The following is a 55590-nucleotide window of genomic DNA, read 5'->3' on the forward strand; positions in this document are numbered from 1 at the left end:
GGCGCCGGCCCCATCCGCCGCGCCGCCGCGCGCACCCGGGGCGCCCGGTGTGCCGCGCCCGCCCGGCAGTGTCGGACGATCGGCGGAGGTCCCGCCGGGCAACGTCACGCGATAGCGACCGGAATTCCGCGATGGAGCGAAGCGCCGGCGAACCGAACTCCTAAAGCATTCCGGAAGCTTGGCTCACAGAACCTGGCTCACAGGATGAGACCGCCATCGACCACGATGGTCTGGCCGATGATGTAGGACGACAGCGGCGAGGCCAGGAACAGCGCGGCGCCGGCCATGTCGGCAGGCGTGCCAAGCCGCCGCAACGGGATTCGCCCCAGCGCGCCCTCGAGGCGCTTCGGATTGGCGGTGGTCGCCTTGGTCATCTTGGTGTCGACCAGCCCGGGCGCGATGCCGTTGACGCGGATGCCGTTCTCGGCCCACGCCTCGCCGAGCGTGCGGGTGAGGCCCACCGCGCCGGTCTTGGAGGCGTTGTAGGCCGGATTGCCCATGGTCGAATGATAGGCGGCGGTCGAACTGATGATGATCAGCGAACCCCTGCCGGCGCTCAGCATCGGATGAAACTTGGTCGCACAGGCCATCAGGCTCATCAGATTGACCTCCAGCACCTTGCGAAAGCCGTCCATTTCGAACTCGCCGCGGCGGTAGATCACCGCGCCCTGCGCCAGCACCAGCACGTCGAGTTTCTCGAACGGCGGTTTCAATGCCTCGATCGCCGGCGGGTTGCTGACGTCGAGTTGGAAATAATCCAGACCCTTGAGATGCGAGCCTTCGTCGGGCGAATAGTCCGCCGCAGACGCGCGGGTGCCGCAGACGGCGACGCGCGCGCCCTTGGCGCGAAAGGCCTGCGCGATGCCGTTGCCGATCCCGCTGGAGCCGCCCACCACCAGCACCTGCTTGCCGCTGAAATCCAGTTCGTTCATCCCCGCGATCCTTTTCTTGTTTGGTCCTGACCTCATCCTTCGTCGAGGAACTTGGCCATAAGAACCTCATCGTAATAACGTCCATCCTGCTTGAGGGCTCGCTTTTCGAGCCCGTATTCGACAAAGCCCATGGCGCCGTAGAGCCGGCGCGCTGCTGCGTTTTCGCTCACCACGGTCAGTTGAACCGTCTCCACACGCCCGCGCGCATGCTCGAGAACAGCGGCGACAAGCCTTTCTCCAAGACCCAGGTTTCGACCGGCGGCTCGAACATACATGCCCCAGAGTAGCGCCTTGTGCGCTTCCTTCGAACCTTCCTGCGCCGCATATCCGGCTATTCCCACGAGCGCCCCATCAAGGAATGCGCCGAAGACATCTGCGCGGACGACGACCGCTTCGAACCACGATAGCGGTTGCGCGTTCTCTCGCTCAAACGTGCTGCCGAAAGCCTCAGGGTTTCGCTTCAGGGCCTCCAGCCGGATATCTCTGTAGAGGCCAGCGTCCGACGGCCCCAGGTGACGGATCTGCAGGCCGCGAATACTGGTCACGTTTGCACCTCGTTTTGCCTTCGTTGACCTCTCTGCGGATCGGTGACAGCCTTGTCAATCCAGCAACGCAATCAGCATCCTGTCCGGGTCCCATCATGTCAGATTTCAAGCAGCTCAGCCGTTCGGTCAAAGGCCTGACCGTCCTCGTCACCGGCGCCGCCAGCGGCATGGGGCACGCCACGGCGCGGGTTTTCGCCGCCGATGGCGCCAACGTCGCCGTCACCGATATCAACGCCGAGGCGACCCAGGCCGTCGCCGGCGGGATCGCGGCAAGCGGCGGCAGCGCAAGAGCGTGGACGCTCGACGTCGCCGACCGCGACAACATCATCGCCGTCGTCGACGACGTCGCGGCGCATTTCGGCGGGCTCGACATCGTCGTCAACAATGCCGGCATCTCCGTGCGGGTCGCGATCGACGACGCGGGCTATGAGGACGCCTGGGCCCGGGGCCTGGCCGTGATGCTGACCGCGCACCCCCGCATCATCCGCGCCGCGCTGCCCTACCTGCGCCAATCGAAATCGCCGCGGATCGTCAACATCGCCTCCACCGAGGCGCTCGGCGCCACCGCCCTGCACAGCCCCTACTCCGCCGCCAAGGCCGGCGTGGTCGGCCTTACCCGTTCGCTCGCGGTCGAGCTTGGCCGCAACGGCATCACCGTGAACTGCATTTGCCCGGGACCTATCACCACCGGCATGACCGCCCGGATCGCCGACGAGCACAAGGCGATCTACGCAAGACGCCGGACCGCACTCGGCCGCTATGGAGACCCCGAGGAAGTGGCGCACATGACGCTGAGCCTGTGCCTGCCGGCCGCCTCGTTCCTGACCGGCGCGGTGATTCCCGTGGACGGCGGGTTGATGGCGCGAAACGCTTAGCGGACATGCGTTCGCGGCGTTGACTTGGGCGTGTCCGGGAGTAGTTTTTCCTGCAATCGGAGCGGGACGAACCGCCCGCCGCTTTCAGGAGAAACACCATGACGGTCACGATCCGGCAGCTTCATCCGGTGTTCTTCGGCGAGGTCTCGGGCGTTGATCTGCGCAAGCCCCTGACCCCGCAGGAGGCGGCGGACATCGAGGCCGGCATGGACAAATATGCCGTGCTGCTGTTCCGCAACCAGGACATCACCGACGAGCAGCAACTGGCCTTCGCGCTGAACTTCGGCGAGCGCGAGAGCGCGCGCGGCGGCACCGTGACCAAGAAGGAAGACTATCGGCTGACGTCGGGGCTGAACGACGTCTCCAACCTCGGCAAGGACGGCAAGCCGTTGCCGCGCGACAGCCGCACCCATCTGTTCAACCTCGGCAATTGCCTCTGGCATTCCGACAGCTCTTTCCGCCCGATCCCGGCCAAATTCTCGCTGCTGTCCGCGCGGGTGGTGAACCCCAAGGGCGGCAACACCGAGTTCGCCGACATGCGCGCGGCCTATGACGCGCTCGACGACGACACCAAGGCCGAAATCGAGGACATGATCTGCGAGCACTCGCTGATGTATTCGCGCGGCTCGCTCGGCTTCATGGATTACACCGACGAGGAAAAGCAGATGTTCAAGCCGGTGCTGCAGCGGCTGGTGCGCACCCATCCGGTGCATCGCCGCAAGTCGCTGTATCTGTCCTCGCACGCGGGCGCCATCAGGGGCATGAGCGTGCCCGAGGCGCGGCTGTTGCTGCGCGATCTGACCGAGCACGCCACCCAGCGGGAGTTCGTCCATGTCCACAAATGGACGCTGCATGACCTTGTCATGTGGGACAATCGCCAGACCATGCATCGGGTCCGGCGCTACGACCAGTCGCAACCGCGCGACATGCGCCGCGCTACGGTTGCGGGTACCGAACCGACGGTGACCCAGCAGGCGGCGGAGTAGAAACGTTGTCGCCCGCGGAGCCGGTCGATCCAGTAGACCCGGTCGTTGAAAATTGCGAATGCTGGTGATTACTGGATGCCCCGCTTTCGCGGGGCATGACGGCCGGGCTACGCGTGCCCGGCCTGGTTCGACAGCATGCCGGGATCGATCCCGATCTTGCGCAGCGCGCGCTGGTATTTTTCATCGACGTCGGCGCCGAAGATCAGGTCCGGATCGGCGTCGCAATGCAGCCAGCCATTGTGCTGGATCTCGTTTTCGAGCTGCCCCGGCGCCCAGCCGGCATAGCCCAATGCCAGGATCGCGTGCTTGGGTCCCGCACCCCTGGCGATCGCCTTGAGGATATCGACGGTCGCGGTCAGGCAAATGCCGCCATCGATGTTGAGCGTCGCATCCTTGATGAAGAAATCGCTCGAATGCAGCACGAAGCCGCGGCCGGTATCGACCGGACCGCCCTTCAGCACCTTCATGGTTTCGGCGTTCTCCGGCAGCTTGATCTGGTCCGCCTTCTCGATGATTTCGAGCTGCACCAGCAATCCGGGAAAATCGATGCTTCCGGCCGGGCGATTGACGATGATTCCCATCGCCCCTTCGGACGAGTGCGCGCACATGTAGATGACGGAGCGCTCGAAACGCGGATCGCCCATGACCGGCATGGCAATCAGCAGCTGGCCGTCCAGATAGCCGTCGTCGGACGCATTGTCGCCAATACCGGCGGCTTTGCGGCGAACGGGCTTCGGTGTCTTGCCTTCAGGGCTCATCCGCAAAGGCCTCTCATCATGGTTGATATCCTGATATCGGGTGCGGTTACTGTCAATCAACCATCCACCGCCATTTCGGCTGGCGATCACACGCAATTCAATGGTTTGCGCCCGGACTTGCCTGTAAAGGTGTCACATGAACGTGACAGTTCCCTTGCGTACCCTCCTGGGTGTCGCCGCCTCGGTGGTTGCCGCCTGTGCGACGATAGAGGTTCGCGCCGAGGACGCCTCGCCCTGGCAACGCGATACGCATTCCGCCCTCCGGTTGCTGGCGGGATCGCGTAGCGGCGCAGTGCTGCTGGGCGGCGTCGCCATCCAGTTGCAGCCGGGCTACAAGACCTACTGGCGGACACCCGGAGATTCCGGCGTCCCGCCCCGCTTCGACTTCTCCAAGTCGGACAATGTTGATTCCGTCACCGTGTTGTGGCCGGCGCCCACGAAGTTCGACGACGGCGCCGGCGGCACGGCGCTGGGCTACAAGCGGCAGGTCGTGCTGCCGCTGCGGATTGTGGCGAAAAGCGCCGACAAACCCGTGACGCTGCGCGCCCACATCAGTTACGCGGTTTGCGACAAGCTCTGTATTCCCGTCGAGGCTAACGCCGAACTCGCCTTTGCCAGCGTCGCCAGCACCGAGGACGGGGCGCTTTCCGAAGCGCTCAATGCGGTGCCGAAGCCCGCCAATGTCGGCGATCCCAACCCGCTGACCATCCGCGGCGTCAGGCGCGAGGGCAAGACCAGCGTGCTGGTCGATGTCGCCGCGCCCGACGCGCGCGACGTCAGCCTGTTCGTGGAGGGACCGACAGCGGACTGGGCGCTGCCGATTCCACGGCTCGTCGACCCTGCCTCGCCCGGCATGAAGCGCTTTGCCTTTGAACTCGAGGGCCTGCCGCCCGGCATCAGCCCTGACGGCGCCGCGCTCAAGCTGACGCTGGTCGGCGGCGACCGCGCCTATGAATTCAATGTCACCTTGAATTGACCCAAAGGGTCATTCCGGGGCGCACGAAGTGCGAACCCGGAATCTCGAGATTCTCAGGTGCGCAATTGCGCACCGTAGTTCGATGCTCCGCATCGCCCCGGAATGACCAATGCGAAGAATGCTCACCCAGAAGAATGCTCACCCAACCGAATCTTAACGACTCGTTGATACATCCGGCCATCGCCGCCGTCGCGCGGCGCATTTCGGGATGTTCCGGTTTGGCCGTGATGGATCCGCAATCCGCAACCGCTTCGCCCGCCGGCCCGATCGCGCGGCTGCGCGCCCTGCTGGGCGGCTCCAGCGAGGCTTCGGTCACCAGGCGGCTCGCCGGCACGATATTCATCATCCGCGCGGTCAGCGCGGCGCTGGCCTATTTCGCCCAGATCCTTCTCGCGCGCTGGATGGGCGGCTCTGATTACGGCATCTACGTCTACGTCTGGACCTGGGTGCTGCTGCTCGGCAGCATGATGGATTTCGGCATCGCGGTGTCGGCGCAGAAGATCATTCCGGAACACCGCACCCGCGGCGAACATGCGCTGCTGCGCGGCTTCCTGTCCGGCAGCCGCTGGATGACGTTCGCGGTCTCCGCCGTCGCCTCGCTGCTGCTGGCCGGCCTCGTGAAGGTATTGTCGCCCTGGATCGACGCCAACACCATCGTCCCGCTCTATGTCGGCTGCCTCACACTGCCGGCGTTCGTGCTCGCCAATACCCAGGACGGCATCGCCCGCTCGCATGACTGGATGCGGCTCGGCCTGATCCCGCAATTCATCGCGCGCCAGTCGCTGATCGTCGGCCTGACCGCCGGCGCCTTCGCGCTCGGCTTCGATCTCGGCGCCACCGCCGCGATGCTGGCAAGCGCCGCCGCGGTCTGGATCGCGATGATCGGCCAGATGATCGTGCTCAACCGCAGGCTCGGCCGCCATGTCGAGCCGGGCCCCAGGGCCTATGACTTCCGCGGCTGGCTTGCGGTCTCGCTGCCCATCCTGATGGTCGAAGGCTTCTACCTCTTGCTGTCCTACACCGACATATTGCTGCTGCAGCAATTCCGTTCATCGGAAGAGGTCGGCGTCTATTTCGCCGTGGTGAAGACGCTCGCGCTGGTCTCCTTCATTCACTATGCGATGGCGGCGACGACCGCGCACCGCTTTGCCGAGTATCATGCGCTCGGCGACAAGGCGCGGCTGGCAGCCTATGTGACGCACGCGATCCAGTGGACGTTCTGGCCGTCACTGGCGGCGACCATCGTGCTGCTGGCGCTGGGCAAACCGCTGCTGTGGCTGTTCGGTCCGACATTCGTCGCGGGTTACGACATCATGTTCATTGCCGCCGTCGGACTCCTGGTGCGCTCCGCGATCGGCCCGGTCGAGCGGCTGCTCAACATGCTCGGCCATCAGCATATCTGCGCCCTGGCCTATGGCCTGACCTTTGTCCTGAACGTGGCGCTGTGCCTGATGCTGGTGCCTCGCTACGGCGGCCACGGCGCGGCGGCCGCGACCTCGATGGCGCTGGCGTTCGAGACCGCGCTCCTGTTCTGGATCGTGCGCAAGCGGCTCGGGATGCACGTGCTGGCGTTCGGCAAGCGCTGATCCGAACAAGGCGCTGTCGGCCTTGCTCGAAAGCCGTGCGACGCTACGCGGCGGTCCATCCGCCGTCGATCGAGAGGTTGGCGCCGGTGATCTGGGCGGCGTCGTCGCCGCACAGGAACAGCGCCAGCGCGGCAACCTGCTCGGAGGTCACGAACTCCTTGGTCGGCTGCGCCGTCAGCAATACGTCCTGGATGACCTGCTGCTTGGTGAGGCTGCGCGCCTTCATGGTGTCGGGAATCTGCTTCTCGACCAGCGGCGTCCAGACATAGCCCGGGCTGATGCAGTTGCAGGTGATCTTGAAGGTCGCAAGCTCCAGCGCCACCGTCTTGGTGAGGCCGGCGATGCCGTGCTTGGCCGAGACGTAGGCCGACTTGAACGGCGAGGCAACCAGCGAATGCGCGGAAGCCGTGTTGATGATGCGGCCCCAGCCGCGCTTCTTCATGCCGGGGACGACGGCGCGAATGGCATGAAATGCCGCCGACAGGTTGATCGCGATGATCGCATCCCATTTCTCGATCGGAAACTCCTCGACCGGCGACACGAACTGGATGCCGGCATTGTTGACGAGGATGTCGACCGAACCGAAAGCGCTCTCGCCGAGCGCGATCATTTCGGCGATCTCGGCGGGCCTGGCCATGTCGGCGGGCGAATGCAGGGCGCGGACCTTGAAATCGGTCTCGATGCCCGATCGCTCGCGCTCGATATCGGCCGGCACGCCCATGCCGTTGAGAACGATATTGGCGCCGGCGCCGGCGAACGCCCGCGCATAGGCCAGCCCGATGCCGCTGGTGGAGCCGGTCACGACCGCGGTCTTGCCTTTCAGCGAACCCATTCCATTCACTCCTGCTTTTCTTTAGAGGCCGGGGAATCGTCCCGCGTCATGTCGTAGGTCATCATGGTCTCCTGGGGTTGCGGACGTTCCAGCCAATCCTTGTGGCGCATCGACAAATGAACGTCGCGAACGCCGGCTTCCCAGTGTTCGACCATGCCGACATGGGAAAAGTCGTAATCCTTGGACGAGGATTCGTGGATCTTGCTGCGGTAGATCAGATGCACCACGGTAACGGTGTTTTCCTTGGCCGCGTTGCACAGGATCTCCACCGACGGATCGTTCCTGAGATCATCGGGCAGCTTTGCCAGCAGGTCGCGTAGCGCCTTGCGCGTGTTGTGTACCTGCTTGTTCTTGTCGGTGTTCAGGCGGGTGCGGCTGGAGTAGCGGATGTCTTTCTCGCGCTCGGCGGCGTCCAGCAACGAGGTCGGCAATTCGCCGCGGGCGCTGAACAGGTCGATCTGGAAGATCAGAAGGTCGCGGCGGGTTTCCTCGACCAGCACGTAGTCGAGCGGGGTGTTGGAAGCGATGCCGCCGTCCCAATAATGCTCGCCCTCGATTTCGACGGCAGGAAATCCCGGCGGCAGCGCGCCGGAAGCCATGATGTGCTCGGGCCCGATCTTCTTGCCGAGCTTCCTGAACTCGAAGTTGTCGAAGTATCTGAAATTGCCCGACGTGACACCAACCGCGCCGACGCTCAGCCGGGTCTTCAGGTCGTTGATGCGGTCGAAATCGACCAGCCGTTCCAGCGTCTTCTTCAGCGGCGCGGTGTCGTAATAGCTCTGCGATTGCGGGCTGCCCGGCGGCCACAGCGGCGCCGGGGGAATCCGCGGCGTGAAGAATCCGGGCACGCCGAAAGTGGCGATCAACGCCGCGCTGGCCTCGTTGAACAGCGAGCGCGCGCGGTCGCCCGGCGCGACCGGCTTCCATGGCACCGGCGAGGACACCATCTCCCAGAATTCCTTCAGCCGCTCGACGCGCGTCTCGCCTTCGTTACCGGCAATGATCGCGGCGTTGATGGCGCCGATCGAAATGCCCGCGATCCAGTCCGGCTCGAACCCCGCGCCGCACAACGCCTGATAGGCGCCGGCCTGATAGGAGCCGAGCGCGCCGCCGCCCTGCAGCACCAGCACGCGCTGCGCGTTGGCGGGCGTGGTTGCCGGCGGCAAACTTGAAGAATCCATCGTGACCGTCAATCAGAAGGCAATGATGCCGGCACCGTGGCGGCAGTTCGCGACGGCGTCAATTAACGACAACGAAAGCAGGGATCAAGTCGGGTTTATCGCCCGGGCTCGGGCGGGAGGCCCGTAAATACATCGGCTTCAGGTTGACGCCAGAATGAGCGTCCAGAACACCTTGTACTTGGTGTTGGGCGCATAGATCGCGGCGATGCCCAGTTTTGTGACACCGCTCTTGAGCATGTTGGCCTTGTGCGGCGGCGAGTCGCGCCATCCCGAAAACGCTTCCGCCAGCGTGTGATAGCCGGCCGATACGTTTTCGACGGCCAGTTTGGCGGGGTAGCCGGACGCCCCCAGTCGCTTGTCCAGCGGACCCTTGACGTCGTGGTCGAGCTTGTTGCGGCTGGCCATGGCCTGCGACTGCTGTTCCGCCAGCTTCATCAGGTCGGGATCGACCACCACGCCGCCCAAGCCGTTGTTTTGCCGATACTGCGAGATCATCGAGGCGGCGGCCTGCGGATCTAGCGTCGCGCCACCATTGGCCATGCTCAGATACATGGTCGGCTGGTCGGGCGTCCTGGTGTCGGCCATGCAGCCGCCCAACGCCAGAATTCCGATAATCGCGACAATTGCGCGCATAATTTCCCTCGATTGAGCCCGCGTTGTTGCATACCAACCGTGGCTGAATAGTGAACGCGGAAGCAATTGAGGGGCATTCCGGAGTGCGGAAAAGACAACCTTGTCGTCAATCCTGGGCCGCGAAAATCCGGTAGCGGCGCGGCTGCAGGCCGATGATCTCGCCGGGCTGCAGTTCCCGGTCCCGCGGCGCATCGATCTCGATCACGGTCTTGCCCTCCCCGCCGGTCAGGGCGACCTCCGCCCGCTGGATCGGGCCGAAGGAGCGGACCCGGCGCACCGCACCCTCCAGCGAGCCGGTTCCGGCCGGCCCGATCGCCATGTCGTGGCGGCGGATGAACAGCCTCGAGGCGCCGGAAGCGGCGCCATCGCTGCCAATGTTCAGCGGCCGCCCGCCGAGCCGCACTGACCCGCCGCTGACCTCCACCGGCAGCACGATGGATTCGCCGATGAAGCCGTGGACGAAGGCGGAGGCCGGATGGTCGTAGACCTCGCCCGGCGTCCCGATCTGCTCGATGCGGCCCTTGTCCATCACCACCACCCGATTGGCGACTTCGAGCGCCTCCTCCTGGTCGTGGGTGACGAAGATCGAGGTGACGTGGATTTCCGAATGCAGCGAGCGCAGCCATTGCCGCAGTTCCTTGCGCACCTTGGCGTCGAGCGCGCCGAACGGCTCGTCGAGCAGCAGGATGCGTGGCTCGATCGCCAGCGCGCGCGCCAGCGCGATGCGCTGACGCTGGCCGCCGGACAATTGACTGGGATAGCGATTGGCCAGCCAGTCGAGTTGCACCAGATCCAGCAATTCCTTGACGCGGGCGCGGATCGCCGCTTCGTCCTTGCGAATGGCGCGGGGCTGCACGCGCAAACCGAAGGCGACGTTCTCGAACACCGTCATGTGGCGGAACAGCGCATAATGCTGGAACACGAATCCGACATGGCGTTCGCTGGCGCCATGTCCGAGCGCGTTTTCACCGTCGATCCAGACTTCGCCGGCGTCGGGCCAGTCGAGGCCTGCAATGATCCGCAGCAGCGTCGTCTTGCCCGAGCCGGACGGACCGAGCAGCGCCAGCAGCTCGCCCTTGCCGACTTTCAGATCGACATGGTCGAGGGCTGCGAAAGCACCAAACTTCTTGACGATATTCCTGACTTCAATGGTCACGCGGGATCTGTCCTTCGTCCAGCCGCCGTTCTAGCACGATTTTCACGATCAGCGTGATCAACGCCAGCATCGCCAGCAACGAAGCAATCGCAAACGACGCCACAAATTGATATTCATTGTAGAGAATCTCGACAAGTAGCGGCATGGTGTTGGTCTCGCCGCGGATATGACCCGACACGACCGACACCGCGCCGAACTCGCCCATGGCGCGCGCATTGCATAGCAGCACACCATACAATAGGCCCCATTTGATATTGGGCAGAGTGACGCGGAAGAACGTCTGCAGGCCAGACGAGCCCAGCGAGATCGCAGCTTCCTCCTCGTGCGTGCCCTGCTCCTGCATCAGCGGGATCAGCGATCGGGCGACGAAAGGAAACGTCACGAAGATCGTCGCCAGCACGATGCCCGGCAAGGCGAACAAAACGTGGATGTCGTGCGCCTGCAGCCAGGCGCCCCAATAGCCCTGGGCGCCGAACAGCAGCACGAAAACCAGCCCCGAGATGACCGGGCTGACCGAGAACGGCAGGTCGATCAGCGTGATCAGGAAGGTCTTGCCGCGAAAATCGAACTTTGCGATCGCCCACGCCGCCAGCACGCCGAACACCAGATTGAGACTGACGGAGATCGCCGCCACCAGCAAGGTCAGCTTGATCGCCGAAATCGCCTCCGGCTCGGCGAGAGCGGCAAAGTAAGGACCGATCCCGCTGGAAACGGCGGATGCGAACACCACCAGCAGCGGCAGCACGACGAAAATCGTGAGGAAGGACACCGCGAGCACAATGATGATGAAGCGGACCGGTCCGGGCTCGCTCCGCAGGTCGATGGAGCGGGCGAGCGGGCGCGCACGGTCGCTCGGCTCGGGATGGGCCGGCGCGGAGGCGGTCATATCTGCCATGGAAGCATAGGCCCGCATCGGGTTGGCGGGGGCCGCGAAGCTTGATGGCGTGGACATCGACCGACCCTCGCTACGCCGGTATGCGGACTTGCGCCCAGCGTTGCAGGCGATTGACGACGAGGATGATCAGGAACGAGGCCAGCAGCATGATGACGGCGATCGCCGTGGCGTCGGCATAGCGAAACTCGGAAAGCCGGATCACAATCAGCAGCGGCGCGATCTCCGACACGTTTGGCAAATTGCCGGCAATGAAGATGACCGAACCGTACTCGCCGACCGCGCGTGCGAACGCCAGCGCAAATCCGGTCAACAGCGCCGGCGCAAGGCTTGGCAGGATGACGCGGAAGACGGTATGCCAGCGACGGGCGCCGAGGCTCGCGGCGGCCTCCTCGATTTCGGGGTCGAGATCAATCAACACCGGCTGCACGGTGCGGACCACGAAGGGAATCCCGATGAAGACCATCGCAACAAAAATCCCGATCGGCGTGAAAGCGACCTTGATCCCCAGTTCGGCCAGCGGCGCGCCGAGCCAGCCCTTCTGCGCGAACAGCTGCGTCAGCGCCACCCCCGCCACCGCGGTCGGCAGCGCAAAGGGTATATCGACAACAGCATCGAACAGCCGCCGGCCCGGAAACCGATACCGCACCAGCGCCCAGACGACGATGGTTCCCATCACCAGATTGACGCAGGCCGCGGCGAAGGAAAGCCCGAACGAAATCTTCAGCGCGTTCAGCGTTCGAGGGTTGGTGAGGATGTTCCAGAACTGTTCGGGCGAGAGTTCGAGGGTCTTGAGAAAAAGGCCGGCGAGCGGGATCAGGATGATGACCGACAGCCATGTCAGCGTCAGGCCCATGGTGAGACCGAACCCTGGCAGGCTGCTGCGCCGCGCGACCGCTGTGCTCACCAATTTCCCCGTTTCCGCTCTGCGTCCGCCGGTTCAGTTCTTGTAGATCTGGTCGAAGATGCCGCCTTCGCTGAAGTGAACCTTCTGCGCCTGGGTCCAGCCGCCGAAACCGTCGTCAATGGTGAAAAGTTCAACCCTGGCGAACGATTTCTCGTATTGTCTCGCCACCTCTGTATCACGCGGACGATAGAAATTCCGCGCGGCGATTTCTTGACCCCGCCTGGTGTACCAATAGTTCAGATACGCCTCGGCCACGGCGCGGGTGCCCTTCTTGTCGGCAACCCGATCAACCAGCGCCACCGGTGGCTCGGCAAGGATTGACAGCGGCGGCACCACGATCTCGAGCCTGTCCTTGACGTATTCGCGCTGCGCCAGCAATGCCTCGTTCTCCCAGGCCAGCAACACGTCGCCGACGCCGCGCTCGACAAAGGTCATGCTGGAACCGCGGGCGCCGGTATCGAGCACCGGCACGTTCCTGAAGAGCTCGCCGACAAATCGTTTCGCCTGCTCGGCCGAGCCGAATTTCCTTTCGGCGTAGCCCCAGGCCGCCAAATAGTTCCAGCGCGCGCCGCCCGAAGTCTTCGGGTTCGGGGTAATCACCCGGACGCCGGGTCTGATCAGATCGTCCCAGTCCTTGATGCCCTTGGGATTGCCCTTGCGCACCACGAACACAATCGTCGAGGTGTAGGGCGAGGCATTGAGCGGCAGCCGCTTCTGCCAGTCGGCCGCAATCAGGCCCCTGGCGGCGATGGCGTCGATGTCATAGGCCAGCGCCAGCGTGACAATATCCGCCTGCAGGCCGTCGATCACGCCGCGCGCCTGCGAGCCCGAACCGCCATGCGATTGCTTGATCGCGACCCGCTTGCCGGTTTCTTTCTGGTAGGCCGCCGCGAACGCCTTGTTGAAGTCGGCATAGAGCTCGCGCGTCGGGTCGTAGGAAACGTTCAGCAAGGTGAAATCGGCGGCGACCACCGAACTCGCCCACAGCAATCCCGCAAGAAACGGCAGAATGCGATGCACCATCTCGATCCACACCCGGCCTGACGAGGGCGTCGTCACCAGCAGGGACCATACCAATGGCGGATCGCGCTTCAAGTCAATGAAACCGCTTCTCGTTGTCTTGCCAAGCCACAACACCAGAATTCTATGCCGTCTTCGTCGCATGAATGCCGCATTCCGTCTTGGTTCTGCCGCGCCAGCGGCCGGCGCGTGCGTCTTCACCGGGCGCGGTTCGGCTGGAGCACGGCATGCATCCGACCGACAGATAGCCCGAGGCGACCAGCGGATGCGGCGGCAGCCTTGCGCTCCCGTAGATCGCTTCGATTTCCTCGCGCGAAACATTGGCGAACGGGTTGAACTTCAATCTCGGGCCGTCGTCCTCGACAACGGGGATTTGCGCCCGCGCGCCGCCCTGAAAGCGCTTTCGCCCGTTGATCCACGCTGAAAACGGTTCCAGCGCCCGCGCCAGCGGCTCCACCTTGCGGATACGGCAGCAGGCGTCGGGATCGGCGAACCACAAATCGCGGTTGGGGTCTTCGCGTAACAACGTCTCCTCAACTGGCTCGACCGAGCGAACGTCGCGCAAGCCGAGCCTGGCAATCAATACGTCGCGATAGGCAAGCGTCTCCTCGAACAACCAACCGGTGTCGAGGAAAAAGACGGTAATTGCCGGATCGACATCCGCCATCACCTTGAGCAGCGCCGCCGACTCCGTCCCGAACGACGAGACCAACGCAACTTGCCCGCGGCCGAAGGCCCTCAGCGCGGCTTCGATGACCTCCGCCGGCGAAGCGGCGCGCAAGGCGTGGTCGAGCTCCTGCGCCGGCGAAGTGTCCGCTGCATCGGGAATCAGGGCTTGCGCGGTCTTGCTCACGGGCGGGCCATCTCCTGACGACGCAACTGCATCCGCCGATGGAGCGCGGTGACGCGGCCATCGCCGGTCGGCTGGTAGAACACCGAGTAACGGCTCGCGGTGGCGGCAAACGCCACCGCGTCGCCGTCCTTCCTGACGTCGAAAACATCGAAGCCGGCGCGCAGCATGAAAAGAAACTGGTCGCGCAGCACCTGTCCGGTGGCGCGAAGTTCGCCTGTGAAGCCATGACGCTCGCGCAGCAGCCGTGCCTGGCTATAGGCGCGTCCGTCGCGGAACGACGGAAACACCAGTGCGACCGCGGCCAACCGGCCGAGATACGGCACGAGATCGTCGATGTCCCGGTTATTTGGCCAGATCACGCCGAGCTTGCCGTTATGCTTGAGAGTCGCTTCAGGATCGTCGAAAAACCGCGCCGCCGAAACCAGGATCGCGCCGTCGCCCGGCAATTCGGCGCTCTCCCCGACATGGGCGAACGAGTCGGCTGCAATTCTTCCGTCCTTAACGAGTGGCATAGACCCGCTCCCTGAATGGTTCGACGCCGAGCCGCTTCACGGTATCGACGAACAGCTCGTCGGGGCGTACGCGCAGGGCGAGATAGGCTTCGACAATATCTTCGATCACGTCAGCGACCTCGCCATAGGGAACCGCCGGACCGATCAAGGCGCCGATCCGCGCCTCCTCGTCGGCGCGACCGCCGATGGTGATCTGGTAGAATTCCTCGTCGTTCTTTTCGACGCCGAGAATGCCGATGTGGCCGACATGGTGATGGCCGCAGGCGTTGATGCAGCCGGAAATGTTAATGTGCAGGCGGCCGATCAGATTGGCGGTGTCATGATCGGCGAAGCGCCGCGTCAGTTCCTGCGCGATCGGGATCGAGCGCGCATTCGCCAGCGAGCAATAGTCCAGCCCCGGGCAGGCGATGATGTCGGAAACGAGGTTGACGTTCGGTGTCGCGACGCCGATCTTGTCCAGTGCCTTCCACAGCGCCGGCAGATCGCGCCTGGCGACATGTGGCAGCACCAGGTTCTGCTCGTGACCGACGCGAATTTCGCCGAAGGAATACTTCTCGGCAAGATCGGCGATCGCCTCCATCTGGTCAGCGGTGGCGTCACCGGGGGGACCACCCACCGGTTTCAGCGACAGCGTCGCGATCGAATATCCCTGCACCTTGTGCGTGAATACCGAGTTGCGGCGCCATGCCTCGAAATGCGGGTCGTGCGCCGCCTTCTTCAACTCGTCGGGCATGTGCGGCAGCTTCTCGTACGCCGGATAGAAGAAGCGTGAGCGGATTTCCTCGATCATGGAATCATCGAGCATCAGCGCGCTGCCGCGCATCTGGCGCCACTCGTCTTCGACTTCCCTGGCGAACACCTCGATGCCGAGCTCGTGCACCAGGATCTTGATGCGCGCCTTGTAGATGTTGTCACGACGGCCATACTGGTTATAGACGCGCAGGATCGCCTCGACATAGCTGAGAATATCGCGGCCGTGGACGAACGGCTTGATGGTCCTGGCGATGAACGGCGTGCGGCCGAGGCCGCCGCCGACCAGCACCTCGAACCCGGTTTCGCCTTCCGCGTTCTTGCGCAGTCGCAGGCCGATGTCGTGGACCTTGATCGCAGCGCGGTCGTGCGCGGAAGCCGTGATCGCGATCTTGAACTTGCGCGGCAGGAACGAAAACTCCGGATGCAGCGTGGTGTGCTGGCGCAGGATTTCCGACCAGATGCGCGGATCCTCGACCTCGCCCGGCGCGACGCCGGCCCATTGGTCCGAGGTGACGTTGCGCATATTGTTGCCGGAGGTTTGCATCGCGTGAATATCGACCTCGGCAAGCTCGGCCAGCGCATCCGGCAGTTCAGCCAGCTTGATCCAGTTGAACTGGATGTTCTGCCGGGTGGTGAAATGGCCGTAGCCCCGGTCATAGCGGCGCGCGATACGGGCCAGCACCCGCAACTGTTTCGACGACAGCGTGCCGTAGGGAATGGCAACGCGAAGCATGTAGGCGTGCAGTTGCAGATAGACGCCGTTCTGCAACCGCAGCATCTTGAATTCGTCCTCGGTGAGTTCGCCGGAAAGCCGGCGTTTCACTTGGTCGCGGAATTCGGAAACCCGTTCGTCGATCAGCGTGCGATCGATCTCGTCATATGCGTACATGGTGGGTCAACCTTGATGGGCTGGACGTGATGGATCACGGTTGGGCGGGAGCCGCGAGGTCGATGGTGACCCCTGCGGAGCGGATATGTTCGCGCAGATTGCCCGGCTTGATGACGCCGTCATCCCCGACCTCGACCGGCGCGATATAGGCGCCGATCGCGCCGACGTCATCGGCGTTGGCTTCGTTCAGCAGCACCCGCGCCTCATCGGAAGCGCGAACGATGGCGGCGTCCGACAAGTTCGCCGACCAGCCTTGCTGCGCGGTGCGATAGATCACGACGCCGTCAAAGGCGCGGTTGGCGGTCACCATCGAGGGGCCGGTAATCCTGATTTTCTGTTGAAGCGGAGAGGTCATTCGGCGGCATCCAGCAGTTTGGAGAATACCTGGTTGAGGTTTGACTGGCGCCACGGCGCGGAATGCGCGACGACGTCGCCAATGATGAGGATGGCGGGACCGCGGTCGATCTTCTCGACCAGCGCCGGGAGATCTTCCAGCGTGCCGACCGCGGCCTGCGCGTCCGGCCGCGTCACCCGCGCGAACACGCCGACCGGCGTATGCGTCGGCCGACCCGCGGCGAGAAGCCCCGCGCGAATGGTCGTCGCCGCCGTCACGCCCATATAGACCACGATGGTCATCTTGCTGTCGGTCAGGACCGACCAGTCGACGGCCTCGGCATCCCTGGCCTTGTGTGCGGTGAGGAACGTGATGCGCAGCGCCTCATGCCGGTAGGTGAGCGGCGTTTCGAACTGCGCGGCGGCGCCGAGGCCTGCGGTGATGCCGGGCACCACCGAACAGGCGACGCCGGCCGCGCGCAACGCGTCGATTTCCTCGCCGCCACGGCCGAAGATAAAGGGATCGCCGCCCTTCAGCCGCACCACGCGCTGGCCGGCCTTTGCGGCGTCGATCAGCAACCGGTTGATTGCGTCCTGGCCGATGCCGGGCTTGCCGATGCGGCGGCCGACCGGAATGCGCGAGGCGTCGCGGCGCACGCGATCGAGAATTTCCGGCGACACCAGTTCATCGTAAAAGACGACGTCGGCATCCTGCAGCGCGCGCAGCGCCTTGATGGTGAGCAGGTCGGGATCGCCAGGTCCGGCGCCGACCAGCGTCACCCTGCCCTCGGCCTTGCCCGAATCCAGCGCGCCGGCGAAAGCGGAGGGATCGGCGATCTGCTTCAGCGCGCTTTCAGCTTCCGCGGTGCGCCCGGCGAGGACGAGCGCGCCGATCGGACCATCGACGACCCGCTCCCAGAAACGACGCCGCAACGAGAATTCCGGAATGCGCGCATGCATCGATTTGCGGAATCCACCGATGAAGGCGGCGAGATCGCCGATGCGCGCCGGCAGCACCGCCTCGATTCGCTCGCGGACCCGGCGCGCGACCACCGGCGAGGTTCCGCCGGTGCCGATGGCGACGACAACGTCGCCGCGATCGACGATCGCAGGAAAGATGAAACTGGAGTGCGCGAGGTCATCCATCACGTTGACGGGCAGGCCGACCGCCCTGGCGCGTGCCGACATCGCGACGCCGACGTCACCAGCGCCGGCACACAGCACGGCCATCACCCCGGACAAATCGGCCGTCAACGGATCGCCGGTCGCACATTCGATCCGCGCGGCATCCCCAGCATCGAGCCCTGAGACATCATGGCTGCCGTCGGTCGCAAACCAGCGGATGGTGGCTCCGGCTGACGCCAGCAGGCGCAATTTCGCGCGTACCAGTTCGCCGGCTCCGACGAGCAGCACGACGCCGCTTTGCAGATCAAGGAACACCGGGAGGAATCGCATGCGGGACTCGCTTCCCCGGATTCTCGGGGCTTGACTGGAATTATTTTCTATATATGTCTCATCAAGTGGCCGTAAAGAGAAATTTATTTCTTCTCTACTGCACCGCAACTATAGAATTTTCCACCTCCCAGGCCAAGGCCAAGAGATGCATCTTCTCAACCCCAGCAGCGACGCAGCTGACGACTTAGCCAACGGCTCCGCTATCCGATCCATTCTCACCGACATCCCGCTGTCGCCTCCCGCGATGGATCATCTCGATGCGCTCGAGGCTCAGAGCATCTACATCCTCCGCGAAGCCTTCGCGCGGCTGAAGAAGCTCGCGCTGCTGTGGTCGCTGGGCAAGGATTCCAACGTGATGATCTGGCTGGCGCGCAAAGCCTTCTTCGGTCGCGTGCCGTTTCCTGCACTCCACGTCGATACCGGCAAGAAGTTTCCGGAGATGTACGCGTTTCGCGATCGCTATGGAAAAGAGTGGAATCTCGATCTCAAGGTCGAGCTGTGCCCGCCGATCGACGACGTCGATCCGACCTTGCCGCCGGCCGCGCGTTCCGCCGCCCGCAAGACCGAAGGGCTCAAGCTTGCGCTGAACAAATACGGGTTCGACGGCTTGATCGCCGGTATCCGTCGCGATGAAGAACCCACCCGCGCCAAGGAGCGGGTGTTTTCGCCGCGCGGGCCGGGAGGCGGCTGGGATGTGCGCGATCAACCGCCGGAATTCTGGGATCAGTTCAACGCCGCGCCGCCGCCGGGCGCTCATCTGCGCGTCCACCCGATCCTGCATTGGACCGAAGCCGACATCTGGGCCTATACCAGGCGCGAGAACATTCCGATCATTCCGCTGTATCTCTCCAGGGACGGCAAGCGTTATCGCTCGCTGGGCGACCAGGACATCACCCATCCGGTGGCCTCGACCGCTTCCAGCATCGACGAGATCCTGATCGAGCTCGACGGCAGCAAGGTGCCAGAGCGCGCCGGCCGCGCACTTGATCACGAAACCGAAGACGCTTTCGAGCGGCTGCGCGTCGCCGGCTATCTCTGACGGACATGGGTGTGAGCGCAGCGATGAACATGATTCTTCCGGCAAGCGTTTCGGCGACGCCGAACGGCACCACCCGCCCGCAGGTTCGCATCGTCATTGTCGGCCATGTCGACCACGGCAAGTCCACCCTGGTCGGACGCCTGCTCCATGAAACCGGCAGCCTGCCTGACGGCAAGCTTGACATGCTCAAGGCCGTCAGCGCGCGGCGCGGCATGCCGTTTGAATGGTCGTTCCTGCTGGATGCGCTGCAGACCGAGCGCGACCAGGGCATCACCATCGACACCACGCAAATCCGCTTCCGCACCCGTTCCCGCGATGTCGTGCTGATCGACGCGCCCGGCCATGCCGAGTTCCTGCGCAACATGATCACCGGCGCTGCGCAGGCCGATGCTGCGGTGCTGATCATCGACGCGCTGGAAGGCGTGCGCGACCAGACCCGCCGGCACGGCTATCTGCTGCAGCTGTTGGGAATCAAGCAGGTCGCGGTCGTCGTCAACAAGATGGACCGGGTCGATTTCGGCGCCGCGCGTTTCAACGCGATCAGCGACGAGATCTCGGCGCATTTGACCAGACTCGGCGTAACGCCGTCGGCGGTGATTCCGATCTCGGCGCGCGATGGCGACGGCGTCGCCGCGCGCACCCCGCGGATCGGCTGGTACCAGGGCCCGAGCGTGGTCGAGGCGCTCGACGCGCTCGAACCGGCGCGGCCGCTGCATCAGCTGGCGCTGCGGCTGCCGGTGCAGGCGGTTTACAAGTTCGACGATCGCCGCATCGTCGCGGGCCGGGTCGAATCCGGCAGCCTGAGCGCCGGCGATGAGATCGTCATCATGCCCGCCGGCAAGATCGCGAAGGTCAAAAGCGTTGAGAGCTGGCCGGAGACGCTGCATGGCAGCAGCCACGGCGCCGGCCGCTCGGTCGGCATCACGCTCGACCGCGAGCTGTTCGTCGAGCGTGGCGACGTCATCGCCCACGCCGGCGCGACCCCGTGCGATACGCGCCGGATTCGCGCCCGGGTCTTCTGGCTCCACGAAAAGCCGCTGTCGAAAGGCGATCAAATCCTGATCCGGCTGGGCACGCGGGAAAGCCGCGCCAGCGTGGTTGCGATCGAGAAGGTGGTGGATCCCGGCTCGCTCTCTCACGCGCAAACCGAATCAATCGCGCGCAGTCACGTCGGCGAAATCGACCTTTCGCTGGCGCAGGCGGTCGCGGCCGACCCTTACGGGGAAAATCCGCGCACCGGGCGGCTGGTGATCGAGGTCAACGGTCGCATCGCCGGCGGCGGTATCGTGCTCGCGGTTGACGCCGGGCAGCGCACCGTTCCGGTTGACATCGTGCCGGTGGAAAGCGCGTTGCGCCCCGAGGAGCGCTCGGCGCGCTACCGACACAATGGCGCGGTAATCTGGCTGACGGGCCTGCCCGCTTCAGGCAAATCAACGCTCGCCCGTGCACTGGAGCGCCGGCTGTTCTCCCGCGCCGGGTCGCCCATCCTGCTCGACGGCGACACGCTGCGCGCCGGGCTCAGCAGCGATCTCGGTTTCTCGGCGCAGGATCGCAGCGAAAACATCCGACGCCTCGCCGAAGTTGCCGCCCATCTGGCGCGCAACGGCCATATCGCCATTGTCGCCGCGATATCGCCTGCGGCCGAGGATCGCGCCGCGGCGCGCCGCATCGCAGCTACATCCTTCCGCGAAATCTACGTCGCGACTCCGGCCGAGATCTGCGAGAGCCGCGATCCCAAGGGCCACTACGCCAAGGCGCGCGCCGGTTCGCTGCAGGCGTTCACCGGGATCGACAACGGCTATCAGCCGCCAGCCGGCGCAGACCTGGAAATCGACACCTCGGCCCGAACAGTTTCGGACGCGACCGATGCGATCGAACGGATGCTGGCCGAGAGCGGCATTCTGCTCGACGAACCGGTCGATCTGGCGGCCAATGTCTAGGCCTTTTAGACCCTTCTCATCGACCCGGCTTTAGGGCTAAAAGGGCGGCCAGCGCAGCCCCTTTCTGGCGCTTTTTTGCTGCTTTTCCCTGAAAACAGCCGCCAAACGCCACTTCTTTTGAGAAAGCCCCTCCATGAATCGTGTCGATGCCCACGGATTGAAGATCGCCGCTGTCCTGTTCGATTTCATCGCCAAGGAGGCGACCCCCAAGACCGGCATTGCACCCGACGCGTTCTGGGCCGGTCTTGCCGCCATCATCAGGAAATTGGGGCCGAAAAACCGTGAGCTGCTCGCGTTCCGCGACGCGCTGCAGGCCAAGATCGACGGCTGGCACCGCGCCCACAAGGGCAAGCCGTTCGATATGGACGCCTATACGGCCTTCCTCAAACAGATCGGCTATCTGTTGCCGGAGCCGGCGACGCAACAGGTCGAGACAGCAAATGTCGACGAGGAAATCGGCAAGATCTGCGGGCCGCAGCTCGTCGTTCCGCTGACCAACGCCCGCTATGCGCTGAACGCGGCGAACGCGCGCTGGGGCAGCCTGTATGATGCCCTGTACGGCACCGACGCGATCCCGCACGACCCGGCCGAGGCTGGCCGGGGCTACAACAAGGCGCGCGGCGACAAGGTGATCGCCAAGGCCAAGGCCTTTCTCGATGCCGCCGTGCCGCTAGCGGCCGGCAGCCACAGTGAAGTCACCTCCTACGCGGTGGCGGCCGGGCGATTGGCCGTCAAACTGAAGAGTGGTGAGGCGACCGGCCTGAAATCGGCCGCGCAGTTCGCAGGCTTCCAGGGCGAGGCCGCCCAGCCGACCGCGATCCTGCTGGTCAACAACGGCATGCATATCGAGATCAGGATCGACCGCGGTCACGCGATCGGCAAGGACGACCCGGCCGGCGTCGCCGATATGATCCTGGAATCGGCGGTGTCCACCATTCTCGACATGGAAGATTCGGTCGCCACCGTCGATGCCGAGGACAAGGTGCTGGTCTATCGCAACACGCTCGGCCTGATGAACGGCACGCTCTCGGCCGATTTCGAAAAGGGCGGCAGGACGGTCAAGCGTTCGCTCAATCCCGACCGCGTCTACAGGACGCCCGACGGCAAGGAACTCACGCTGCACGGCCGCAGTCTTTTGCTGATGCGCAATGTCGGCCATCACATGTTCACCGACGCCGTGCTCGACGAGAAGGGCGAAGAGATTCCGGAGGGCCTGCTCGACGCTGCGGTCGCCGGCCTGCTTGCGATCCACGACCTCAAGGGCTTTTCGAAGACCAAAAACAGCCGCACCGGCTCGGTCTACATCGTCAAGCCGAAGATGCACGGCCCTGACGAAGTCGCGCTGACGTGTGAACTATTCGGCGAAGTCGAGAAGCTGCTAGGCCTGCCGGAGAACACCATGAAGGTCGGCATCATGGACGAGGAACGCCGCACCACGGTCAATCTCAAGGCCTGCATCCAGAACGCCTCCAAGCGCATCTGCTTCATCAACACCGGCTTCCTCGACCGCACCGGCGACGAAATTCATACCTCGATGGAAGCGGGTCCGATGATCCGCAAGAACGACATGAAGGCGCAGCCCTGGATCAAGGCCTATGAAGACTGGAACGTCGACATCGGCCTGATCGACGGCCTGCCCGGCCACGCCCAGATCGGCAAGGGCATGTGGGCGGCGCCCGACAAGATGGCCGACATGCTGACCCAGAAGCTCGTCCACCCCCAGGCCGGCGCGACCACCGCGTGGGTGCCATCGCCGACCGCGGCCACGCTGCACGCGCTGCATTATCACCAGGTCAACGTTCAGGCCCGCCAGCAGGAACTTGCCAAAGGCGGCCCGCGGGCGAAACTGAAGGACATCCTCACCATTCCGGTATCGCAGTCGAACTGGGCGCCCGACGACGTCAAGCAGGAGATCGACAACAACTGCCAGGGCATCCTCGGCTACGTGGTGCGCTGGATCGATCAGGGCGTCGGCTGTTCCAAGGTGCCCGACATCCACGATGTCGGCCTGATGGAAGATCGCGCGACCTTGCGAATATCCAGCCAGCATCTTGCGAACTGGCTGGTGCATGGCGTCGTCAGCAAGGAGCAGGTGATGGAGTCGCTGAAGCGAATGGCGGTCGTGGTCGACGGCCAGAACAAGGGCGATCCGCTCTACAAGCCGATGGCCCCCGCCTTCGACGGCATCGCCTTCAAGGCGGCCTGCGATCTCATCTTCAAAGGACGCGAACAGCCGAACGGCTACACCGAATACATCCTCACCGCCCGCCGACGCGAGGCCAAGGCGGCGGGTTGAGCTGCGGTCACAACGTGGTTCGGGAGCATCGCTCAAGCCCCGGAAGCAGCCGTGGTCTTGGAGCCAAACGGGCTATATCACGGAAATATATCGCAAAAGCGAGATCACGCCGAGAATGATCACCACGACGCGGGCGATCTGCTTCGCGCGGCCGTCAAGCGGCAAGAGATTGATGAGATAGAGGACAAGAATAACGACCAGGAACGTGATGAGTATGCTGACGAGCATGCCGGCCCCCTGTTGCAAGCCGCGGAAATGCGGTGTTTGCGCCTGATAACGTCAACGGGGGCTTGGGGTTCCGTTGCGGGAACCTCAATTCTGGCTGCTGTCACTGCGTGCCACGATCCGCACGCGATCATACTGGGCGCGCACCCGCTCGGAAGCGGGTGAGAAATTCAGCCCAGCACCCCGTCTGTCGCCGCTGCGGCCGGCGACCAAGAGGCCATTTTCGCCGGCGACGATGTCGCCCTTGCGCAGAGTCGGATCGTTCTCGATCTTGACCGGCGCCAACCCGATCTGGTCCTTGCCATTACAGGTGCATCCGCTGACGATTTCCTCGCGGAAGCGGAAGGCGTTGGGCATGTCAGAATAGGTCTTGCCGTTCTGCGCCGCGGCGCTGTCGATGCTGCTGCCATAAAATACCCTGGTTTCGCTCGCGGGGCAGAAGCTCTTGCAGGAAGCCACGCGGCTTGCATTGTCGGACCCGTTCACCGGAAAGAAACGTCCGTCGCAAGTGCGCACGCAAAACGCCTGGCTGCCGCCCGCGTAACGGGGGCGCGGTTCGGCGCGGGGGACGGAAACCGAACGGTCGTCTCTGGCATACGGCATCGATATATAAGGCTGGCGGACGTGCGGCCCGTCAAACCCGCCGAACAGCTGCGAGAAGAAGTCCTGCGCCTGCGCAGCCGGGGCCAGCGCGCATGCCAATGCCAGCGCTGCCGCAGCCCATGCCGCCGGTTTTCCAGATAGCGTCTGCATTTGCGTCTCCTGCTCCCGCGTGGGGCGTCAATTGAGCTGTGACAATGTCGCGTTCATCGCGTGGCGACCCGACGTCAACGTGACTACCGGAGATGATGGCGCGCGAGCCGGGCGGATCGCGTTGCGGGACCGTGCATCGGTACCGCGCGCGAGCACCGGCGCCTGGTTCGGCAGCACCACGACCTTGGTGCCGACATTGACGCGGCTGAACAGATCGGTGACGTCTTCATTGGTCAGGCGAATGCAGCCGCTGGAGACGAACTTTCCGATCGTCGAGGGATCATTGGTGCCGTGAATGCGATAGTGGCTGGTGCCCAGATATAATGCGCGCGCGCCGAGCGGATTGCCGGGACCGCCCGCCATGAATCGGGGCAGATAAGGCTGCCGGGCGATCATCTGGGCCGGCGGTCTCCAATCGGGCCATTCTGCCTTTCGACTGACAGTTTGCACGCCCGACCAAGTGAAGCCTTCTCGGCCAACGCCGACGCCGTAACGGATCGCGCGACCCTGGCCAAGGACGTAATACAGAGCGGTGTTGCCGGTATCGATGATGATGGTACCGGGCGTTTCGCTGGTGCTAAACGCGATGACGGCGCGCCGAAGCCGTTCGGGGCGCGCTCCGTCCTCGTTCGATATTTCGTCCAAGGGATAGGTTAGCGGCTCAGCAGATGCATAGCCGAGCACCTGCGCGCTTGCCGGGCTCACGGGTGCTGCAAGGAAGACTGCGCCCAACACGGCGCCCATTACGACAAGTGTTTGCGCGGCGCGTGACGACGCCTGACGATCGATCGACTGTTGCATGGGATGCCTCAATGGCGATGCGCATCATATGATGCTCTCCCGAAATCAACGTCCCCGACGGTCGGTTGTTCCCCGCGCGGATGGCGCGGGGCTTGAGATTGTCACTAATCTTGCAGGATAAACTTGAGAAGGAAGCGCGCATGCACAGGTCGCATCACGCCGCTCGCATCAACCGTCATGCGGGGAGATGCCCTGCGCGGACCTTCAGGTCACGCAGCGGGCTGGCTGAAGCAGCTTGGCAATATCGGTGAGAACACTGACCGGCGGCTCGCAGGCGACGGTGGATTTCGCGGTCGCCTTCGGCGCTGGTGCAGCCGGCCGATAACCCGTTTCTTCCCTGGAAACGAGCGGTACGCGCAGCACTACCGAGGTGTCGGCGAGACCGTCAAGTTGGAGGGCAATCGTCCGGGTCAGGTTAGGCTGCGCCTTGACGGCGTCACGATCGGTCTTGCCGGCGCGATTTACACCGCTTTGGGGCGCTGGCGCCGATGACCCCTGGCCGTTGATCAGATCGTGTCCGGAAGCGAACGGGACTGCGCCCAACGTTGCCGAAAGAGCCAATATCGCCAGAACTCGATTGGTTAGTTGAGACATGGCGCTGATCCCCTCGCCCGATGTCAGAACCAACCTGCGTTGGACCCGGTTGATCCGGTGGACCTCCATCACTTAACCGTTACGAAAAAATCGGCCGGAGCGGCGGGAACGTTTCCGGGCTTCGGGAGTCATCGAAACAGCCGGTTATTCCCCCTGCCCCATTGACCGGCGATGTAGGGCGCGACCGTGGTGATGCCGGTCGCGCCCTGCTTTTTTTGTCCTCGACCTGACCGTCACTCCGCCAAACTGATCGGGGAACTTGCGGCGGCCCGTTCAAGGCACCGGGCTATATTCCCAGCAGGAGGTACCACCAGACCGGCAAGGTCAGAAACGATGCGGCGACGCCGTAAAAGGCTTCAAGCATCGGCAACCCGACGAAGGAGGTATTGCCGAGGCCGGCGACAAGGATCAACCCGCCGGTCGTGGCCGGTGCGAACCTCAGCACTTTCGACGCCGCCCAGAAGAACAGCCCGGCGATGGTGAAAAGCAGCCAGGGCATGGCCACCGCGTAAGCGAGCATCGTCTGGAATTGAGGTTGTGGATGTGCAGCAGGGTAAGCGCCGGCAAAGAGACGTGGATGATGAAACCGTTGATGGACGCAGGAGCATTCTCGGGGACGCGGCCATATCGCCGCAACGCCATTCCGATCAACATGCAAGCGAACAGCAGGACGACGTTGCCCATAGCCGTCACTCCCTAGAGCTGACTGCGAAAGTCGATCACCCGGCAGAAAACGCGCGCTCCAAGCTGAGTACGCCACGCGATGGATCGTCGCAGGAGCCGGTTTCGTTTCGATGGAATCGAAACAGGCTCAGCATTCTCGATTTGCCGCGCTTTCTTGACGCCAACCGGATTCCGCTTCGCTCAAGAACGATCGGCCGCCCTGGGCGAACACCACCCCAAGCGTGATCAGCATCAGCGCGATCGCGACAATGAATCTGACGATCGAGATGCGCCCACCATACAAGAGCGAATCCGGTGAACTGTCGGAGGTAGGTCGAGAAACAGATCGTGTACGCATGTGACCACTCCTACTGGATTCCTGTCCTGATTGATTTCCGCGTGCCGCCTGACCGACGATCGTGCTTTCGGCCTTCCCATGTGCAGAAGGCCCAGATCGAGCGGGACCAGCATCAAGACGATTGCGCACAGCAGGACGGTCAGACCGCCGATCGCCAGTTCGGATAACAGAATTGTCATGGATGGCTCCATTGCCAGCCGATGGGACAGGGAAATGAAATCGCGCCCAGTATGGACATCCGCGCCCGCCAGCCATCATTCATCCGAATGATCTGCACCCGATATTTGGGAAACATGGCGCCGATGCCGGCGCGCCTGCGTTGCGACCGCCCCTCGCTCGCGAACGGTCTGGGCGCGGATCGGCTCTGACTACCGCCCTGATTTCAAGGGAGCGGTAGAGCGAGCCACCAGACGAACAAGATCGGCCTGTCGGGCCGTGCCGGTTTTTGCGAAGACTTTCTGCAGGTGGGTCTTGACCGTATTGACGCTGACGCCCAAACGGTCTGCAGTTTCCTGCGGCGTGTGGCTGGCCGCCACCTGCTCCAGCACATTGCGTTCCGCCGCAGTCAGCCCGTAAAGAAGTCCTATTGCCTCCATCGGTGGCGGCGCGCCTTCGGCGGGATCCTGGATGATGACCGCCGCAGCGCCGGGCAGCGTCGCCAGCGGATTGCGCCCGTCACGCCACTCGAGCGGCAAGACATTGGCGATCAGGCCCGATCCCTCCTCGTCCGGCAGCGGAATCGCATGCTGCCCGCTGATCGAAGGCGCCCTTCCGGCGCTGCTCTCTTGCAGGGCCCGCGACAGTGCATCGCGCGCGTGGGGCCGGACGGCAACGAGACGACCGTTCCTCGACCGCAACGCATTGCCCTCCTTCAGTATCGCTTCCGCCGAACCATTCATGTAGGAAATCCGTCCGTCCTCTTCGGTCAGCAGGACGCCGGTAGAGAGGTGATCGACCGTTTCGGCGAGCCGCACCGCCGCGATCGATTGCAGATCGAGGGCATCCGAGATCAGAAGCGCCCGGCAGATATGCGGCGACAGCAATTCCATCTGTCGCAGATCGTTGTCGGTGAAACGCGACTGGACGTCGGATCTGGCGACCGAGAACCACGCGACGCGCTTGCCGGATTTCAGCACCAGGACGCCGATGACATCGCGGAAGCCGAGCGGTCGCACCCACTTGAGATAGAAGTCGCTGTTGAGCGGTTCGCGTTCGCCGGCCAGCATGGTCATGGTCGCGACCTCGCCCAGATGCTCGAAGGCGACCTGCTTCATCGCCGGCATTCGCGACGCCGCGAGCTTTTCGAAGTAGAGCCGAAGAAACGATTGGCGGTCGCCGTCCTCGAACACCGTGGCGCCGCTGCTGCTGAGACGGCCCTGGACCACCATCGAGCTCGCCGCACTTTCGCCGAAGGCGGAGATCAGCGGCAACGTGCGCGACCATTCCTGGGGCTGAAGCACACAGTCGTAAACCGATCCGATAATGTCCGACAATCGCTCGGGCCGCATCGTCAGATCCAACCTTTCGGCGCCACGAAACCATAAAAGCCCCGTTCAAGCTGGCGCGCGACCTCGATGCACATCAGGTCACCGTAGCTGGGGCCAACGATCTGAACGCCGACCGGCAAGCCGGACCTTGTCAGCCCGGCCGGCGCAACGGTCGAAGGCAGATAGGCCACCGTGGTGAAAGCGCCCCAAAAGGTGGGGTCGGCCGGAGAGGTCGGGCGTCCCTTAACCACGACTTTCCGTTCGTGCCATGCGTGCTTGGGGTCGTGCGGCACGGCGACGGTAGGCGCCGCCGGGCACAACAGCACGTCCCAATCGGCAAAAAAGGCCTTCCACGCCCGCCGTAGCGAATTGCGCGCAGCGTCCATCTCTAGCCAATCGGCGTGGGTGAAAACCCTTTCCACGGCTGCGCCATCCTTGTCGGTGGTCATGAAGCGCGCCCGGAGATGGCTCAGCCGGTTCCAGAACGCCTCGTCATTCTTGCGCCGGGAGAGGCCCGCCATCAGCAATCCGCCGAAAATCCGGAAGGCGACGACGTTGTCAAACGCGGGCCGCGCCTGATCGGATAGCTTGGCGCCGTTCGTGGCCAAGAAGTCCGCCACGGCCTGGATGCGATCCTGAACTTCGGTATCGACGGGGAAGTTCGCGTCCTCCCGCATGACGGCGACACGCAGCTCACTGATTTTCTTCGTGCGCGCCGGCGGCAACTTCAGTTGCCACGCCGGCGCATCGTCCGGCTCCGGGCCGCTGATCAGCGACAACGCCAGCTCAAGGTCGTCGGCTGCTCGCGCAAGAGGGCCGGTAACGGCGAGGTCCGGCCGGTTGCTGAGGCCGGGCATGACATGGCCATCGGAGTTGGTGATGCCGAAAGTCGGCTTGTGGCCGTAAATGCCGCAATAATGCGCGACGTTCCGGACGCCGCCGCCGAAATCCACGCCGATGTCGAGCGCGGTCAGCCCTGCGGCCAACGCGGCCGCCGCGCCGCCCGACGATCCGCCCGGCGACCGCTCGAGATCCCAGGGATTACTGGTCGTTCCGTAAATCTCGTTGACGGTCGCCCAGCCAATCAGATAGGCCGCGACATTGGTCTTTCCGAAAGCGACCGCGCCGGCGTCGATATAGCGTTGGACCGCCTGCGCGTTACCCACCGGCCGACGATCCCTGAGTTCCGGAACACCCCACGTTGAGGGCAGTCCCGCAACGTCGAAACTATCCTTGATCGTGACGGATACGCCGTGCAGCGGACCCCATACGTCGCCCTTGGCAAGCGCGGAATCAGCAGCCTTCGCCCGTCTTCGCGCGCCCGCGATATCCATCGCGACGACGGCATTTACGCGTGAGTTGTGCTTCTCGATGCGCGCCAGATAAAGATCGAGCAGTTCCTCCGACCCGATCTTCTTTTGCCTGATGAGAGCCGCGAGTGCTGTTGCTGACCGGAACGGAATGGTGTTCATTGCACTAATGCCGGGTGCTTCCCGTCCCCGTCGATCCTACCGCCGTCCTTGACGCCAAACGGCGCATTCGGCGAACACCAGGCCAAAATCTGGTTCATCATTCTTTCCGGCGTTTCAAATCGGTTCTGATCGTAGCAACCAAGCGGGAATATCGCGGTGGAAGCGCAACACAGCGAACAGAACGAACAGGGATTCGCTGGCGTATTGGCGCCGGCATTGAATTGATCCAGAAGGTCCGGATTGGCAAGCAACGGGCGCGCGATCGCGACCAGGTCGCATTTCCCGGACTTCAACGCGCCGTCGATCACGTCGCGATCCTGAAATCCGCCGTTGGCGATCACGGGGATACTGACGGCTTGACGGATCGCCGCGGCGAAGTCCGCATTCGCCGCCGGCTTGAAGCGCCAGGCGCCGCCAAAAATCTTCTTCCTCGCCCAAGCAGGAAAGACGTTGAAGATTTGCGCCCGCATCCGGGCCTTTCGACTGAGAAAGCGGTAGGCGTTGAAGGTAACGACGACGGCTTCATCGGGAAAACCACCTGGACTCCCGTGCGGGTTGGGAAAGCCGAATCCACTGTCGATGTGCAGATAATCGACGCCGAGTTCCTCGAGTTTTCGCGCGTAGCGGGTGGTCTCGGCCAGATCGTTGCCGATCCAGGCGCGCCACGGCGGCGGTGGCCAAACCAGCGGAAAGCGCAGGCTGAGAGGTGAATTGTTGAAATCCCGGGCTGAAAGCCTGACACCGAACAGGAAGTCGGCGCCAACCGCCTTGCGCACGGCCCTGACGATATCATCCAGCAGCTGGAACCGGTTGTCGACCGACCCGCCATATCTGTCGGTACGCCGATTGGTGAGTGGGTTCAGGAACTGGTGGATCAGATATCCCTTGGAGGCCGTGACTTCGATGCCGTCGCATTCCGCTGCAACGACCCGGTGAGCCGCGCGCGCAAAATCGCCGACCGTCGACTGGATCTCGTCGAGGCTCATCGCGCGGGCGCTGTTCGGGTAGCCGTACTGAAAGTCGAAGAAGGCAGAGGCCGACATTTGGTCCGCGTCTTGCGGCCGCAGGCTGGTGTGGGTGTGCGCACCAGTGTCGCCAATCTGTACGATGTACCGGCATTCGTCCTTGCCGCGTCCGCCGGCCTTGATCTCCCGCACCGCGTCGCGCAGCGGACCTATGAAGCGATCGTCGTGCAGCGAGGGGTACTCCAGCGGCGACTGCCGCGCTTCGTTGACACTGATGGTCGGAGAAATGAGGCCAGCGACGCCGCCTTTGGCGAACCTCCTCTCAAAATGAACCCACGCGGGGGAGACCGTGCCGTCATAATAGGCGGTTCGGCCACCCATCGACGAGCGAAGGATGCGATTGGCGAATGTAACGCCTTTTATTCTAAACGGCTCAAACAGCACAAACCGCTCCCATCGAGTGGTCAACTGCAGCGGACGCAACTTTAGTCCAGAATAGCAGGACCAGCCAGCCTTTCCGGACTCGCTGGCGGGCGCGCAAGCCGGTGACCCGCGAAGCGACGTTCCCGCGGGCTGTTACCTGTCGTTGCGTATGCCGCAGTCTCGGCATCCGTCTCCGCCTTCCGCAATCTGTCGTGTGTCATTCGTTCGAGCGATGCCGCGCCTGCCATTGCCATCTAGCGTCCTCCGACGGGGATCCTCGTGATGGAGAAGACCAATGGAAAACATCCTGGATCAGCTTGCGCTGGCCTCCCGGCGCGCTCCGGGCTCTCGCGTTTTTCAGATCTTGCGCAATGACGACCTGCCCAGACTGTATGCTTTCTTCCGGACGTTCGACTTCGACCAACGGCGGGCCTATTTCGGCGGCGGCGTTTCGGACCAATCGATTCACGACTACTGTCATGGGATCGAGTGGAGCCACACCACGGTGATCGCGCGGAGCGGGCCCTACTGCATCGAGGCGATCGCGACGCTGGCTTCCCTGCCGCCCGATCGCGCCGTTGCCGAGCTTTCCGTGGGTTGCCCGCTTTCGTGCGATCAGCGGCCGATCATCGCCGAGCTCCTCAATCTCGCAACCGAGATCGCTGCACCGGCATGCCGGGCGCTCCTGGTACGGCGAGAACTCGCCCATCCCGACTTGCTGTCACTGCTGCGCGCGCATGCTCACGCCCGCTTCGATGACGAAACCGCTCGGATCGACCTGGCGGCAAGCGGGCGCGCCAAGACAGCCGCCGCCCGCTGATCCCTGAAGAGCATCAATGGAGCAGAGCATGCAAGGACCTCCGCGTTTTCTCAGCAGCGAAGATCGCCGCGCGATTCGCCGATGGAGGTGGCGCTCCATCGGAGTTTACGGATCTCTTCTCGCGGGTCTCATCGCATATATTGCCTTCAGCCAGCCTCGCGAGGCCGACCACGCGGCGGCCGATGCACCCGCATCGATAAATCGATGAGGCAGGCCGGTTTCAAGCCGCCGCCGGCTGCTTCAACGCGCGTTCCAGCAGTTCCAGCCGGTCCTGGCCCCAGAAAATCTCGCCCGAAGGCAATACATAGCTCGGCGCGCCGAACACCCCCGCTGCCAGCGCCTCCTGCGTAAACGTTTCATGGAGGGCGTCGAGTTCGGTGTCGCCCGCTCCCTGCGCGCGCAGTTCCGCGGCGTCGAGGCCGGCGCGCCGGGCGGCCAGCGCGATCGTCGCGGGATCGGCGAGTGTTTCCTCGCGCTCCCACAGCGCGCGTCCAAGCTCCAGCGACAGCCTGTGGGCGTCCTTCCCCTGCATGGCCGCTGCGATCACCAGACGGGTCGCCGCCGCGTCGTCACAGGGGAAGTACCGGGGTTCGAAATGGATCGGCAGACCGCGGACCTCGCGCCAACGCTTCAACTCCATCATCCGGTAAGCCCGCCGCTGCGGCGAGCGCTTGGGCAGCGGCAGTCCGCCGGTCTGCTCGAAGATCGGACCGAATTTGCAAGGCTTGACGTTGACGGTCGCACCGTTCCGCGCGGCGATTTCGCCGAACAGCGCACTGCCGAGGTAGGTCCAGGGCGAGTTGAGCGTCATGTAGTAATTGATGGTGACGGGCATGATGGCGGACTTCCTCGAAGCGGCTGATACCCGATCAAGCTAGCGGCTTTTTCGCTTCGGTGGAATCGGAACGGGGTCCAAGGCCGCGTCCGATTGCCGCCTTCAATTCAAGGCTTTCGTGATCTTGTGATCGAGATGGCCGGTCTTGTAGTCGCGCCGAAGCTGGCCAAGCGACGTTTCATTGAGGTGAAGCATGACGTCGCTCAGGCTGCTGGTCGGGGGATAACCGGCGGCAAAGCCTTGCCCATAAATCTTGCGCAAGGTGCCGATCAGGGTGGCGCCGTGCTTGTGGTTGATTTCCCCATCCTGATTTCGCTGGCGATTATCGAGACCCGCGTTGCTCATGCCGCTCTCCCTTGTGCCTGTCGTCAAGCATCCTCCCGCCGAAGCCAATTGGCAATCGTGCACCGCAACCGGCGAGACGCCGCACCTCAGCGCGCGGCCGTCGCCGCGGTCCGGAAGTAGAAGGGCTCGCTTGGCAGCGATCCGTACACGAACGGCTCCTGCTTCCGGCCGGTTGCCGCCAGCACGTCGTCGCGGACGAAGCGAAACAGCATGGATATCTCCAGGCCCGGCTGCCTCAGCCGCTTGAGCAGCGCCTTCATGAAGGGGCTGTTGCCGTCGTCGCCGTCGTGCGCCACCTGGCCGGCCTTCGCCGCGTAGGCAACCATGGTTCCGCCCCCGGGCTCCACCCGCGCCAGCCCCGATCCCAGCGAACGCGTGCTGTTGGTGAGGCGCATTTGCGGCGCGAAGGGATTGTCCCGGCACGCGTCCAGCACGATCAGCCGCAGTCCCCGCACACCTTCGATCGCGGCGCTGAGTTCGTCGATCGACACCGCTTCGAGGCGCACGTCGCTGTCGGTCTTGAGCAGGGCGTCGACCGGCGTGAGCCAGTTGACGCCACCCATCTCGAGCCCGTGGCCGGCGAAATAGATCACCGCCCAGTCAGCGGTTTCCGCCTCCCTTGCGAAAGCGCGCAGGGCGGTGAACATCTGCTCGCGCGTCAGGTCGCGCAACAGCGTGACCTTGCGGAACCCGAGCGTGTCGAGTTCCGCTGCCAGCGCTTCCGCATCACGACCTGCGTTCGCGAGCGGCGAGACGTTCTGGTAGGTGGCATTGCCGATCACCAGCGCGACCCGGTTGCTCCGCTCCCGTGCCGGCTGCGCTCCCGTCGCGACCCGGTCCGGAACCGGCGGGGCCATCGTGCTGTCGAGCTCGCGCACGAGCTGCTCGGCCTCCCGGAACACGTCGGCAGCGTCGACGCTGGACAGCGGCAGCCGGCGCGCTGCGGCCAGCGCATCCCGCGCGACCGAAAGACTGCCGGTCCGCGACGCGGCGACGCTCTTCAGCGCGAATCCTTCGGCGTTTGCAGGGTCGATCTTCAGGAGCGCCTCCAGCACCGCAAGCGCTTCGGTGTCGCGCTTCAGCGCCACCAGGCCCTTGCCATGCAACACGCCGATGTCCGATTCTGTCTTCGCCTGCGAATAGCTGGTGGTTATCTTGCGGGCGCGCGCGCGCCCTACCTGCACCAGCGCTTCCGCGGGACGGCCGGTTTGCAGCAGAAAGTCGGCCTGCATGATGAAGTTGTAGATCTCGCCGGGCTGGAGCTTCGTTGCGCTCTCAAGATCGGCCTGGCTTTCGGCAATCCGACCACTTCGCACCAACGCTGCGGCGCGGTTGCGCAGGATGCCCGCGCGGTCTGCATTCTTGCTGGCGAGCGACAACGCCCGCGTCGCATCGCTCACGGCAAGGTCGAACTGGCCCAGTCCGCTGCGGATCACCGTCCGGTTCAGCCACGCGTCGACGAAGTCCGGGTTGTCTTCCAGCGACCGGTCGCAGTTTGTCAGTGCATTCCTGTAATCGTGCCGCAGGATGTAATTATAGCACCGGTTGTAATAAGCCGTGGCGCGGTCGCGCTTCGATATGCCGCGTGAGTTGATGAGCGCCATGCAGGCTGTGAGACCGGCCTCGCCGTCGCTGGTGCGGCAGGTATGCCAGAGCTTCGCCGTGCTGTCGCCGGGAGCGGCCACGGACGGACCCGGACCGGACAGCAGGAGTGCGAATGCGAGTAAGGCCAATTTGCCGCCACACCTGAGAACAAAGGTGAGGTTCGTCATCGTCAACAACGCTCCCTGCGGCAGCGCTGACCCGCAGCGCTTCCGGTGTGGGTAAGTCGCGGGCGGAGCCTGAAGGTTCAATCCCTTTGAGCGGACCGTTGAGGTCTCGACCTGGGCCGGGCCCCCTGATCCTGAAATCGCGTTCGCGACCGCGAGTCAGGCGGCGAAGACCAGACGTACCCGCGTGCCGGCGACGGTGGCGTAGGATATCTTCCCTTGCACTTGCTCCGCCAGGCTCTGCATGATCTTGAAGCCCAGGCTCTTGCTGTTGCCGGGATCGAAATCTGCCGGCAATCCTCTGCCGTCGTCCTGGATGTTCAGCGCGCAGGTTTCCTGATCGAGCCGCTCCAGCGTGATCGCGATAGAACCTTTCTGCCCTTCCGCAAAGGCATGCTTCAACGAATTGGTGACCACCTCGGTGACGATCAGCGACAAGGTGACGAGCCTGGTCACGTCGAAGCTGATCGCCGGCGCATCGACCAGGCAAACGACGTTTTTTGCGCCCGTCGCGTCGAGAAGGTCGGCGCATAATTCCTGAAAATAGCGGCCGGCCGGGATGTTGACGGCGGACGGATCGTACAGGCGCCGGTGAATGCGCGACATGACCATGACGCGGTTTTGTGCGTCTTCGAGCGCCGTGCGGGCGGCCTCCGGGTCGCCGCCCACCTTGCGCTTCTGCAGGGCAAGCAGGCCAGCCACGAACATCATGTTGTTGGCGACGCGATGTTGCAGTTCCTGAAACATGGTGCGGAGTTGCTTGTTGAGACCGGCCGTCAACCCGCGCTCATGTTCCAGACGGGCGGCAGACTCGTTCATCAGATGGATCAGAAGGATGTCGATGCCGACGATGAAGGCGTAGAAGATCAGCGCGAGCGCCGCAGCACCATCGACGGCGAACGAGTCGAACGGCGGGATGAACCAGTACCAGGAGGCGAGCCCGCCAACGACGGCGCAAACGATACCAGCGCGAACGCCACCGACGAACGTGGTCAGGATCACCGCGGGGAAGAACGTCAGAAACGGGTAGCCTGGCGGCAGCGTCCCCTCGAGCCCAAACCGGGCGGAGAGCGCCAGCGAGAAAGCGACTGCTCCGAAGACGTAGCCGAACCACGGGTGCCGCCGAAGCCGTTCGGCAGACTTCATCAAGTCCATAGCGATTCCGGACCCACCGATAACCGATACTGAGTTTTCATGGTTAAGGCCGGTATCCCTGCTCCAGTGACCATTTGGGTTGCGATGGATGACAGGTCAAGCGGCTAGTTGCGGAACTGAGATTCATGGTGGCGGAAACTTCGCGAACGCGCGGGAACAATCGCCTGCCAGTTCCGTTCTAAAGGAACTCACCAACTTTTCCTCGGAGGATAAAAATGAACAAATTCGTTGCTGCCGCGCTGTTGAGCGCGGCCGTCATCAGCGGCCCGGCCTATGCTCAGACGGCTCAGCCGGCCGACCGCATGGCGCCGGCGGCCACCACCAACCAGACCGCCGGTTCCAGCTCGAAAATGATGCTTAAGGGCAATTGGCGCGCGTCCAAGCTCATGGGCCTCGACGTTTACAACGAAGCCAACGAAAAGCTCGGAGACATCAATGAGCTGATCCTGGACAAGGATGGGAAGGTTAGTGCCGTTGTGATCGGCGTCGGCGGGTTCCTGGGAATGGGCGAACACGATATCGCCGTCACCATGGACAAGCTGAAGTTCGTCGAAGAGCCGGTCCGTACCAGCGCCGCAACGACCACCACGCCGACGACCACAACGACCCGCGATACGACGGCGGCTCCCGCGAGCACGACGACCGGCGCGGCGCCCGCCACGACCACAACGACGACAACGACCGCGCGCGTGTCAGCAACCAACGATTGGACGCCCGATCACGCCGTGATGAGCGGCACCAAGGACCAGCTGAAGGCCCTGCCGCAATTCAAGTACTCCGACTATAACTGAGCGAACCTGTCTTGAACGAAGCGAAGGCCCCATCTCGGTGGGGCCTTTTTTCGTCGCTCGCTTGCCCCCGAAGAAAACACTCAGCCGCCCTCGCTTCATTCGGCCTTCGCCTCGCGAGCGGGATTTGCCGCCACGGTGGCCAGTCCGCCCAGGATGCCGGCGAGGCTGCGCGCGCGTCTGGTATCGATGCTGACATAGGCGGTCATGCCGGCACGCAGGGCCGGTTCGCCACGCCGCTCGATCAGCCGCAGCCGCACCGGCAGGCGCTGAACCACCTTCACCCAATTGCCCGAGGCGTTTTGCGCCGGCAGGACCGCAAACTCCGCGCCGGTGGCCGGGCTGATGCTTTCCACCTCGGCATCCCAGATGATGTCAGGGTGCATGTCGAGAACCACGGTGGCTTTTTGCCCTACTTTCACGTGGGTTAGCTCGGTTTCCTTGAAATTGGCTTCAAGCCAGGGTCGTCGGTCGGTCACCAGCGCAAACAGCGGCGTCTGAGCCTTGACCTGTTCGCCCAACTGAAGCCGGAAGTTGACGACGACTCCCGACTTCGGCGCCTTGATCTCGGTGTGCTCGAGGTCGAGCGCCGCGCGATCGCGCACCGCCAGCTTCTCGCGCACCGCGGCGTATTCGTCGGTCGGCCTGTCGGGCTTGCCGCCCAGCGCCGCCTCCACGCGCGCGATCCGCTGATGCAGTATCGAGAGCCGATCCTGACCTTCCTGTTCTTCGCTGTTGGACTGCTCGAGCCTCGCCACCGAAGCCACACCGCGCCCGGACAAATCCCGCTGCCGCCGGGCCTGGGTCTGAAGGTACGCGAGCTTGTTCTCCGCTTCGGTAGCCTCGGCCCTGATCTCGCGCAGGCTCGCCTTGAGCTGCTCGACTGACGCGCGTGCGGAATCGATCTCGGCCTCGGCCTTGGCGAGCGCGAGCCGGTAGGTCGCGGGATCCAGCCGCAACAGGACGTCGCCGGCGGTAACCGCGGCGTGATCCCGGATGCGCAGTTCCATGATGCGGCCCGGAACTTCACTGGCGATCTGGGCGATGTCCGCCTTGACGAAGGCGTTTTCGGTCGAGATGTGACGGCCGCCCTGCAGCCAAAATGCCATCGCGCCGGCGATCATGAGCACCGGCACGCCAACAAGAGCCAACTGCCTCATCCGCCGCGTCATGGCACGATCCTGCCATTGTGCCGGTCCGCCGCCTGCTTGCCCGCCGCGCCCGCAGCGGCCTTCCGCCCCGCCTCGCCTCCGTTGGCCGACACCAGCGTGGCCTTGATGCGCTGCAACAAGTCCATCAACTGCCTGCTTTCGCGCCCCGACAGGTCGCCTAGCGCGGCATCGACCGTTGCTTCCGCCACGCGCCAGATGCGCTTGTGCACCCGTTCCGCGTCCGCGGTGAGATACACCCGCTTCACCCGGCGGTCGTCGCGCTGGGTACGGCGTTCCACCCAGCCATTGGCCACCAGCCGATCAATCATACGCCCGGCGGTGGCCTTTTCCACCTCCATCATCTCGGCAAGCTCGGAAAGCGACGCGCCGGGACGGCGGTGCAGCCGCGTCAGCACCAGCCATTGCGCGCGGGTGATGCCGAGACGGCGCACGCGGCGGTCAAATTCGGTGCGCAGCAGGCGCGCCACGTCGGAAATCACCACGCCGATATACTCGTCGGTGTTTGGCATATCGCGGTTCTGGTCCTCCGATAATTAGTAAGCTAGGTTACGATCAATGGTAAGCTAGCTTATTGTTCGGCCAACGCAAGGGACATGACCGCGACATGACTGTGGGCAGCGCAACCACCGACGCCGAGGATCCAGCCGCGGCGCTGTCGGCGGCGCAGCGGTACCTGACGCTGGCGACCGTCGTCCTCGGCACCTCGCTCTATGGCACCGCCCTGCTGACCACATCGACCATCCTGCCGCAGATGCAGGGCGCGCTTTCGGCCACCCAGGACGAAATCGCCTGGGTGATGACGTTCAACATCCTGGCGACCGCGGTGGTGACGCCGATGACGGGCTGGCTGGTCTCCCGCTTCGGTACCAGGCGGGTCGCGGTGTGGTCGATCGCCTGCTTCACGGTCGCGACAATGCTCTGCGGGATGGCGCAGTCGCTGGAGACGCTGGTGCTGTGGCGCATTCTGCAAGGCGGCGCCGGCGCGCCCGTCGTCCCGCTCTCGCAGTCGATCCTGTTCAACACCTTCCCGCGCCGCCAGCATGCGATGGTGATGTCGATCTTCGGCATGGCGGTTGCGGTGGCGCCGGCGTTCGGCCCGGTGATCGGCGGCTACCTGGCCGAGATGCACAGCTGGCGCTGGTCTTTCTACATGCTGGTTCCGGTCGGCATTTGCGCCACGATCGGCATGGCCTGGACGTTGCGGCCCGACAGGCTGGGCGCCAAGGTTCGTTTCGACTGGACAGGCTTCGTTGCGCTGGCGACCGCGCTTGCCGCGGTGCAGCTGGTGATCGCGCGCGGCGTGCGGCTGGATTGGTTCGACTCGACCGAAATCGTGATCGAGTGCCTGATCGCGGCCGTCGCCTTCTATGTTTTCCTGGTGCACAGCCTCAGCGTTCGCGCGCCGTTCGTGAACCTGAGGCTGCTGTACGACCGCAACTACGCGATCGGGCTGGTTCTGGTGACAATCTACGGCATGTTGAACTTCACCCCGATGGTCTTGCTGCCCGCTCTCCTGCAGCAGCAGATCGGCTTTCCGGATATGCTGGTCGGACAGGTGATCGGATGCCGGGGGGTCGGGATGCTGCTGGGCTTCATGGCCGCCGGATTCATGAGCCGGATCGATCCGCGCATCAGCATGGCAGCCGGCTTCGGCCTGCAGACCGCTGCCGGATTGTGGATGCTGACGTTCGACCTCAACGTGACGATGGAAATACTCGTCCTCAACAGCGCGGTCCAGGGCTTCGCCGTCGGCGTGGTATGGGTGCCGATCACCGCCGTGGCCTTCGGCACGCTGGAGTCAAAACACTATGCGGAGGCTTCCTCGATCTTCCACTTGCTGCGCAACATCGGGTCGAGCTTTTTCATCTCGCTGTCGATCGCCGAAATCGTGCGCACCGCCGGCGCCAACTACAGCCGAATGACGGAGATGATCACGCCGTACAACCCGGCGCTCGCGATGCCGGGCGTGACCGGGGGCTGGACCTTTGACACCGTTCCCGGCCTCGCCAGCGTGGCGAAGGAAATAGCGCGCCAGTCGATGATGATCGGCTACCTCAACGCCTTCATGCTGTACACCGTGGCCTCGGGACTGGCGGTCGTGGTCGTGCTGATGGTTCGGGGCCGCAGTCCGGCATAACGTGGCTCCAGCGCCGCGGGCCGTGCGTCCGCAGCGGCGCCTGAGGCTCAGGCCGTTGCCGTCCGCGGTTCGCGGTTGCGCGAGTTGCGCTGGAAGAACAGCGCCTGGCTTGCCACGGCGGAGACCATCGCCGGCTGAAATGGTTTCGAAATCAGGAACGCCGGCTCGGGCCGCTCGCCGGTCAGGAAGCGTTCGGGATAGGCGGTGATGAACACCACCGGCACCTCGAAGAGTTTAAGCAGCTCGTTCACCGCATCGAGGCCGGACGACCCGTCAGCGAGCTGGATATCCGCGAGAATCAATCCCGGCTTCTTGTTCTTGGCGAGCGCCACCGCGTCGGAATGGGTGCGCGCGACGCCGATGACGTTGTGACCGAGGTTCTTGACCAGGCTTTCGATATCCATCGCGATGAAGGTCTCGTCCTCGATGATCAGGACATCGGTTGCGATTTCCGCAGCGAGTTCGCGCCCGGCGGCGTCGGCAAGCCGTCGTGTCTCGGAAATGTCGACATTGAGAACGAACCCCACCTCCTCCTCCGAGAAGCCTTCAAGCGAGAGCAACAGAAAAGCCTGCCGCGGCAGCGGCGTGATATTCGACAGTCTCCGCTCCGGCGGCAGCGCCAGCGTCGGCACATCCGCGTTTTCGTTCAGCGCGACCGAGTTCCAGATCTGGGTGAACAGCTTGAACAGCCCGACGCGCGGGCCGTGCCGCTCATCCAACAACGCGGGGTCCTGCAAGAGAGCCTCGAGCATGGCCGCTACATAAGCGTCACCCGACGCCTGGCTTCCGGTCAGCGCACGGGCATAGCGCCGCAACAGCGGCAAGTGTTCGGCAACGAGCTGTGATCGAGACATCCCCATTCCATCCTTGGTCTTTGGGCCGTATCGCGGGCCTAACTAGGGTCGCATCTGGGCGAAAATAGCCTGAAAGCGTGCGGTGTCGGCATACCCCTAGCGAGGGCGCCGCTTCTCCCGTCATGTGCGAATACGCCCGGACGCCGAAAAAGTTCCAGAAAGAGTTCCCTTATTTAGGAACTTTTGCGACCTGATCGCATTAGGACCTGATAGACAGCCGAAATAATGATGCCTATTCGAGGAATAATCTTGGAATCGCAGAGACTTAACTCTCGGGGAAGCGCGGATCAGATCATGAAGGAAGCAAAGAAGCAGGGCGGGCTGAACGCCGAGATCCAGTCAAGAATCGGCCATCAGCTCCGTGCGATGTATGACGATGTCGTCAGGCAAGGCGTGCCGGATCGCTTTGCCGAACTGATCCGAAAGCTCGATGAGCCCGAGAAGGCCGCGGCGCGGATCGATCAAGCCAAAACCGACGGGAGGGATTGATGCCTCTCTCCGACTCCCTGCGTGACGACATCCTGGCGGCAGTGCCGAGCTTGCGCGCCTTTGCGATCTCGCTATCTGGCAACGGCGACCGGGCCGACGACCTCGTCCAGGAAACATTGCTGCGCGCCATCGCCAATATCGACTCGTTCCAGCCCGGCTCCAACCTGCCTGCGTGGCTGTTCACCATCCTGCGCAACCTGTTCCGCTCTGACTATCGCAAGCGGCGTCGCGAGGTGGAAGACGCCGAAGGCAATTACGCGAAAACGCTGAAGACCCAGCCTTCTCAGAGCGCCCATCTGGAGTTCGAGGAGTTTCGCGTAGCGCTGGAGAAGCTTCCGCAGGACCAACGCGAGGCGCTGATCTTGGTCGGCGCATCCGGCTTCTCCTACGAAGATGCTGCCGCTATCTGCGGCTGCGCGGTGGGCACCATCAAGAGCCGGGTCAACCGAGCCCGCTCCAAGCTGTCCGCCCTGCTCTATGTCGATGGCGCAGAAGATTTCGGCCCCGACGACACCGTGCGCGCGGTCATTGGCGGGAACGGCGGGCGGTAAGCAGGAATCGGCAAGGGTAAGGGCAGCCTGACGGCTGCCCTTGGGCCGGACTGGCCAATCACTGGGTTTAAGGTTGCCGCACCGGGACCGTAAACTGTTCGGTCCTGTCACGCTCGGTCATGTCGATCACGGTTTCCATCGGGGCCGTGAGTTCGTAGACATAGCTCGTTTCGGTGAAGTAGCGCTTGGCGGTACCCCCCATCGCTTCCGGCGCAACCCGGTCCAGCAGTATCAGGCCGAAATCGCTGTCTTGCCGCCGCGTCGTTGCGCTGGTGTTGAACTCCTCCCACCTGAAGTGAAAAACCAAATCCGCCTCCTCGCCTGTGACTTCCCAGGTGACGACGATATGAGGATGTCGACCGACGACCGACAATCCTTCATCCGAATGCGACGCCAGCTCGAAGAAGAGCAGGGAAAGCGATTGCGCCGCGCGAGCGCTCACGGAGATGTCGGGGCCATTTACCACTATCCGATCGGCATTCGGGATCGCGCGCGACTCCAGCAGGCCCTTCAGCTTCACGCCCTGCCATTGGCTTTCGCTGAGCAGCGTGATGACATTCGACATGGCATGGATGCGGCCAATCAGCAGCTCGCGCGACGCGTCGATATCGGCGCCATGACGCAGCGTCCGTGTCACGATCGACTGAATCACGGCCAGGATGTTCTTGACCCGGTGGTTGAGTTCGTCAATGACGGCCGTCAGCCGACGCTCGAAACCGATCCGAACCTGAATTTCCCTGCTAAGCCGCAACGTGTTGTGGGCGACATAACCGAACAGGCCGCAGACGATGCCGGTGAGCGCCAGCCCAATGGCGGCCACGATGATCGCCGTCTGCTGCGCGCGTGCGACCACGTTTTTTTTTGAATAGTAGCTGAGCGACCAGTCGCGTCCGCCGAACGTGATCGTCCGCATCAAGGAAGGCGGCGGGTCGCCCTGCTTGAGCGCTCGCAAGGAGACGACGCCCTGTTCGTTGGCAACATACTCGTCGTCGGCGTCAACTTTCAGTGCCACCGAGAACAGCGAGCGATCATCATTGGTCAGCATCAGCGGCGCCAGCTCATAGGAAAACGTGATGAAGCCCGCAAGCTCCGCCGACCCTTCCCTTGTGATCGGAGATGCCAGAACCAGACCGACCGGTCCGGTCCGCCGCAGCAACGGCAGCGGATCGGACGCCACCGGCTTGCCCGTCTCGGCCGCCCGCGCCAGCATCGGGCCGATTACCGAATGCCGATCATAGGTCCGACCCGGCAATCCAAGCCTGTCCTGGCTGCGCGGTTCAATGTCCATCAGAACGTCGACCGAGCCATCAGCCGCGTTGGCTTCCCGCGGCTGATCGTCGAAGTCGCGTATCGCAGGTGCGGTGAAGCCGGCGGCCTTCAGTTCCGCCTCCGCGATGCCCAGTTCCGTCGGCTTGAGCCGCGCGATCCACGAGGAAATCACAAAATCGGTCTTGAACGCGTAAATCGCCGACCGCAGGGGTTCCAGCATATTGGCTTTTGGCACCGCCGGGGCACGAAACAGGCCTGACGCTACCCGCGAAAGCAATTCGCGCTCGGTCAGCCTGTCCTGCACCAGGCTGGCATGAACGTCGATAGCGCGCGCCAGCGCCATGCTGTCGACGGCCAGTTCCTGGTCGTGAACCCGATAGGCCGCGAAACCGGAAAGCATAACTCCGATCAGCGCGATCAAGCCGATGAGGAAGCCCAGTCGAACCACTCGATTACTCTGTTTTTACGTGTGGGCAAGAACGCAAAACCAGCGCCGCTAGATCGTGCCGGACATAACTTAATTGCAGGAATCCAGCGCTGTCCCGGTTCAGACGGAACCGCAATGACGCGCGATACTGCCGGCCTGCCGCGTTGTCCTGATGCGAACGGGTTTCCATCTCGCCGGGGAACTCCTATCTTCGCTCGAATATGAAGCAGCGAACATCCGCACGCAACCAAGGGGCTGGCGGCGCACACGCTCTACGTCGCAGTTTTCGATGTGGCAGGCTGATTCTATCAATAGGTCCGCGTCCGATTGGTTCCTGCAAGTGCGGGGTCGCAGGCGGGCACCGTGCGCGCCGCCAGTGTTAAGATTAACGCGCAGCTTACCCGAGCCTGGTTTTCGTCGCCGGCCGCAGGCCGCCCTTGGCCTTGATGAAGTCGATGATGCGATCGAGGCCTTCGCTCTTCTTGAGGTTGGACATGACGAACGGCCGCTCGCCCCGCATTCGCCGCGCGTCAGTATCCATCTTCTCCAGCGACGCGCCGACATGGGGCGCGAGATCGATTTTGTTGATCACCAGCAGGTCTGAACGGGTGATGCCGGGCCCGCCCTTGGAAGGGATCTTGTCGCCGGCGGCCACGTCGATCACGTAAATCGTCAGGTCGGCAAGCTCGGGAGAAAACGTCGCGGCGAGGTTGTCACCACCGGATTCAATCAGCACCATATCCAGGTCGGGGAACTTCGCCCGCATGTCGGCGACGGCAGCAAGATTCATCGAGGCGTCCTCGCGAATCGCAGTGTGCGGGCAGCCGCCGGTCTCGACGCCGGCGATCCGATCCGGCGTCAGCGAGCCCGAACGCACCAGAAACTCGGCATCCCATTTGGTGTAGATGTCATTGGTGATCGCAGCAATATCGTAGTGCTCGCGCATCGACTTGCAAAGCAGGTCCATCAGCGCGGTCTTGCCCGACCCGACGGGACCACCGATGCCGATCCGCAATGGGCCGTGGGATCTGGACATGCCGTGCACTCTCTTCGTTGCGCCTGCGCGATCGTAACCCGGATGCTTCAAGAGCGGAACAGCCTCGTATACTGCGTCTCGTGGCGGAAACTGGCCAGATCGGCGCGGAACGTTGCGCTGCCGAGGTCGTCGAGCGAGGCCGCAAGCGCGCGCTCGGCGGTGGCAGCGACATCGGCCTCAAGGCCGGCCAGAATACGCTGGCTGTCGGTCTGGCCGAGCGGCACCAGCCGGGCGCCCGCGGAAATCCAGTTCGACACCACCGCATGCAGGAAGCCATGCATGGCCGGCGGAAGCGGGATCGCATGCACGGCGCTGACGATGCCGACGGCTAAGGGATAAACGATCGTGCCACCGCAGGCGGAAACCATCGCCTCGAGCCCGTCGCACGCCCAGGCCGCGCGGGCGATGTCGATGAAAGCGCGGCCCTGCGTCGTCGTCTCGAGCTGGCGCTCCCGCGACGGCACGAAGGCGGCCGCGAGTTCGGCGACCTCGCGCAATGCAACGCTGTTCTGCGCCAGGGCCGCGCGATGCGCGTGCGCCAAAAGCACGGCGTCGCAAAAGCCCGAACCTTCCGTAAGCATCGCGGCCAGCCAGTCGCGCAACGAGGCGGCGTCAACGATATCGCCGGCCTCCACCGCCCATTCGATGCCGCTGGAGTAGGAAAACGCGCCGACCGGAAAGGACGGTGACAGCCAGGTCATCAGCCGGTACAGCGCCGCCGGCTGCGCCGTGATATCGCCGCTCACGTCGAGCGACGCGGATTTACTTACGGTCATGAGCATGGGCGTGATCGTGCTGATCGTGGTCGCATTGCTCGCCGTGATGGTGGTGGTGATCGGCGCGATGATGGCCATGACCGCCAGGGTGATGGTGGCCTTGATCCTGCGCATGGCCGCTCGCATAGGCGCCGCCCTCGGGATCGAACGGCGCTTCGATCTTGATCACGCGCGCCCCCAGCCCCTGCACCATGGCTTCGATGACATGGTCGCGGCGGATGCGCAGCCCCTTTGCCATGATCTGCGTCGGCAGATGGCGGTTGCCGAGATGCCAGGCGACGCGGACCAGATGCATGGGATCGGCACCCCTGATCTCGAGCAGCGGCTCGGCCGCCGCCACCACCTCGATCAGGCGGCCATCCTCCAGCACCAGCGCGTCACCACCGCGCAGCGCGACCGCGCTTTCCAGATCGAGCAGGAACTCAAGCCCGCGGGTGCCGGCCATCGCCATCCGCCGCCGGTGCCGGTCGTCGAAATCGAGCACGACAGTATCGGCCGCCGCGTGTGTCCAGCGATGCTGGCCCAGCACCTTTGTCGCGCGTATCATGCGGATCCGCCTAAAGCAGGTCGGGGCGAGGTGGCCTCGTGGTTCAAGACGCGCGGCGTTGCCGCGCTCCTCACCATGAGGATCTTAGACCTCCTCCTGAGGAGGCGTTGCGCGCCGTCTCGAAGGATGAAGCCACCGAATGCGCCACGATGCGAACGGCGCACTAGATCTTCTCCACCTTGCCGTCGCTGATGATTTCGATCACCGTCGGCGCCGTCTTCATCTGGGACGAGTACTCCCGCCACACCTTCATGTGCGGCGCGCGGCCATGCGCGTTGAGGTCGTCGCGGGTCTCCCAGCGCTCCACGACCACATACAAATTGGGATTGTTGACGCTGACGTGACCCTCATAAGAAAGACAACCCTTTTCCTTGAGGGTTTCGCTTATGCAGGCTTTATGCCCCTTGATGAAGTCGTCCTTGTTTTCCGGCTTCACCGGCGTGGTGGCGATGACATAGATCATGAATGTTCTCCCGTGTTTTCTTGATTAGCGGACGTCGACCTTTTCAGGGGTGATGATCTCTATCTTCGGCGGGGCCGTCATGCACTTCACCGCAACGCGCCCGAAGGTCTTCATGTGTTCGGCGCCGCGGTGGGGTACCAACGCCTCGGCATTCTCCCACTGCTCGACGAACACCATTTTCGATGGATCGGTGACGCTCTCATGCAGGTCATAGGCGATATTGCCCGGTTCTTTACGGGTTTCCCTGATGCAGGCGGTGGCGGCCGCAATGAATTCGGCGCGTGTCTCGGGCTTCACGGTCAGCGTGGCAACGACGTAGATCACTTCGATCCTCCCGGCTTTGTTCTGGCTGGGAGGGAGCTTAGAACATGAAATAGCGCTGCGCCATGGGCAGCACCTCGGCCGGCGCGCAGGTCAGGAGCTCGCCGTCTGCGCGCACCTCATAGGTCTCGGAATCGACTTCGATATTCGGGGTGGCGTCGTTGTGGATCATGCTCTTCTTGGAAATGCCGCCGCGGGTGTTCTTCACGGGGTAGAGTTGCTTTTGGATGCCGAGCTTGCGCGCCAGCCCGCCTGCGATGGCTGCCTTGGATGTGAACACCACGGAGGACGCCGTCAGCGACTTTCCATAGGCCGCGAACATCGGCTGGTAGTGCACCGGCTGCGGCGTGGGAATCGACGCGTTGGGATCGCCCATCGGCGCGGCCACGATCGAGCCGCCCTTGATGATGCAATCCGGCTTGACGCCGAAGAACGCGGGCGACCACAGCACGAGATCGGCGAGCTTGCCCTTCTCCACCGAACCGATCAGCTTCGAGACACCGTGCGCGATCGAAGGGTTGATGGTGTACTTGGCGATATAGCGTTTGACGCGGAAATTGTCGTTGTCCCTGCCCTTGTCTTCGGGCAGCGCGCCGCGCTGTTTCTTCATCTTGTCGGCGGTCTGCCAGGTCCTGATGATGACTTCGCCAAGCCGGCCCATGGCCTGCGAGTCCGACGACATCATCGAGAGCGCGCCGAGATCGTGCAGGATATCTTCTGCGGCGATGGTTTCCTTGCGGATGCGGCTTTCGGCGAACGCAAGATCTTCCGCGATCGAGGGGTCGAGATGGTGACACACCATCAGCATGTCCAGATGCTCATCGATGGTGTTGCGGGTAAAGGGACGCGTCGGATTGGTCGAGGACGGCAGCACGTTCTTCAGCCCCGCGATCTTGATGATGTCAGGCGCGTGGCCGCCGCCGGCGCCCTCGGTGTGAAAGGCGTGGATGGTTCGGCCCTTAAAGGCCTTTACGGTATCCTCGACGAAGCCCGACTCGTTCAGCGTGTCCGAGTGCAGCATCACCTGGATGTCGTAATCGTCGGCAACGCTAAGGCAGTTGTCGATCGCCGACGGCGTGGTGCCCCAATCCTCGTGCAGCTTCAGCGCGCAGGCGCCGGCCTTGATCATCTCGACCAGCGGCGCGGGCCGCGAGGCGTTGCCCTTGCCCGATATGCCGAGATTGACGGGAAACGCGTCAAACGACTGGATCATTCGTCCCATGTGCCAGGGCCCAGGCGTGCAGGTCGTCGCAAAGGTACCGTGCGACGGCCCGGTGCCGCCGCCCAGCATCGAGGTGACGCCGCTCATCAGCGCGTGCTCGATCTGCTGCGGGCAGATGAAATGGATGTGGCTGTCGAACCCGCCGGCGGTGAGAATCTTTCCCTCGCCCGCGATGATGTCGGTGCCGGGCCCGATCACGATGGTGACGCCGGGCTGGATGTCGGGATTGCCGGCCTTGCCGATGGCGGCGATCATGCCTTCCTTGATCGCGACGTCGGCTTTCACGATGCCCCAATGATCGACGATCAGCGCGTTGGTGATGACGGTATCGGCCGCGCCCTGCCGGTTGGTAACCTGGGACTGCCCCATGCCGTCGCGGATCACCTTGCCGCCGCCGAACTTCACCTCCTCGCCGTAAACCGTGAAATCCTTCTCGACCTCGATGACGAGATCGGTGTCGGCGAGCCGTACCCTGTCGCCGGTGGTCGGCCCAAACATGTCGGCATAGACGGAACGTTTTATTTTTACGGACATATCAGGCTCCGGTCGGCAGCAGGAAAATAGCAGGCAGGGGAGCGCGTGGATTGCCCCTCTCCCCAACCCCGAGAGCGAGCTTTGCCCGCCTCGGACCAAGCAAGGGGAGAGGGAGCCCGACGAGCGTACTTACCTCACGACGCATCACGGCTTGTCCTCTTGGATATCATCAGCATCCGTGAGGGACGCATTAGCGGAAGGGTTCCCTCCCCCCTTGCGGGGGAGGGTTAGGGAGAGGGGTGCCGCTTGCTCCGCTGCCAGACCAATGGCGATAACAACACCCTCGAGATTGTTCAGGACATCGTCATTGGTAAATCGGAGCACTCGATAGCCGCGCGATACAAGCCATTGATCGCGCCTGGCGTCGTGCCGGAGGCGCTCTTCCAAATCGTGGCTTTCGCCATCAACCTCGACAACCAGCTTGCAGGAATGTGAAACAAAATCGGCGATGTAGTTGCCCATCGGAGTCTGACGGCGAAAGCGTAGGCCAACGAGCCGCTTTGCCTTGAGATGACGCCACAGCAACGTCTCCGCACGAGTCATCTCGCGCCTCAGCCGTTTTGCACGATCTCTCTGAACGTTGCTTACCTCGTCGTGCGGCATACCCCTCTCCCCAACCCTCCCCCGCAAGGGGGGAGGGAGCCTTGCCAGAGCGCTCCCCTCACGCGCGATCACAGTTTCCCCTGCACGTCGCCGCGGAAGCCGTAGATGACGCGCTTGCCAGCGAGCGCGACCAATTGCACGTCCCGGGTCTGGCCGGGCTCAAAGCGGACCGCGGTGCCGGCCGCGATGTCGAGACGCATGCCGCGGGCCTTCTTCCGATCGAATTTCAGCGCCGGGTTGGTCTCGAAGAAATGGTAGTGCGAGCCGACCTGGATCGGTCGGTCGCCGCTGTTGGCGACCGTGAGCGTCACGGTCTTGCGGCCGGCGTTGAGTTCGATCTCGCCGCCCTTGATGAAGAGTTCGCCGGGGATCATCTTTCTTCCTCCGTCATTCCGGGGCGATGCGCAGCCTCGAACCCGGAATCTCGAGATGAATAACTTCTGGATTCCGGGTTCGGCCGCACAGCGGCCGCCCCGGAATGACGTGCTCGGTGCATCACCGGATCGGCTCATGCACGGTGACGAGCTTGGTGCCGTCGGGAAACGTCGCCTCGACCTGGATGTCGTGGATCATCTCGGCAATGCCGTCCATGCACTGCGCGCGGGTGATGACCTGCGCGCCGGATTGCATCAGTTCGGCCACCGTGCGGCCGTCGCGCGCGCCCTCGACGATGAAATCGGAGATGATGGCGATCGCCTCGGGGTGATTGAGCTTGACGCCGCGCTCCAGCCGCCGGCGCGCCACCATGGCCGCCATCGAGATCAAGAGCTTGTCCTTTTCGCGGGGAGACAGGTTCATGCGAGCACTCGTGATTGATGGCCCTGCGTCAGGGCCATTAGTTGAGCCAGAGCCTGGGCAGCGCCATGCCGCTGGCGCGACCGAGCACCGTCATCATATCGGCGCGGAGCCGCGCCGCATCTTGGGCACAGAAGCGCGCCATGGCAAATCCATTCCAGCCGGAGATGCCGACCTCGCCGCCGAATGATTCTGAAGCTTCGCGAATCCGCTCCACCAGCGCCTGGTCTCCGGGCACGATCAACGCGGTGCCGATGGCGACGCCGCCTTTGGCAACCGCGGGCCGCGCCAGTTTCTCACCGATATCGCCGTCGAGCCGGATGGTCTCCGCAAACACCAGCTTGCCGCCGCGGCGCAGCCGCCAGCGATCGACAAATTCGCCATGCAGCATCCGCTCGCCCATTGCCGCGCGACCGAACACGACGATTTCGCAAAGCAGGAGCGAGGCGTCTGCCGCCAGATCGATATCGATGCGCCTGACAATCCGCGCCCGGTCGAACAGGATGGTCTCCTGCGGCAGCCAGGCGAGGCGTGAACCGGCTGCCGCCTTCAACGCGATATTGAGCTGCGCGGCGGGGCCGGCCGCGCGGTAGACCTTTTCGGCCGCCGCCGTCGTCATCGTCAGCCGCGCGCCCGCACCGGCCGTGATGTCGATGTCGAAGCGGTCGCCGCCCGCAATACCGCCCGCCGTGTTGACGAACACGCCCGACATCCCCTCCTGCTCGGGGGAAGGAAACCGCACCCGGAGCGAGCCGGATTCATGCAGATCGCCGCGGCGGGTGACGCCGTCCTGCACACGCACGCCGAAACGTACCGCGCCCTGGGCCCGGTTGGCCGCGAATGTCGCTGCAGCTCCGTGCGAAGTATCGGTCCGCATCCGTTCCCCAATGCGTTAGCTCGAGAGCGAGATCGCTACAGCGCCATCTGGCGGCTGATCTCGGCCGGATCGAGGTTGGCGCGGTCACAGGCATATTTCACGGCACCGCGATCCATGACCGCGAAGTTGTCGCCGAGCTCGCAGGCAAAGTCGAGATATTGTTCGACGAGCACGATCGCGATGTTGCCGAGGCTGCGCAGATAGGCGATGGCGCGGCCGATGTCCTTGATGATCGAAGGCTGGATGCCCTCGGTCGGCTCGTCCAAGAGCAACAGCCTTGGCCGCATCACCAGCGCCCGGCCGATCGCCAGTTGCTGTTGCTGCCCGCCGGAGAGATCGCCGCCGCGCCGCCCCAGCATCGAGTTCAGCACCGGAAACAGCGAAAACACGTCGTCGGGGATATGGCGGTCCTCGCGCTTGAGCGGACCGAATCCGGTCTTGAGATTTTCCTCCACCGTCAGCAGCGGAAAGATCTCGCGGCCCTGCGGCACGAAGCCGATGCCGCGGCGCGCCCGCTCGTAAGGCTTGAGGCCGGTGATGTCGTCGCCGTCCAGCGTGATCGATCCGCCTGAAATCGGGTACTGGCCGACCAGCGCGCGCAGCAGCGAGGTCTTGCCGACGCCGTTCCGCCCGAGCACACAAGTCACCTTGCCAGGGCCGGCAGACAGCGAAACGCCGCGTAACGCCTGCGCCGCGCCATAGTGAAGGCTGATATTGTTGACCTTCAGCATTTGGCACGCCGCTCCGAACGAGAGGTCTCGTCATACCCCGCGAAGGCGGGGTATCCAGTACGCCGCGCCTCTGCGGTGAACTTCACTGTCTCGGAGTACTTGATCGTCCGCCTTCGCGGACGATGACAACTTTCGCGAGGAACCGTCAGCATGCGCTTCATCTTCCCAAATACACTTCGATCACCCGCTCGTTCGACGAAACCTGGTCGATGGTCCCCTCCGCCAGCACCGCGCCTTCATGCAGGCAGGTGACCTTGACGCCAAGCTCGCGCACGAAGGCCATGTCGTGCTCGACGACCATGACCGTCTTTTCCTTGTTGATTTCCTTGAGCAGTTCCGCGGTCTGCTGGGTCTCGACGTCGGTCATGCCGGCGACCGGCTCGTCGACCAGCAGCAGTTTGGGGTCCTGTGCCAGCAGCATCCCGATCTCCAGCCATTGCTTCTGGCCGTGCGACAGGCTGCCCGCCAGCCGGCTGCGCGCATCCTTCAGCCGGATGGTTTCCAGCACGCGGTCGATCCGTTCGGCTTCCGGCTTGCTACCGCGCCAGAACAGCGTGCCCTTGACGCTGTGGTCGACATTGAGCGCCAGCAGCAGATTATCCTCGATGGTGTGGCTCTCGAACACCGTCGGCTTCTGGAACTTACGGCCGATGCCGAGTTCGGCGATGCGGGTTTCGTCGAGCCGCGTCAGGTCGGTGATCCCGTCGAACAGCACCGTGCCCTCGTCCGGCCTGGTCTTGCCGGTGATGATATCCATCATCGTGGTCTTGCCGGCGCCGTTCGGGCCGATGATCGCGCGCATCTCGCCGGGCTCAAGCGTCAATGACAGATTGTTGATGGCGTGAAAGCCGTCGAACGAAACATGCACGCCGTCCAAATAGAGCAGCGCGGACGTGACCCTGATCTCCATGGCGTTCATGCGCTCACTCCGCCGGCTTTGGTTGGGCGACGCCGCCCTGGCGATCACCGCCTTCGGTTCTGGCCGACAATGGTTCCGGCTTCCGCCGCTCCCACCACGCGTTGAAGGTGCCGATGATCCCCTTCGGCAGGAGCAGCGTCACCAGGATGAACAGCGCGCCGAGCATGAACAGCCAGTACGGCGCCAGCGGGCCCGACGTGAAGTAGGTCTTGGCGTAGTTGACGACGACAGCGCCGAGGGCGGCGCCGACCAGCGTGCCGCGACCGCCGACCGCGACCCAGATCACGGCCTCGATCGAATTGCCGGGCGCGAACTCGCCGGGATTGATGATGCCGACTTGCGGCACGTAGAGCGCGCCGGCGACACCGGCCATGCAGGCCGACAGCGTGAACACGAACAGCTTGTAGGACTCGACGCGGTAACCGAGAAACCTGGTGCGGGATTCAGCGTCGCGGATCGCGATCAGGACCTTGCCAAGCTTCGAGGTGACCACGGCCCGGCAGATCAGGAAGGTCAGGATCAGCGCCGCGCAACTGAGCATGAACAGGGTGGCGCGGGTGCCGTCGACCTGCACGTTGAAGCCCAAAATGTCCTTGAAGTCGGTCAGGCCGTTGTTGCCGCCGAACCCGAAATCGTTGCGGAAGAACGCCAGCAACAATGCATAGGTCATGGCCTGGGTGATGATGGAGAGATAGACGCCGGTGACCCGGGAGCGGAACGCCAGCCAGCCGAAGCAGAACGCCAGGAGACCCGGCACGACAACGACCATCAGCGCCGCGAACCAGAACATGTCGAATCCGTACCAGTACCAAGGCAGGCCCGGATAATTCAGGAACACCATGAAGTCGGGCAGGACCGGGTTGCCGTAGACGCCACGGCTGCCGATCTGCCGCATCATGTACATGCCCATCGCGTAACCGCCGAGCGCGAAGAAGGCGCCGTGACCCAGCGAGAGAATGCCGCAATAACCCCATATCAGGTCGATCGCGAGCGCCAGGATGGCGTAGCAGGCGTATTTTCCAAACAGCGCCACCAGATAGGTCGGCACCTGGAACATCGATCCGGCCGGCAACAACAGGTTCAATAACGGAATCAGCACGCCGAGGCCGGCGACGACGATGATGAAGATGGTGGCGCTGCGATCCAGCGACCGCGTCAGCACGTGCGGCGTCATGATGTCCCCTCTCCCGCTTGCGGGGGAGGGTTGGGGTGGGGGTCTGTCCACGAGCGCCAGCGCCCGGTGCAGGCACCCCCACCCGCCGCGCTCTGACGAGCACGTCGACCTAAGAGCGAGCTTCGCTCGTCTCGACCCCCGCAAGCGGGAGAGGTAAGCAGGCATCGCCCAGGATAGCCGCACATTGCAAAGTCCGAGATCATGCCTCCACCGCCCGGCCCTTGAGCGCGAACAGCCCGCGCGGCCGCTTCTGGATGAACAGGATGATCAGCACCAGAATGGCGATCTTGCCGAGCACCGCACCCGCGACCGGCTCCAGGAACTTGTTGGCGATGCCGAGCGTGAAGGCGCCGACCAGCGTGCCCCACAGGTTGCCGACGCCGCCGAACACGACGACCATGAAGGAATCGATGATGTAGCTCTGGCCGAGATTGGGGCTGACATTGTCGATCTGCGACAGAGCCACGCCTGCGATCCCGGCGATGCCCGAGCCGAGGCCGAAGGTCAGCGCATCGACACGGGAAGTGGCGATTCCCATCGAGGCAGCCATCCGGCGATTCTGGGTCACGGCGCGCATCTCCAGCCCAAGCGCCGTATAGCGCAGCATGCCGAGCAGGATGGCGAACACGGCCAGCGTGAAGCACAGGATCCAGAGCCGGTTATAGGTGATGGTGATCTGCCCGAGTTCGAAGGCGCCGCTCATCCAGGAGGGATTGCCGACCTCGCGGTTGGTAGGGCCGAACATAGTGCGTACCGCCTGTTGCAACACCAGAGAGAGGCCCCAGGTCGCCAGCAGCGTTTCCAGCGGACGGCCATAGAGGAAGCGGATGATGCCGCGTTCAATCAGGACGCCGATGCCGCCGGCAACCAGAAAAGCGAGCGGTGCTGCGATCAGGAGCGAGTAGTCGAACAGGCCGGGATAGCGGGTACGAATGATCTCCTGGACCACGAAAGTGGTATAGGCGCCAATCATCACCATCTCGCCATGGGCCATGTTGATGACGCCCATGACGCCGAAGGTGATGGCCAGCCCGATCGCCGCGAGCAGCAGCACCGAGCCGAGCGACAGGCCGTACCACGCATTCTGCACCATCGACCACGCCGCAAGATTGCCCTGGATCGAGGTGATGGCGCTGGCGGCGGCCCGCGCGACGTTGGGCGGCACGTCGCCGCCCAATCCGGTCAACAGCGCCAACGCCTCTTGGTCGCCCCGCGCCCTGACAATGGCGACGGCTTCCAGCTTCTCGGCCTCCGTAGCGTCCGGCTTGTAGAGCAGGATGGCGGCGCGGGCCTCGGTGAAAGCGGTCCTGGCGCGCTTGTTGGTTTCAGTGGCCAGCGCCCCGTCGATCACGGCAAGCGCGCTCGCGTCATGGCTCTTGAAGACCGATTGCGCGGCCGCAATCCGCTTCGCGGGGTCGGGGGACAGCAATGTCAGGCCACCGAGAGCGGCCTCCACGGTACGGCGCAGGCGGTTGTTGAGGCGAACGGCGGCGGCGCCGTCCGGCAGCCTGTCCACGGCCGCGCCGGTCGCGGCATCGATGACCTTGCCATCGCCTTGGGTGACGAAGACTTTGCGGGATTGCGGATCAGCCGACAACCGGCCCTCCCGCAGCGCGCTGATGATGGCAAGGGCCAGCGGATTTCCCGAGGTTGCGACCGCGCCGATCGCCGCGTCGGTGTCGGAAAACTCGTCATTGGCGAATTTGGCGACCGCTTCCTCGAACGGACCCCCGAGCGCCGGAGCGGCAAGGGCCACGGACAACAGGATCGCGAGCAAAAACGCGCGAATGCGGTCAAGGAAATTGGTAGACACAATACGACCCCGGCAGGAGGGTGGGAGAAGGCGGCGATGAAGCCGCCTTCTCCCCTCTTTCTTGGTAGTTCAGTGGGT

57 protein-coding genes are annotated in these 55590 nt (G+C 63.8%); 12 read left to right on the top strand and 45 right to left on the bottom strand.

The window, feature by feature from the left end:
* Window positions 1–197: 197 nt before the first annotated feature.
* Complete coding sequence (locus Q0D31_RS18345) at window positions 198–932, bottom strand: SDR family oxidoreductase (protein ID WP_291854115.1); 735 nt, start codon at window positions 930–932, stop codon at window positions 198–200.
* 32 nt (window positions 933–964) lie between these two features.
* A complete protein-coding gene (locus Q0D31_RS18350; protein WP_291854117.1) occupies window positions 965–1477 on the bottom strand; it encodes a GNAT family N-acetyltransferase in 513 nt (170 codons plus the stop codon).
* Window positions 1478–1572: 95 nt separating this feature from the next.
* Here Q0D31_RS18350 and Q0D31_RS18355 point away from each other — a divergent pair, with 95 nt between their 5' ends.
* Entirely contained in the window at window positions 1573–2352 is a 780-nt protein-coding gene (locus tag Q0D31_RS18355) for an SDR family NAD(P)-dependent oxidoreductase (protein WP_291854119.1), read from the top strand.
* Window positions 2353–2450: 98 nt separating this feature from the next.
* A complete protein-coding gene (locus Q0D31_RS18360) occupies window positions 2451–3338 on the top strand; it encodes a TauD/TfdA family dioxygenase (protein ID WP_291854121.1) in 888 nt (295 codons plus the stop codon).
* A gap of 107 nt (window positions 3339–3445) precedes the next feature.
* Here Q0D31_RS18360 and Q0D31_RS18365 read toward each other — a convergent pair whose 3' ends face one another.
* Window positions 3446–4096, bottom strand: a complete 651-nt coding sequence (locus Q0D31_RS18365) for a YqgE/AlgH family protein (RefSeq protein ID WP_291854123.1) — start codon at window positions 4094–4096, stop codon at window positions 3446–3448.
* A gap of 136 nt (window positions 4097–4232) precedes the next feature.
* Here Q0D31_RS18365 and Q0D31_RS18370 point away from each other — a divergent pair, with 136 nt between their 5' ends.
* Entirely contained in the window at window positions 4233–5072 is an 840-nt protein-coding gene (locus tag Q0D31_RS18370; RefSeq protein ID WP_291854125.1) for a protein-disulfide reductase DsbD domain-containing protein, read from the top strand.
* Between the two features lie 218 nt (window positions 5073–5290).
* A complete protein-coding gene (locus Q0D31_RS18375) occupies window positions 5291–6658 on the top strand; it encodes a polysaccharide biosynthesis C-terminal domain-containing protein (protein WP_291854127.1) in 1368 nt (455 codons plus the stop codon).
* A 43-nt stretch (window positions 6659–6701) separates the two neighbouring features.
* Here Q0D31_RS18375 and Q0D31_RS18380 read toward each other — a convergent pair whose 3' ends face one another.
* The 12 genes from Q0D31_RS18380 to cysG all read right to left on the bottom strand — a co-directional run bounded on the left by Q0D31_RS18380 (window position 6702) and on the right by cysG (window position 18074).
* Window positions 6702–7490: a 3-hydroxybutyrate dehydrogenase gene (locus Q0D31_RS18380; protein WP_291854129.1), complete on the bottom strand. Its 789-nt coding sequence runs from the start codon at window positions 7488–7490 to the stop codon at window positions 6702–6704.
* A gap of 5 nt (window positions 7491–7495) precedes the next feature.
* Window positions 7496–8671: a patatin-like phospholipase family protein gene (locus Q0D31_RS18385; RefSeq protein ID WP_291854131.1), complete on the bottom strand. Its 1176-nt coding sequence runs from the start codon at window positions 8669–8671 to the stop codon at window positions 7496–7498.
* Window positions 8672–8809: 138 nt separating this feature from the next.
* Window positions 8810–9307: a CAP domain-containing protein gene (locus Q0D31_RS18390; RefSeq protein WP_291854349.1), complete on the bottom strand. Its 498-nt coding sequence runs from the start codon at window positions 9305–9307 to the stop codon at window positions 8810–8812.
* Between the two features lie 103 nt (window positions 9308–9410).
* Window positions 9411–10460 (bottom strand): sulfate ABC transporter ATP-binding protein, encoded by a 1050-nt coding sequence (locus tag Q0D31_RS18395; RefSeq protein WP_291854134.1) that lies wholly within the window; start codon window positions 10458–10460, stop codon window positions 9411–9413.
* A complete protein-coding gene (gene cysW / locus Q0D31_RS18400) occupies window positions 10450–11346 on the bottom strand; it encodes a sulfate ABC transporter permease subunit CysW (RefSeq protein WP_291854351.1) in 897 nt (298 codons plus the stop codon). The genes Q0D31_RS18395 and cysW overlap by 11 nt, the downstream gene beginning before the upstream one ends.
* A gap of 79 nt (window positions 11347–11425) precedes the next feature.
* Window positions 11426–12229, bottom strand: a complete 804-nt coding sequence (gene cysT, locus Q0D31_RS18405) for a sulfate ABC transporter permease subunit CysT (RefSeq protein ID WP_291854353.1) — start codon at window positions 12227–12229, stop codon at window positions 11426–11428.
* 63 nt (window positions 12230–12292) lie between these two features.
* Window positions 12293–13282 carry a sulfate ABC transporter substrate-binding protein gene (locus Q0D31_RS18410; RefSeq protein ID WP_291854355.1) on the bottom strand — a complete coding sequence of 330 codons (990 nt, stop codon included), beginning with the start codon at window positions 13280–13282 and terminating at the stop codon, window positions 12293–12295.
* Between the two features lie 121 nt (window positions 13283–13403).
* Window positions 13404–14132 (bottom strand): phosphoadenylyl-sulfate reductase, encoded by a 729-nt coding sequence (locus Q0D31_RS18415; RefSeq protein ID WP_291854136.1) that lies wholly within the window; start codon window positions 14130–14132, stop codon window positions 13404–13406.
* A complete protein-coding gene (locus tag Q0D31_RS18420; RefSeq protein WP_291854138.1) occupies window positions 14129–14644 on the bottom strand; it encodes a DUF934 domain-containing protein in 516 nt (171 codons plus the stop codon). The genes Q0D31_RS18415 and Q0D31_RS18420 overlap by 4 nt, the downstream gene beginning before the upstream one ends.
* Complete coding sequence (locus Q0D31_RS18425; RefSeq protein ID WP_291854140.1) at window positions 14631–16286, bottom strand: nitrite/sulfite reductase; 1656 nt, start codon at window positions 16284–16286, stop codon at window positions 14631–14633. Before Q0D31_RS18425 ends, Q0D31_RS18420 begins: the two co-directional genes overlap by 14 nt.
* Window positions 16287–16320: 34 nt before the next feature.
* Window positions 16321–16641 (bottom strand): DUF2849 domain-containing protein, encoded by a 321-nt coding sequence (locus Q0D31_RS18430; protein ID WP_291854142.1) that lies wholly within the window; start codon window positions 16639–16641, stop codon window positions 16321–16323.
* Window positions 16638–18074: a siroheme synthase CysG gene (gene cysG / locus Q0D31_RS18435; RefSeq protein WP_291854144.1), complete on the bottom strand. Its 1437-nt coding sequence runs from the start codon at window positions 18072–18074 to the stop codon at window positions 16638–16640. The genes Q0D31_RS18430 and cysG overlap by 4 nt, the downstream gene beginning before the upstream one ends.
* Window positions 18075–18318: 244 nt before the next feature.
* Here cysG and cysD point away from each other — a divergent pair, with 244 nt between their 5' ends.
* The 3 genes from cysD (at window position 18319) to Q0D31_RS18450 (ending at window position 23349) form a co-directional block, all read left to right on the top strand.
* Window positions 18319–19113 (top strand): sulfate adenylyltransferase subunit CysD, encoded by a 795-nt coding sequence (cysD, locus tag Q0D31_RS18440; protein ID WP_291854357.1) that lies wholly within the window; start codon window positions 18319–18321, stop codon window positions 19111–19113.
* 23 nt (window positions 19114–19136) lie between these two features.
* Window positions 19137–21053: an adenylyl-sulfate kinase gene (gene cysC / locus Q0D31_RS18445; RefSeq protein WP_291854147.1), complete on the top strand. Its 1917-nt coding sequence runs from the start codon at window positions 19137–19139 to the stop codon at window positions 21051–21053.
* A 133-nt stretch (window positions 21054–21186) separates the two neighbouring features.
* On the top strand, window positions 21187–23349 hold the full coding sequence (locus tag Q0D31_RS18450) for a malate synthase G (RefSeq protein WP_291854149.1): 2163 nt from the start codon (window positions 21187–21189) through the stop codon (window positions 23347–23349).
* A 72-nt stretch (window positions 23350–23421) separates the two neighbouring features.
* On the opposite strand, the gene Q0D31_RS18455 is transcribed toward Q0D31_RS18450, so the two are convergent.
* The 8 genes from Q0D31_RS18455 to Q0D31_RS18490 form a co-directional block, all read right to left on the bottom strand.
* On the bottom strand, window positions 23422–23577 hold the full coding sequence (locus Q0D31_RS18455; RefSeq protein WP_291854151.1) for a Thivi_2564 family membrane protein: 156 nt from the start codon (window positions 23575–23577) through the stop codon (window positions 23422–23424).
* An 84-nt stretch (window positions 23578–23661) separates the two neighbouring features.
* Window positions 23662–24327, bottom strand: coding sequence for a DUF2865 domain-containing protein (locus tag Q0D31_RS18460; RefSeq protein ID WP_291854153.1), 666 nt, complete (start codon window positions 24325–24327; stop codon window positions 23662–23664).
* Window positions 24328–24354: 27 nt separating this feature from the next.
* Entirely contained in the window at window positions 24355–25071 is a 717-nt protein-coding gene (locus tag Q0D31_RS18465; RefSeq protein WP_291854359.1) for a L,D-transpeptidase, read from the bottom strand.
* A gap of 261 nt (window positions 25072–25332) precedes the next feature.
* Window positions 25333–25791: a hypothetical protein gene (locus Q0D31_RS18470; protein ID WP_291854155.1), complete on the bottom strand. Its 459-nt coding sequence runs from the start codon at window positions 25789–25791 to the stop codon at window positions 25333–25335.
* Window positions 25792–26008: 217 nt separating this feature from the next.
* The gene (locus tag Q0D31_RS18475) at window positions 26009–26242 is read right to left on the bottom strand and encodes a hypothetical protein (RefSeq protein WP_291854157.1); all 234 of its coding nucleotides are present in this window, start codon (window positions 26240–26242) and stop codon (window positions 26009–26011) included.
* Window positions 26243–27111: 869 nt separating this feature from the next.
* Window positions 27112–28251, bottom strand: coding sequence for a LuxR C-terminal-related transcriptional regulator (locus Q0D31_RS18480; protein ID WP_291854159.1), 1140 nt, complete (start codon window positions 28249–28251; stop codon window positions 27112–27114).
* Window positions 28252–28253: 2 nt separating this feature from the next.
* Window positions 28254–29702, bottom strand: coding sequence for an amidase (locus tag Q0D31_RS18485; protein WP_291854161.1), 1449 nt, complete (start codon window positions 29700–29702; stop codon window positions 28254–28256).
* Window positions 29699–31111, bottom strand: a complete 1413-nt coding sequence (locus tag Q0D31_RS18490) for an NADH:flavin oxidoreductase (RefSeq protein ID WP_291854163.1) — start codon at window positions 31109–31111, stop codon at window positions 29699–29701. The genes Q0D31_RS18485 and Q0D31_RS18490 overlap by 4 nt, the downstream gene beginning before the upstream one ends.
* A gap of 274 nt (window positions 31112–31385) precedes the next feature.
* On the opposite strand from Q0D31_RS18490, the gene Q0D31_RS18495 reads away from it, so the two are divergent.
* A complete protein-coding gene (locus tag Q0D31_RS18495; protein ID WP_291854165.1) occupies window positions 31386–31910 on the top strand; it encodes a hypothetical protein in 525 nt (174 codons plus the stop codon).
* 220 nt (window positions 31911–32130) lie between these two features.
* Here Q0D31_RS18495 and Q0D31_RS18500 read toward each other — a convergent pair whose 3' ends face one another.
* The 4 genes from Q0D31_RS18500 to Q0D31_RS18515 all read right to left on the bottom strand — a co-directional run bounded on the left by Q0D31_RS18500 (window position 32131) and on the right by Q0D31_RS18515 (window position 36005).
* Complete coding sequence (locus tag Q0D31_RS18500; protein ID WP_291854167.1) at window positions 32131–32745, bottom strand: 2-hydroxychromene-2-carboxylate isomerase; 615 nt, start codon at window positions 32743–32745, stop codon at window positions 32131–32133.
* Window positions 32746–32847: 102 nt separating this feature from the next.
* On the bottom strand, window positions 32848–33090 hold the full coding sequence (locus Q0D31_RS18505; protein ID WP_291854169.1) for a hypothetical protein: 243 nt from the start codon (window positions 33088–33090) through the stop codon (window positions 32848–32850).
* An 86-nt stretch (window positions 33091–33176) separates the two neighbouring features.
* A complete protein-coding gene (locus Q0D31_RS18510) occupies window positions 33177–34862 on the bottom strand; it encodes a caspase family protein (protein WP_291854171.1) in 1686 nt (561 codons plus the stop codon).
* A 156-nt stretch (window positions 34863–35018) separates the two neighbouring features.
* Window positions 35019–36005: a histidine kinase dimerization/phosphoacceptor domain -containing protein gene (locus Q0D31_RS18515; RefSeq protein ID WP_291854173.1), complete on the bottom strand. Its 987-nt coding sequence runs from the start codon at window positions 36003–36005 to the stop codon at window positions 35019–35021.
* Between the two features lie 224 nt (window positions 36006–36229).
* Here Q0D31_RS18515 and Q0D31_RS18520 point away from each other — a divergent pair, with 224 nt between their 5' ends.
* Entirely contained in the window at window positions 36230–36805 is a 576-nt protein-coding gene (locus tag Q0D31_RS18520) for a PRC-barrel domain-containing protein (RefSeq protein ID WP_291854175.1), read from the top strand.
* Window positions 36806–36900: 95 nt separating this feature from the next.
* Here the strand turns inward: Q0D31_RS18520 and Q0D31_RS18525 are convergent, their stop codons facing one another.
* A complete protein-coding gene (locus tag Q0D31_RS18525) occupies window positions 36901–37926 on the bottom strand; it encodes an HlyD family secretion protein (protein ID WP_291854177.1) in 1026 nt (341 codons plus the stop codon).
* A gap of 44 nt (window positions 37927–37970) precedes the next feature.
* Entirely contained in the window at window positions 37971–38483 is a 513-nt protein-coding gene (locus Q0D31_RS18530) for a MarR family transcriptional regulator (protein ID WP_291854180.1), read from the bottom strand.
* A 95-nt stretch (window positions 38484–38578) separates the two neighbouring features.
* Here Q0D31_RS18530 and Q0D31_RS18535 point away from each other — a divergent pair, with 95 nt between their 5' ends.
* Window positions 38579–40111, top strand: coding sequence for a DHA2 family efflux MFS transporter permease subunit (locus Q0D31_RS18535; protein WP_291854182.1), 1533 nt, complete (start codon window positions 38579–38581; stop codon window positions 40109–40111).
* A gap of 47 nt (window positions 40112–40158) precedes the next feature.
* Here the strand turns inward: Q0D31_RS18535 and Q0D31_RS18540 are convergent, their stop codons facing one another.
* Entirely contained in the window at window positions 40159–40965 is an 807-nt protein-coding gene (locus Q0D31_RS18540; protein WP_291854185.1) for a response regulator, read from the bottom strand.
* Window positions 40966–41259: 294 nt separating this feature from the next.
* On the opposite strand from Q0D31_RS18540, the gene Q0D31_RS18545 reads away from it, so the two are divergent.
* A complete protein-coding gene (locus Q0D31_RS18545) occupies window positions 41260–41454 on the top strand; it encodes a NepR family anti-sigma factor (RefSeq protein WP_291854187.1) in 195 nt (64 codons plus the stop codon).
* The gene (locus Q0D31_RS18550; protein WP_291854189.1) at window positions 41454–42005 is read left to right on the top strand and encodes a sigma-70 family RNA polymerase sigma factor; all 552 of its coding nucleotides are present in this window, start codon (window positions 41454–41456) and stop codon (window positions 42003–42005) included. Before Q0D31_RS18545 ends, Q0D31_RS18550 begins: the two co-directional genes overlap by 1 nt.
* Before the next feature lie 67 nt (window positions 42006–42072).
* Here Q0D31_RS18550 and Q0D31_RS18555 read toward each other — a convergent pair whose 3' ends face one another.
* From Q0D31_RS18555 to urtB, 15 genes are all read right to left on the bottom strand, one after another.
* Window positions 42073–43722: an HWE histidine kinase domain-containing protein gene (locus Q0D31_RS18555; RefSeq protein ID WP_291854191.1), complete on the bottom strand. Its 1650-nt coding sequence runs from the start codon at window positions 43720–43722 to the stop codon at window positions 42073–42075.
* A gap of 376 nt (window positions 43723–44098) precedes the next feature.
* On the bottom strand, window positions 44099–44737 hold the full coding sequence (gene ureG / locus Q0D31_RS18560; protein ID WP_291854194.1) for an urease accessory protein UreG: 639 nt from the start codon (window positions 44735–44737) through the stop codon (window positions 44099–44101).
* Window positions 44738–44784: 47 nt separating this feature from the next.
* Entirely contained in the window at window positions 44785–45513 is a 729-nt protein-coding gene (locus tag Q0D31_RS18565) for an urease accessory protein UreF (protein ID WP_291854361.1), read from the bottom strand.
* The gene (locus tag Q0D31_RS18570; protein ID WP_291854196.1) at window positions 45500–46060 is read right to left on the bottom strand and encodes an urease accessory protein UreE; all 561 of its coding nucleotides are present in this window, start codon (window positions 46058–46060) and stop codon (window positions 45500–45502) included. Before Q0D31_RS18570 ends, Q0D31_RS18565 begins: the two co-directional genes overlap by 14 nt.
* A 163-nt stretch (window positions 46061–46223) precedes the next feature.
* On the bottom strand, window positions 46224–46523 hold the full coding sequence (locus Q0D31_RS18575) for a putative quinol monooxygenase (RefSeq protein ID WP_291854198.1): 300 nt from the start codon (window positions 46521–46523) through the stop codon (window positions 46224–46226).
* 24 nt (window positions 46524–46547) lie between these two features.
* On the bottom strand, window positions 46548–46847 hold the full coding sequence (locus Q0D31_RS18580; protein WP_291854200.1) for a putative quinol monooxygenase: 300 nt from the start codon (window positions 46845–46847) through the stop codon (window positions 46548–46550).
* A gap of 37 nt (window positions 46848–46884) precedes the next feature.
* The gene (ureC, locus tag Q0D31_RS18585) at window positions 46885–48600 is read right to left on the bottom strand and encodes an urease subunit alpha (protein WP_291854202.1); all 1716 of its coding nucleotides are present in this window, start codon (window positions 48598–48600) and stop codon (window positions 46885–46887) included.
* A 144-nt stretch (window positions 48601–48744) separates the two neighbouring features.
* Entirely contained in the window at window positions 48745–49203 is a 459-nt protein-coding gene (locus Q0D31_RS18590; protein ID WP_291854204.1) for an endonuclease domain-containing protein, read from the bottom strand.
* A 68-nt stretch (window positions 49204–49271) separates the two neighbouring features.
* Window positions 49272–49577, bottom strand: coding sequence for an urease subunit beta (locus Q0D31_RS18595; RefSeq protein WP_291854207.1), 306 nt, complete (start codon window positions 49575–49577; stop codon window positions 49272–49274).
* Between the two features lie 121 nt (window positions 49578–49698).
* A complete protein-coding gene (locus Q0D31_RS18600) occupies window positions 49699–50001 on the bottom strand; it encodes an urease subunit gamma (RefSeq protein ID WP_291854211.1) in 303 nt (100 codons plus the stop codon).
* Window positions 50002–50038: 37 nt separating this feature from the next.
* Window positions 50039–50875, bottom strand: a complete 837-nt coding sequence (locus tag Q0D31_RS18605) for an urease accessory protein UreD (RefSeq protein ID WP_291854213.1) — start codon at window positions 50873–50875, stop codon at window positions 50039–50041.
* Window positions 50876–50910: 35 nt separating this feature from the next.
* Complete coding sequence (gene urtE / locus Q0D31_RS18610) at window positions 50911–51606, bottom strand: urea ABC transporter ATP-binding subunit UrtE (protein WP_291854215.1); 696 nt, start codon at window positions 51604–51606, stop codon at window positions 50911–50913.
* A gap of 157 nt (window positions 51607–51763) precedes the next feature.
* Window positions 51764–52525: an urea ABC transporter ATP-binding protein UrtD gene (gene urtD / locus Q0D31_RS18615; RefSeq protein WP_291854217.1), complete on the bottom strand. Its 762-nt coding sequence runs from the start codon at window positions 52523–52525 to the stop codon at window positions 51764–51766.
* Window positions 52526–52529: 4 nt separating this feature from the next.
* Window positions 52530–53699 (bottom strand): urea ABC transporter permease subunit UrtC, encoded by a 1170-nt coding sequence (urtC, locus tag Q0D31_RS18620; RefSeq protein ID WP_291854219.1) that lies wholly within the window; start codon window positions 53697–53699, stop codon window positions 52530–52532.
* 199 nt (window positions 53700–53898) lie between these two features.
* The gene (gene urtB, locus Q0D31_RS18625; protein WP_291854221.1) at window positions 53899–55512 is read right to left on the bottom strand and encodes an urea ABC transporter permease subunit UrtB; all 1614 of its coding nucleotides are present in this window, start codon (window positions 55510–55512) and stop codon (window positions 53899–53901) included.
* Window positions 55513–55590: the final 78 nt, after the last annotated feature.

Origin of the sequence: Bradyrhizobium sp. (genome assembly GCF_022844465.1) — a bacterium.
GTDB lineage: Bacteria > Pseudomonadota > Alphaproteobacteria > Rhizobiales > Xanthobacteraceae > Bradyrhizobium.

Excerpts from the sequence above, each read along its gene's own strand:
- Q0D31_RS18345 (WP_291854115.1), bottom strand. The coding sequence starts at position 932 with ATGAACGAACTGGATTTCAGCGGCAAGCAGGTGCTGGTGGTGGGCGGC.
- Q0D31_RS18355 (WP_291854119.1), top strand. The coding sequence starts at position 1,573 with ATGTCAGATTTCAAGCAGCTCAGCCGTTCGGTCAAAGGCCTGACCGTC.
- Q0D31_RS18360 (WP_291854121.1), top strand. The coding sequence starts at position 2,451 with ATGACGGTCACGATCCGGCAGCTTCATCCGGTGTTCTTCGGCGAGGTC.
- Q0D31_RS18365 (WP_291854123.1), bottom strand. The coding sequence starts at position 4,096 with ATGAGCCCTGAAGGCAAGACACCGAAGCCCGTTCGCCGCAAAGCCGCC.
- Q0D31_RS18370 (WP_291854125.1), top strand. The coding sequence starts at position 4,233 with ATGAACGTGACAGTTCCCTTGCGTACCCTCCTGGGTGTCGCCGCCTCG.
- Q0D31_RS18380 (WP_291854129.1), bottom strand. The coding sequence starts at position 7,490 with ATGGGTTCGCTGAAAGGCAAGACCGCGGTCGTGACCGGCTCCACCAGC.
- Q0D31_RS18385 (WP_291854131.1), bottom strand. The coding sequence starts at position 8,671 with ATGGATTCTTCAAGTTTGCCGCCGGCAACCACGCCCGCCAACGCGCAG.
- cysW (WP_291854351.1), bottom strand. The coding sequence starts at position 11,346 with ATGACCGCCTCCGCGCCGGCCCATCCCGAGCCGAGCGACCGTGCGCGC.
- Q0D31_RS18410 (WP_291854355.1), bottom strand. The coding sequence starts at position 13,282 with ATGGTGCATCGCATTCTGCCGTTTCTTGCGGGATTGCTGTGGGCGAGT.
- Q0D31_RS18420 (WP_291854138.1), bottom strand. The coding sequence starts at position 14,644 with ATGCCACTCGTTAAGGACGGAAGAATTGCAGCCGACTCGTTCGCCCAT.
- Q0D31_RS18425 (WP_291854140.1), bottom strand. The coding sequence starts at position 16,286 with ATGTACGCATATGACGAGATCGATCGCACGCTGATCGACGAACGGGTT.
- Q0D31_RS18430 (WP_291854142.1), bottom strand. The coding sequence starts at position 16,641 with ATGACCTCTCCGCTTCAACAGAAAATCAGGATTACCGGCCCCTCGATG.
- cysG (WP_291854144.1), bottom strand. The coding sequence starts at position 18,074 with ATGCGATTCCTCCCGGTGTTCCTTGATCTGCAAAGCGGCGTCGTGCTG.
- cysD (WP_291854357.1), top strand. The coding sequence starts at position 18,319 with ATGGATCATCTCGATGCGCTCGAGGCTCAGAGCATCTACATCCTCCGC.
- cysC (WP_291854147.1), top strand. The coding sequence starts at position 19,137 with ATGAACATGATTCTTCCGGCAAGCGTTTCGGCGACGCCGAACGGCACC.
- Q0D31_RS18450 (WP_291854149.1), top strand. The coding sequence starts at position 21,187 with ATGAATCGTGTCGATGCCCACGGATTGAAGATCGCCGCTGTCCTGTTC.
- Q0D31_RS18455 (WP_291854151.1), bottom strand. The coding sequence starts at position 23,577 with ATGCTCGTCAGCATACTCATCACGTTCCTGGTCGTTATTCTTGTCCTC.
- Q0D31_RS18460 (WP_291854153.1), bottom strand. The coding sequence starts at position 24,327 with ATGCAGACGCTATCTGGAAAACCGGCGGCATGGGCTGCGGCAGCGCTG.
- Q0D31_RS18465 (WP_291854359.1), bottom strand. The coding sequence starts at position 25,071 with ATGGGCGCCGTGTTGGGCGCAGTCTTCCTTGCAGCACCCGTGAGCCCG.
- Q0D31_RS18470 (WP_291854155.1), bottom strand. The coding sequence starts at position 25,791 with ATGGAGGTCCACCGGATCAACCGGGTCCAACGCAGGTTGGTTCTGACA.
- Q0D31_RS18475 (WP_291854157.1), bottom strand. The coding sequence starts at position 26,242 with ATGCTCGCTTACGCGGTGGCCATGCCCTGGCTGCTTTTCACCATCGCC.
- Q0D31_RS18480 (WP_291854159.1), bottom strand. The coding sequence starts at position 28,251 with ATGCGGCCCGAGCGATTGTCGGACATTATCGGATCGGTTTACGACTGT.
- Q0D31_RS18485 (WP_291854161.1), bottom strand. The coding sequence starts at position 29,702 with ATGAACACCATTCCGTTCCGGTCAGCAACAGCACTCGCGGCTCTCATC.
- Q0D31_RS18495 (WP_291854165.1), top strand. The coding sequence starts at position 31,386 with ATGGAAAACATCCTGGATCAGCTTGCGCTGGCCTCCCGGCGCGCTCCG.
- Q0D31_RS18500 (WP_291854167.1), bottom strand. The coding sequence starts at position 32,745 with ATGCCCGTCACCATCAATTACTACATGACGCTCAACTCGCCCTGGACC.
- Q0D31_RS18505 (WP_291854169.1), bottom strand. The coding sequence starts at position 33,090 with ATGAGCAACGCGGGTCTCGATAATCGCCAGCGAAATCAGGATGGGGAA.
- Q0D31_RS18510 (WP_291854171.1), bottom strand. The coding sequence starts at position 34,862 with ATGACGAACCTCACCTTTGTTCTCAGGTGTGGCGGCAAATTGGCCTTA.
- Q0D31_RS18515 (WP_291854173.1), bottom strand. The coding sequence starts at position 36,005 with ATGAAGTCTGCCGAACGGCTTCGGCGGCACCCGTGGTTCGGCTACGTC.
- Q0D31_RS18520 (WP_291854175.1), top strand. The coding sequence starts at position 36,230 with ATGAACAAATTCGTTGCTGCCGCGCTGTTGAGCGCGGCCGTCATCAGC.
- Q0D31_RS18525 (WP_291854177.1), bottom strand. The coding sequence starts at position 37,926 with ATGATCGCCGGCGCGATGGCATTTTGGCTGCAGGGCGGCCGTCACATC.
- Q0D31_RS18530 (WP_291854180.1), bottom strand. The coding sequence starts at position 38,483 with ATGCCAAACACCGACGAGTATATCGGCGTGGTGATTTCCGACGTGGCG.
- Q0D31_RS18535 (WP_291854182.1), top strand. The coding sequence starts at position 38,579 with ATGACTGTGGGCAGCGCAACCACCGACGCCGAGGATCCAGCCGCGGCG.
- Q0D31_RS18540 (WP_291854185.1), bottom strand. The coding sequence starts at position 40,965 with ATGTCTCGATCACAGCTCGTTGCCGAACACTTGCCGCTGTTGCGGCGC.
- Q0D31_RS18545 (WP_291854187.1), top strand. The coding sequence starts at position 41,260 with ATGAAGGAAGCAAAGAAGCAGGGCGGGCTGAACGCCGAGATCCAGTCA.
- Q0D31_RS18550 (WP_291854189.1), top strand. The coding sequence starts at position 41,454 with ATGCCTCTCTCCGACTCCCTGCGTGACGACATCCTGGCGGCAGTGCCG.
- ureG (WP_291854194.1), bottom strand. The coding sequence starts at position 44,737 with ATGTCCAGATCCCACGGCCCATTGCGGATCGGCATCGGTGGTCCCGTC.
- Q0D31_RS18565 (WP_291854361.1), bottom strand. The coding sequence starts at position 45,513 with ATGACCGTAAGTAAATCCGCGTCGCTCGACGTGAGCGGCGATATCACG.
- Q0D31_RS18570 (WP_291854196.1), bottom strand. The coding sequence starts at position 46,060 with ATGATACGCGCGACAAAGGTGCTGGGCCAGCATCGCTGGACACACGCG.
- Q0D31_RS18575 (WP_291854198.1), bottom strand. The coding sequence starts at position 46,523 with ATGATCTATGTCATCGCCACCACGCCGGTGAAGCCGGAAAACAAGGAC.
- ureC (WP_291854202.1), bottom strand. The coding sequence starts at position 48,600 with ATGTCCGTAAAAATAAAACGTTCCGTCTATGCCGACATGTTTGGGCCG.
- Q0D31_RS18590 (WP_291854204.1), bottom strand. The coding sequence starts at position 49,203 with ATGCCGCACGACGAGGTAAGCAACGTTCAGAGAGATCGTGCAAAACGG.
- Q0D31_RS18595 (WP_291854207.1), bottom strand. The coding sequence starts at position 49,577 with ATGATCCCCGGCGAACTCTTCATCAAGGGCGGCGAGATCGAACTCAAC.
- Q0D31_RS18600 (WP_291854211.1), bottom strand. The coding sequence starts at position 50,001 with ATGAACCTGTCTCCCCGCGAAAAGGACAAGCTCTTGATCTCGATGGCG.
- Q0D31_RS18605 (WP_291854213.1), bottom strand. The coding sequence starts at position 50,875 with ATGCGGACCGATACTTCGCACGGAGCTGCAGCGACATTCGCGGCCAAC.
- urtE (WP_291854215.1), bottom strand. The coding sequence starts at position 51,606 with ATGCTGAAGGTCAACAATATCAGCCTTCACTATGGCGCGGCGCAGGCG.
- urtD (WP_291854217.1), bottom strand. The coding sequence starts at position 52,525 with ATGAACGCCATGGAGATCAGGGTCACGTCCGCGCTGCTCTATTTGGAC.
- urtC (WP_291854219.1), bottom strand. The coding sequence starts at position 53,699 with ATGACGCCGCACGTGCTGACGCGGTCGCTGGATCGCAGCGCCACCATC.